Raw genomic sequence first — 56385 nt, 5'->3', positions numbered from 1 at the left:
CTACATCTTCGAGACCGAGGCGCTTTCTCGCGAGCTCAAGCGTGACGCCGCCGAGGAGAACTCCAGCCACGATTTCGGCAAGGACATTATCCCCAACCTGTTCCCGCGCGCTCCCGTCTATGTCTATGACTACAGTACCAACGTGATCCCGGGCGAGAAGCCCAACGTCTACTGGCGCGATGTGGGGACGCTTGACTCCTACTGGCAAGCTCACATGGATCTTGTTGCCGACGATGCCCCCTTCTCTCTCTACAACCGCAAGTGGCCCCTGCACACCCATTATCCACCCCTGCCACCCGCCACCTTCGTCGATACCGATGACTGCAAAGTCAAAATTGCCAACTCCTTGATCTCCGGCGGCTGTTTCATTCAGGGCAGCCAAATCCAGCGCTCCATCCTGGGTTTTCGCTGCAACATAGGCCCTTGCAGCCACATCAGCGAGTCGGTACTGCTCGGGGATGTAAAGATTGGCGAGGGCTGCTCCATTCGGCGTGCCATCATAGATAAAAACGTTGAAATTGCGCCCGGCACCGTGATCGGTGAAAATCTGGACCATGACAGAGAGAGATTTACCGTATCCGAAGGCGGTATCGTCGTGGTACCTAAGGGAGCAAGAGTTGGCTATTAACCCACTGAAAATCCTGTTTGTTGCCTCGGAAGTTGAGGGGCTTGTGAAGACTGGGGGCCTGGCCGATGTGGCCAGAGCCCTGCCGCTGTATCTGGCCCAGAAGGGGCATGATGTCAGGATCATTCTGCCATTCTACAAGACGATAAAACGGCGGGATGAGGCCAAGCTGCTGGTCTCGCGCTGGCTGCCAACCCATCCAGGTTTGCCAGATATCGGCTATCGCATCTATCAGATGGCGCTGGAAGGCGTTTGCGTCTACCTGCTCGACTGTCCGCAATATTTCGATCGGCCCCAGCTCTATGCCGAGAATAACCAGGCTTATCCGGACAACGGAGAACGTTTCGCCTTTCTGGCTGCTGCGGCACTGCATGCTTGCGAGCAGCTCGACTTCGCACCCGACATCGCGCACTGCAACGACTGGCATACCGGCTTGCTGCCACTGCTGCTGAAAACCCGTCATGCCCACAACCCTTTCTTCCAGCACACCCGCAGCGTGATCAGCATTCACAACGCGGCCTTTCAGGGGGTGTTCGATCGCCAGCAATTTTGGGCCGTGCCCGAGATAGCCGACTACGAACAGCGCATCAGCTATGACTACGGCCACGTCAACCTGCTCAAATGCGGGGTGATCTATGCCGACAAGATCAACGCCGTCAGTCCCAACTACGCCAGCGAGCTGCTGACCCACCTGGGCGCACATGGCATGGCCAGCATCTTCCAGCAACGAGCGGCCGATCTGCGCGGCATTCTCAATGGCTGCGACTATCAGGACTGGGATCCGGCCTTCGACGACTTGTTGCCCGCCACCTATGACGTCGACAACCTCGCCGGCAAACAAGTCTGCAAGCAGACGCTGCAACAGGAAACGGGCCTGCCGGTGACGGACGTGCCCATCTACGGCATGGTGTGCCGACTGACCGAACAGAAAGGGGTGCACCTGCTGCTACCGGTGCTGGACAAGTTCCTGCATCACAAGGTGCAGGTGGTGATAGTGGGCTCGGGGGATCCCTCCCTCGCCGCCCAGTTGCAGACCATGGCCCAGCAATATCCGGACAAGTTTGCCTTCATCAACACCTATGACGACCGGCTGGCCCACCTGGTAGAAGCCGGCGCCGACTTCTTTCTCATGCCCTCCCTGTTCGAACCCTGCGGCCTCAACCAGATGTACAGCCTCGCCTACGGCACCCTGCCGCTGGTGCGCGCCGTGGGGGGGCTGAAAGATACCGTGGTGGACTGGGATGCCGATCCTGAGCACGCCACCGGCTTCTGCTTCAACGATCCGACCGCCAACATACTGCTCGATGCCATGCGCCGCAGCCTGCTCTATTACCTGCAGGATCCCGAGCAATTTGCCAAGGTACAGCGCAACGCCATGAACACCCGCTTCAACTGGCCGGACTCGGTCACCCAGTATGAGCAGATGTATCAGGACGCCCTGGCGCGTCAATGACGCTAATTGCTGAAGTTTTGTGCCCTTAGCACTGCTTTGAACGTCAACAGCGAAAAAAGTCCCCTTTGGCTGTTGACGCTCTTCCAAAACTCTATAGAATCCCCCACCGCAGTGATGCGAAGGTGGCGGAATTGGTAGACGCGCTAGCTTCAGGTGTTAGTGTCCCACGGATGTGAGGGTTCGAGTCCCTCTCTTCGCACCAATACTGCCATGCTGATTCAGCAGCATGTAAATCCAACTGGAACCCGAATGTGCGAAGGTGGCGGAATTGGTAGACGCGCTAGCTTCAGGTGTTAGTGCCCCCCGGGTGTGAGGGTTCGAGTCCCTCTCTTCGCACCATGATTCTGACATGTAAAAACAGAGCAATGCGTTCCAACCGCATTTAAAAACCAGCTGGAGAAAATCAGTGTGCGAAGGTGGCGGAATTGGTAGACGCGCTAGCTTCAGGTGTTAGTGTCCCACGGATGTGAGGGTTCGAGTCCCTCTCTTCGCACCATTCCTTACATAAAAGGCCCATCACGCAAGTGATGGGCCTTTTGTTTTTACTCCTTGTTATGACTATGCTTTTGACGACTTACCGCCCATCGTCATGCCAAGGAACGCATATGATACTGGATACCGACATTCACAACTTCTACGAGCATCTGGTGCTCAAGGAGATTGAGAGACAGGGTCTGAACCTGACGCTGAACGCCAACCAGATGGCCGATCTCTGCTGCCTGACCCTGAACCAGCTGCCCTCCCACTACATACGTCACGATGTCGACATGATCTACTTCCTGACCGATGCCAAGCGTACCGAGATGGAGAAAAACGTCGTGGAGTCACTCAAGCTGGCACAACAGAAGGTCCAGAGCGCCCCCATTCCCTGATCATCACCAGGGCTGCTGCCAGATCAGGGTCGCTATGCCAGTCATCCCGGCCACCGGCAGCAGAATAAGGGCAGGCCTCAGCCTGGGTTCCAGCATGACCCAGGCGGCCAGCACAAAGCCAAGACTCCAGATGCCATACTCCTTCTCCTGACCCCAGCCCAGCACGGCCAGCAGCCCGACCAACAGCATGACTCTCACAATCCAGATCATGGTGACGCATCCTTCCTCATTATTTGATAACGATTATCATTTGTATTTTAGGAGTGTGCAATCGGACTTTTCTATCAGAGTCGAATGTCCCATCGGGGCAAACAGAGCACTCAAAAACGGGTTATGAGATCAACTAATTTGTAAGTTTTTCAATCAAAACTGCATTTTTGCTAAATCTGTTGGGATTTGCCCCCCCAGGTTTGTGGTAGATTGCGGCCTCTTTTTGGGTTGGCCCCTCGGGATACGTGTATCCACAGGACGAGAGGGACTGACCTTGGCGAGCAAGAGTTTAGGAAGTATCTATGCAAAACCAACAAAACCACATCCGACTACCGGGCATGTCGCAGGTATTTGCCTGCCTGGCCATTTTCCTGGCCCTGGCCTTCTCGTTTACCAGCGTGCTCGACCTGCCAATCCAGTTGGCTCTGTTTATCGCCTGGTTCGTCATCATGGGGCTCGGCATCAAGCTCGGCCATGATTACAAGTCCCTGGAGCAGGCCGCCGTCGATGGTGTCTCCAAGGGGATGGGGGCCATCCTGATCCTGGTCTCCGTCGGTGCCTTGGTCGGCACCTGGATCGCCGGCGGCATAGTGCCCAGCATCATCTACTTCGGTCTCAAGGTGATACACCCCTCCATCTTCCTGCTGGCGACCCTGATCATCTGCTCCCTCACCTCCCTGGCAACCGGTACCTCCTGGGGCTCTGCCGCCACGGCGGGGATCGCCATGATGGGCATTGGCCACAGCCTGGGCGTTCCCGCGCCGCTGGTGGCCGGTGCCGTGCTCTCCGGTGTCTATTTCGGTGACAAGCTGTCCCCCCTCTCCGACTCCGTGGTGCTGGCGTCGACCATGTCCAACGTCGACGTGGTGGAACACATCAAGGGAATGTTGCCCATCAGCCTGCTCTCCTACGTCATCACGGCCGTGCTGTTCACCGTGGTCGGCATGCAGTACTCCGGCAACGTCAGCCTGGAGCAGGTCAATCTGGTGATGGAGGCGCTCGACAAACAGTTCAACATCACGCCGCTGGCCATAGTCCCCGTGGTGCTGGTACTGGGCCTGCTGGCCAACCGCAAACCCGCCTTCCCGGTGATCAGCTTCGGCGCCCTGCTGGGCCTGATCTGGGCCATCGCATTTCAGGACATGGATCCGGTCAAGGCGATGCACTCCGCCTACAGCCCTTTCCCCATCGTCTCCGGGGTCGGCTTCATCGACAACATCCTGGGCCGTGGCGGCATGGAGTCCATGCTGGGCTCGGTGGCCGTCATCATCTTCGGTTTAGGGTTTGGCGGCCTGCTGGAGAAGGTAGGCATCCTGGAAGCGATTGCCGGCGCCTTCGAGAAGCGCATCAACAGTGTCGGCAGCCTGACCAGCCACACCATAGGCACCGCCTTCCTGGCCAACGTGTTCGGCTCGGCCATGTATGTGTCGCTGATCCTGACCCCCAAGATCATGGCCAAAAACTACGATCGACTGGGACTGGCGCGCAAAAACCTCTCCCGCAACGCCGAGTTCGGCGGCACCCTCACCTGCGGCATGGTGCCCTGGAGCGACAACGGCATCTTCATGGCCGGGGTGCTGGGGGTAGCCACCCTCGACTACCTGCCCTACATGTGGCTCAGCTTCACCTGCATCATAGTGACCATCACCCTCGCCTATCTCGGCAAGGCGGTGAACCGGGTTCCGCTGGTGGCCGCTGCCAGCTCCCGCTAATCGTTGCGAGATCAATGACAAAGGCGCCATCACGGCGCCTTTTGTTTGAGCGGGATTCGAGGTTAAGCTGGCAGCCACCCCAGTCGCGAGTGGCAGGATGCCCAGATGAACTTTACCTTTCGCCAGATCCGCTATTTCGTCGCCGTGGCCGACAGCTTTTCGGTCAGCCGCGCCGCCGCCGAGCTGCACATCTCCCAGTCGGCTGTCACCAGCGCCATCCGCGAGCTGGAGACCGAGCTGGGTGCCGCTCTGTTCGAACGCAATCCGCGCGGTGTCAGCCTCACCACCCAGGGCCACCAGTTCCTGCTCCATGCCAGGCGCATTCTCGGCGCCATGACCGAAGCCGGCCAGTCCCTCAAGGCGGTGGCCCAGCAGGATCAGGGCCAGCTCACCATAGGCGTGACTACCCTGGTGGCCGGTTACTACCTGTCGGAGGCGCTTGGCCGCTTTCGCCGCGCCTTTCCGGCGGTGCGGATCGAGGTGAAGGAGGATGAACAGCCCTATCTCGAGCACCAGATAGTCAACGGCGAGGTGGACGTGGGGATCCTGATGACCAACCGCACTATCCGGCAAGAGGCGTTCGATACCGAGCTGCTGACCCGCTCGCCGCTGCGACTCTGGCTCGCAGCCAATCATCCCCTCTGCGCCGAGTCGACCCTCTCCCTCAAGGCGCTCGGTGAAGAGCCCATGATTTCACTGACCGCCGATCAGCTGGACCAGATCATAGGAGCCGGCCTGCGTCGCTATGGCGTGGCCCCCCGCATCGTGGGGGGGGGGCCCCCCCCCGGGGGGGGGGGGGGGGGGGGGGGGGGGCCGCCCCCCCAGCCTGGTGGCCAGCCAGCTCGGGGTTGCCCTGTTGCCCGATTTTGCCTATCGCCCCTGGTCACTGGAGCAGGAGCGGGTCGAGGCGCGCCCCATCAAGGAGCCCATTCCCGCCATCGATATCGGGCTGGTGTGGCGCCGTGGTTCTCGGCTGGATTGGACGGCGCGGGAATTTATCGATATTGCGCGGGATCAGAGCCGGTTGCGGGCCCGTCAGGCGCTCCCTCGCTAGCCATCTCTTGCTGGGTTGCCACTAAAATTCAGATTCATCTGCACTCGATATCGATTTAGTTGATACCTGAGCCACCAAAAATTGAAATATTCATCGTATTGCCACTCCCCTAAGCTCATTGCTGGTTAACAGGATGTTAACGCCCATGGCGGCGTTCCTTCACCTGATGCAAGTCAACACAATGCAAGGAGTGCATGATGAAATTGACCCCTCTGATGCTGGCTCTTGTTCCGGCGCTGCTGGCAGGCCAGACCCAGGCTGCCCCGACCGAGCTCGGCAAGGGTGAAGGCCAGCTCAATATCGTGGCCTGGGCTGGCTACGTCGAACGTGGCGAGACCGACAAGAACTACGACTGGGTGACCGGCTTCGAGAAGGAGACTGGCTGCAAGGTCAGCGTCAAGACGGCCGCCACCTCGGACGAGATGGTGGCGCTGATGAACGAGGGGGGCTTCGATCTGGTGACCGCCTCCGGCGATGCCAGTCTGCGTCTGATTGCCGGTGGCAAGGTTCAGCCGCTCAATCTGGCGCTCATCCCCAGCTACAGCAAGATTGATCCCCGGCTGCAGAATGCCCCCTGGCACACGGTGGATGGCAAACACTACGGCGTGCCCTACCAGTGGGGCGGCAATATCCTGATGTACAACACCAAGGTGTTCCCCAAGGCGCCGGACTCCTGGAACGTGGTGTTCGAGGAGCAGACTCTGGCGGATGGCAAGTCCAACAAGGGGCGGGTGCAGGCCTTTGACGGCCCGATCCACATCGCCGATGCCGCCCTCTATCTGATGACCCATCAGCCCGCGCTGGGCATCAAGGATCCTTACGAGCTGAACGAGGAGCAGTACAAGGCCTCCCTCGATCTGCTGCGCAAGCAGCGCCAGCTGGTGGGACGCTACTGGCATGATGCCTTCGTCCAGATCGATGACTTCAAGAATGAAGGGGTGGTTGCCTCCGGCTCCTGGCCGTTCCAGGCCAATACCCTGATCGCCGACAAGCAACCTATCGCCACCACTGTGCCCAAAGAGGGGGTCACCGGTTGGGCCGATACCAGCATGGTGCACAGCGATGCCAAGAACCTCACCTGTGCTTACAAGTGGCTGGAGCACTCCCTGAACAACAAGTTGCAGGGGGATCTCGCCTCCTGGTTTGGCTCGGTGCCTGTGGTGCCAGCCGCCTGTGAGGGCAATGCCCTGCTGGGCCCGACCGGGTGCAAAACCAACGGTATCGACAACTTCGATCGGGTTCGCTTCTGGCGCACTCCGGTCTCCCAGTGCAAGAGCCAGGGAACCTGTGTGCCCTATTACCGCTGGGTTTCCGACTATATCGCCATTCTGGGTGGTCGCTAAGGCGGCGTGAGCAAGGTGGTCGGAACCACTGCCACCTTGCCAACAGCAAGGGAGCTGCGCCTCCTCTGCACGACTGCCTAGACCGGATAATCAAGCGGGCCGGACAGGAGTCCGGCCCATCCCAGCACAGACAAGGATGCCCCATGAACGCCGTACAATTTGACCGGGTCAGTCGCCACTATGGCGAGGTGAAGGCGGTCGATGACATCTCTTTCCAGATCCCCTCCGGGGAATTCTTTACCCTGCTGGGGCCGAGCGGTTCAGGCAAGACCACCTGCCTGCGGATGATCGCGGGCTTCGAGTACCCGAGCGACGGGGAGATCCGCCTGTTTGGCGAACCCTGCTCCACCGTGCCGCCCTATGATCGCAACCTCAACACCGTGTTTCAGGACTATGCCCTGTTTCCCAACATGGATGTGCGCGACAACATCGGCTATGGCCTGATGCTCAAGGGCGTCGCCAAGGCGGAGCGCTACCGCAAGGTGGACGAGATGCTGGAGCTGGTGCGGCTGCCCGGAATCGGCAAGCGCCGCCCGAGCCAGCTCTCCGGCGGCCAACGCCAGCGCATCGCCATCGCCCGAGCGCTTATCAATCAGCCACGCATCCTGCTGCTGGATGAGCCGCTGGGGGCCCTCGATCTCAAGCTGCGCGAGCAGATGCAGCTTGAGCTCAAGGCGTTGCAACGCCAGCTTGGCATCACCTTTATCTTCGTCACCCACGACCAGCAGGAGGCGCTCTCCATGAGCGACCGGATCTGCATCTTCAGTCAGGGCAAGATTGAGCAGATCGCCGCACCCGATACCATCTACGACGCCCCAGCGACGCCGTTTGTGGCCCGCTTCGTTGGCACCGTCAATTTGTTCGAAGGGGAGCAGGCCAGACGGCTGTGCGGCGACGGCAGCCAGATGATGGTGCGCCCGGAGCGGATCCGGCTCGCTGAGGCGGGCACGCCGGGCTGGTCGGGGGAGATCCGCGAGGTGGAGTATCTGGGTCCCTTTGTGCGCTACCGGGTCGATCTGGGCGAGCAGATCGAGCTTATCGTCAATCACCCCAACGAGGGTCAGGCCCGCCTGCCCCGTGGTGCCCACGTCAGTCTCAGCTGGCCGGAACAGGCCATTCATCGCCTGAATGGCTCCGAATCCGGGGCTCAGCCATGAACCTCCCCCACAGTGCGAGCCTTGCCATGAGCCACATCACCGAACCTGCACGCTTGCGGCCGCTACGTCGCCTCTCCACCCTGCTCTACGGTCGCCCCGGCCTGTTGCTGGGGATACTGCTCGGTCCGCCTCTGCTCTGGCTCGGCATCATCTATGTGGGCTCCCTGCTGATGCTGCTCTCCAATGCCTTCTTCGGACTGGATGAGTTCAGCGGCCAGGTGCGCCACGAGCTGGGGCTGCAAAACTTCGTCGCCCTGCTGCGGCCCGAAAACCTGGACGTCATCAGCCGCACCGTCGGCATGTCGCTGCTGGTGACCCTGGCCTGTGCCCTGCTCGGCTTCCCCATCGCCTACTACATGGCGCGCTACACCAGCGGCAAGACCCGGGCCCTGTTCTACGTGGGGATCATGCTGCCACTCTGGTCCAGCTATCTGGTGCGGGTCTATGCCTGGAAGCTGATTTTGGCCAAGGAGGGGGTGGTGAGCTGGCTGGCCGACAGCATGGGGCTGGAGTGGCTGCTCGATGCCATCCTCTCGCTGCCGGTGATTGGGGGCCCGTCGCTCTCTTTTTCGCGACTCGGCACCTTTATCGTGTTCGTCTACGTCTGGCTGCCCTTCATGATCCTGCCCATTCAGGCGGCGGTGGAGCGTATTCCGCGCTCCTTGCTGGAGGCGAGCAGCGATCTGGGGGCGACACCCGCCCAGACCTTTCGCAACCTGATCCTGCCGCTGGCGTTGCCCGGTGTGGTGGCGGGCTCCATCTTCACCTTCTCGCTGACCCTCGGTGATTACATCATCCCCGGCATTATCGGCAACTCGACCATGTATATCGGTCAGGTGGTCTACATGCAGCAGGGAACGGCGGGCAATCTGCCCTTCGCCGCCGCCTTCTCGCTGGTGCCGATCCTTATCATCGCCATCTATCTGGCGATTGCGAAACGGTTAGGAGCTTTTGATGCGCTTTGACCATCTCGCTTTGAACCGGCAGCAAGGAGGCCGTCATGTCAGCTAGCTCAGTGATCAGTCAGGGACAGCGCCCTTCGGGCCTGCTCAAGTACGCCGCCATCGGCGGGCTCTTGTTCCTGCACTTTCCCATTCTGTTTATCTTCCTCTACGCCTTCACCAGCGAGAGCAAGAGTTACCAGTTTCCGCCCCCCGGGCTCACCCTCAAGTGGTTTGAGGTGACCCTCAATCGCCCCGATGTGTGGCGCGCCATCCAGCTGTCGCTGGAGGTGGCAGGGCTGGCGACGCTGGCGGCCATGATCCTCGGCACGTTGGCGGCAGGGGCCATTGCCCGCAGCCGATTCTTCGGTCAGGAGGTGGTGTCACTGTTGCTGGTGCTGCCCATCGCGTTGCCCGGCATCGTCACCGGTATCGCGCTGCGTTCGGCCTACGGTCTGCTGGAGATCCCGTTCAGCTTCTGGACCATCGTTATCGGCCACGCCACCTTTTGCGTGGTGGTGGTCTACAACAATGCGCTGGCCCGTTTTCGCCGCACCAACCAGTCGCTGATCGAGGCGTCGATGGATCTTGGCGCCGACGGCTTCCAGACCCTGCGCTACGTGATCCTGCCCAACCTCGCCACCGCGCTGCTGGCGGGGGGTATGCTGGCGTTTGCGCTGAGCTTTGACGAGGTGATCGTCACCACCTTCACCGCGGGCCAGCAGACCACGCTGCCCATCTGGATGTATCAGGAGCTGATCCGCCCCCGTGACAGACCTGTCACCAACGTGGTGGCCCTCATCATAGTGGCTTTCACCACTATCCCCATTCTGCTTGCCTACTACCTCACCCGTGACGGCCAGGACGTCGCCGGCAGTGGCAAATAATGACTCAACGCGTGCGCAAGGATGCAACCATGAAACTCTCTACCCAACTCTTGATCGATGGCCAGTTCGTGACCGGTGACGGCCAGCCTGAGCCCATCCTCAACCCCGCCACCGGCGAGCTCATCGTCTCCGTGCCCGAAGCCTCGTTCGAGCAGGTGAACCGGGCGGTAAACGGTGCCCAGCGTGCCTTCGCCCAGTGGGGCCGAACCACCCCGGCTCAGCGCAGCAACCTGCTGCTACGTCTGGCCGATCTCATCGAGCGCCACGCCGAAGAGTTCGCGGCGCTGGAATCCCTCAACTGCGGCAAGCCCTATCTGGCGGTGCTCAATGACGAGCTGCCGGCTGTGGTTGACTGCTTCCGCTTCTTTGCCGGGGCCGCCCGTTGCCTGCAGGGGCCGCTGGCGGGTGAGTATATCGAGGGGCACACCAGCATGATCCGCCGGGATCCCATCGGAGTGGTAGGCAGTATCGCCCCCTGGAACTACCCCTTGATGATGGCCGCCTGGAAGATGGCACCTGTGCTGGCGGCAGGCAATACGGTGGTGCTCAAACCCTCCGAACAGACGCCGCTCACCGCCCTGCGCCTCGCCGAGCTCGCCAGCGAGCTCTTCCCACGTGGCGTCATCAACGTCATTTGCGGGCGGGGCGAGAGTGTAGGAGCGCCGCTGGTGGAGCACCCGCTGGTACGTATGGTGTCGCTGACCGGCGATATCGCCACCGGCCAGAAGATCCTGCAAAGCGCTGCCCGCACCATGAAGCGCACCCACCTTGAGCTGGGCGGCAAGGCGCCGGTCATCATCTTCGACGATGCGGATCTGGAGGCGGTGGTGGCGGGCATTCGCACCTTCGGCTTCTACAACGCAGGGCAAGATTGCACCGCCGCCTGCCGCATCTACGCCCAGGGCAAGATCTACGACAAGTTTGTCGCAGCCATGACGGATGCGGTGGCCTCCATCAAGGTGGGCAGCCAGCATGAGGAGGGGGTGGAGATGGGGCCGCTCATCTCTGACCGCCAGCGCAACCGGGTCGCCAGCTTCGTCGAGCGGGCCCAGAGCAGCGGCCATGTGGAGGTGACGGCGGGGGGCAAGATCCGCCCCGGCAACGGCTTCTTCTTCGAGCCGACCCTGATTGTCGGGGCCCGTCAGGAGGATGAGATCGTGCGGCGCGAGGTGTTCGGCCCCGTGGTGTCGGTGACCCGTTTCAACGACGCCGAACAGGTGGTGCAGTGGGCCAACGACTCGGACTACGGCCTCGCGTCATCGGTCTGGACCCGGGATTTGAGCCTCGCCAGCAAGGTGGCCAGCCACCTGCAATATGGCTGTACCTGGATCAACACCCACTTCATGCTCACCTCCGAGATGCCCCACGGCGGCATGAAGATGTCCGGCTATGGCAAGGATCTCTCCCTCTACGCGCTGGAGGATTACACTGTACCGCGCCACATCATGATCAAGCTCTGACACGGGCTTGCTCACCGTGCAAAAAAGCAGAAGGCCCCGCAATGCGGGGCCTTCTCTCTGAGCACTCTGCATGTTCACGCCGCAGCGGCGGACCATGGCCGGGGGCGTGCCGGTTGTTGCCGGCGCGGCCTGCGGCCATCGTTTTCTGCTTGCGTATGCGACTTAGCGCTGTTTGCCGCTGCCGATACCAAACGGGATGCGGTAATCGCTGCTCTGCTCACCCAGGCTGACTGTCAGGTTACCCTGGGTGCGGCTCGGGATCTGCACTTGCTGGGTGCCCATCAGGTTGGCGTGGACGGAGGCCACCACATCGCCAGACTCGTCACGCACTTCCAGCATGGGGTTGGCCTTGCCTTCAACGGCAGCGGTTGCATGCCAGTTTACAAACAGCACGCCCGGGGCGGCGTTGAAGTCAGCGGGGACGGAAGCCTGGGCGAAACCGGCGGTCATCAGGCCTGCAACGGCCAGCATCTTGATTACGTTTTTCATGTTCATTCACTCTCTTGGTTTTTATGTCATTGCCAAGGCCGTTTCGGCCTGAATCAATGCATCCGTGCAAGAGGTTATTCAAATAGTGTGTTGTTCTTTCACCGATATCCGACACCACAGGTTAGCGGTGTCACAGCCCTGAACGACCTGTTATTTGGCCACTTGGCGTTCCTGCCTAAGCGTTGAGTGAATATTAAACTCCTCACTTCCCCATTGTTAGCGAGATAAACTGGCCTATATGTTCAAAAAATCTGATGGGGATTCCCGGTATCGTCAATGCCGCAACGAGCACTGCTCCTTGGCGGGGAAACGACAGGGTGTCGCTCTTGGTTTGGCGAGCGCAGGAGGCATGCTTTGCCCCCTCTCATTCGGTGGGATAAGGGTTGGAACATGTTCACAAGCGGACAACACAAAGGGCAGGCTCTCCTGCCCTTTGACACTCATATGCCTGCCAGTTCCTCTGCCGTCATGGGCCGCAGCACCTTGCAGGGATTGCCGACGGCAACCACGTTGGCCGGAATATCCCTGGTGACCACAGAGCCCGCGCCAATCACGCTGTTGTCCCCTATGGTGACGCCCGGGCAGATAACGGTGCTGCCGCCGATCCAGACATTGTGGCCGATGCGCACCGGCTTGCCGAACTCGACCCCCTTGATGCGCGGCGCCACCGCCACCGGGTGAGCGGCGGTGTAGATCTGCACCCCTGGCGCCAGCAGCACGTTGTCACCGATATGTACCTCACAGACATCGAGGATGGTGCAACCCACGTTGGCGTAGAAGTTCTCGCCCACATGGATGTTGGCGCCATAGTCGCAAAAGAACGGCGGGTTGATGGCACACTGCTGGCCACGGCTGCCGAGCAGTTCCAGCAGCAAGGCGTCCCGCGCCGCTTTTTCCTGCCAACTGGTGTTGAAGGTATGATAAAGGAAACGACAGCGCTCGCGCGCCGCCTTCAGCTCGGGGTCGCCCGCATCATAGGGCTGACCCGCTACCATCTTCTGCCACTCGGCACCAAGCTCCGCCTTCTTCATTGCCTACTCCATCAACCAGATCAGGGATTCATAAGGGCGCAGCATACAGGGTTGCGGCCGGACCGGGCTATCCGGGTAGTTGCCAAGCAGCAGCCGACCTTCAGCAGCTTGCAACTCGGCAGGCAAGGCAAACTCAACCGGCTCGCCGTAGAAGTTGCTCACCACCAGCAGGGTCTGGCCGTTGGCACTACGGGTATAGGCCCAGATCTGTTCGTGCCCAGTCAGCAGCTCCTGATAATCCCCTTGCGTGAAAATGGGGTGTGTCTTGCGAAGACGGATCAAATCCCGATAGTGCCAGAACACCGAGTTCTGGTCGGCCAGCGCCGCCTCGGCGTTGATCACTGGGTAGTTGGCGGCGGGCTTGAGCCAGGGCGTTCCGCGGGTGAAACCGGCATTGGGTGTGGCGCTCCACTGCATGGGAGTGCGCGAGTTGTCACGAGACTTGGCGCCGAGAATGGCCAGGATCCCGGCCTCGCTCATCCCTTCGGCCTGCTTGATGGCGAAGATGTTGCGGCTCTCCACATCCTGATAGTCGTCGATGCTCTGATAGCCGGGGTTGGTCATGCCGATCTCCTCCCCCTGATAGATGTAGGGCGTCCCCTGCAGACCGTGCAAGGTGCTGGCCAGCATCTTGGCGGCCACCACCCGCTGTTCGCCCTCGTCACCGAAGCGGGAGACGATGCGCGGCTGGTCGTGGTTGCACCAAAACAGCGCCGACCAGCCCTTGCCATGCATGCCGCTCTGCCAGTGGTTGAAGATGCGCTTGAGTTCGAGGAAATCGAACGGCGCCTTGGTCCACTTGTCGCCGTTGGGGTAATCCACCTTGAGGTGGTGGAAGTTGAACACCATGGAGAGCTCGGAGCCATCGAGCGCGCCATAGCGCTGACAATGTTCCAGCGAAGTAGAGGACATCTCCCCCACCGTCATGGCGCCCACCGGGGCGAACACGTCGCGGCTTATGTCCTGCAGGAATTCGTGGATGCGCGGCCCGTCGGTGTAAAAGCGGCGGCCATCGCCCACCTCGTCGTTCGGGAATGCCTGATCCTTGGAGATGAGGTTGATGACGTCGAGGCGAAAACCATCGACCCCCTTGTTCGCCCAGAAGTGGATGATGTTTTTGACCTCGGCACGCACCGCCGGGTTTTCCCAGTTCAGATCCGCCTGCTCGCGGGCGAACAGGTGCAGGTAGTACTGACCGGTAGCGGGATCCAGCTCCCAGGCGCTGCCGCCAAATTTGGATTGCCAGTTGTTGGGCACGCCACCCTCCACCGGATCGCGCCAGATGTAGTAGTCGCGGTAGGGACTGTTTTTGTCCCCCAGCGCCGACTTGAACCAGGCGTGCTCGGTGGAGGTGTGGTTCACCACTATATCCATCACGATGCGGATGTCGCGTTCATGCGCCGCGGCCAGCAGCGCCTCGAAGTCGGCCATGGTGCCGTAGGCCGGGTCTATGGCCAGGTAGTCGGCAATGTCGTAGCCGTTGTCCACCTGCGGGGAGACGTAGACCGGGGTCAGCCAGAGGGCATCGACCCCCAGGGTCTTGAGATAGTCGAGGCGGGCCATGATCCCCTTGAGATCGCCAGTGCCGCGCGCGCCACTGTCCTGAAAGCTCTTGGGATAGATCTGGTAAATCACGGCGCTCTGCCACCAGGGTGTTTGGCTCATGGGTCTTGCTCTTGTCTCGAATGAAAAAGGGAGAGGGCGACCCCTGCGGGTCGCCCTGATACGTGGAGTCAGGCGCTGGCCTGGGCCAGCTTGCCGGCCGCCTGCTGGCGCTGGTAAACCAGCAGGGTCAGCACCACAGGCACTACGATGGCCACCAGCATGGCGACTGAGTAGACGGCCCAATATTGGGGCTGGATGGAGAGGATGCCCGGCAGGCCGCCCACTCCTATGCCGTTGGCCATCACCCCGGCGAAACCACAGATGAGCGCCGCGAGGCTCGAGCCCACCATGGCGCACAGCATGGGGAACTTGTACTTGAGGTTGATGCCGTACATGGCCGGTTCGGTCACCCCCAGGTAGGCGGAGATGGCGGCAGGCACGGAAATCTCCCGCTCGTTCTCCTTGCGGCTGATAAGTATGATGCCCACCACGGCAGACGCTTGCGCTATGTTGGAGAGGGCGATCAGCGGCCAGATCGGGGTGCCACCCATGCTCTGCATCAGCTGCAGATCCACCGCGTTGGTGGTGTGGTGGATACCCGTGATGACCAGCGGTGCATAGAAGAAGCCGAACAGGGCAGCGCCTATGGGAGCGAAGGAGCCGGTCATGGCGGCCTTGGCGGCGAAGCCGACACCGTCACCCAGCCAGCGACCGAACGGACCGATAAAGGCGTGGGCCACGATCACCGCCAGCAGCAGCGAGACAAACGGCACTATGACCAGATAGAGATAGGCCGGAATGATGCGCTTGAGGTTGGTTTCCACCCAGGCGAGGAATACCCCCGCCAGCAGGGCCGGAATGACCTGGGCCTGATAACCCACCTTCTGGATCACGAACAGGCCGAAGTCCCACACCTCGGGGGTCTGCTGGCCGATGCCGTAAGCATTCATCAGCTGCGGCGAGACCAGGGTGATACCCAGCACTATCCCCAGGATCTCGGAGCCCCCCATCTTCTTCACCGCTGACCAGCAGACGCCCACCGGCAGGAAGTGGAAGATGGCCTCGCCCAGCAACCAGAGAAAGGCGTGTACCTGAGCCCAGAACTGACTGATCTCGACCAGGGTATGAGTACCATCATCGAACATCTTGATGTCGCCGATGACGTTGCGAAAGCCCAGGATCAGACCGCCGGTGATGATGGCGGGCAGCAGGGGCACAAAGATCTCCGCCAGATGGGAGATGCCCCGTTCCAGCGGATTCATGTTCTGACGGGCGGCCAGCTTGGCGGCATCCTTGCTGCCACCGCTGACGCCGAGTTCTTCAGTCAGCGCCTTGTACCACTGATCCACCTCGTTGCCGATCACCACCTGGAACTGGCCGCCCTGAGTGAAGCTCCCCTTCACCGCAGGTATGGTCTCGATGGCCTTGCTGTCGGCTTTGGCCGGATCGTTCAGGACGAAGCGCAATCGGGTCAGGCAGTGGCTGACGGTGGCGATGTTCTCCTTGCCGCCGATCTTGTCGATCAGGGTGGCAAGCTGCTGTGCGTTGATCTTGGACATGGGTCTTCCCTCTGTGACGCCATTGATATTGGTCTGCATCGCCTTTTTGAACCAGTTTGCTGGCCTAAGCGTTTTTGGTATCGTTCCCATTTAGCATGCAGCCAATTTGTCCGGATCAAAATGGGAACGTTCCCATTTCGTGGTCAAGGTCACAAAAAGCGCGTTTTTTGTGCAGAGCTAGGTGATGGGGCTCACAGCGACTGGCAGGGGGCTATGGTCGCCAACGGACGGTGATCCAGCTCAATCTGGCCGAGCAGCTGGCGAGCCGCCTGCTCCCCTGCCCCCTTGTAACCCAGATCCAGGCTGAGGGCGTTGGGAAAGAGGAAGCTGAGCATGGGGTTGTTGCCAAGGCCGGTCACCAGCACTTCGCTACGCCCTTGTTCCTGCAGGTATTTTGCCGCACCGATGGCGAGGGTGTCACTGGCGCAGACCAGCGCCTGGGTGGCGGGGGTGAGCAGCTCGGCCGCCAGCCGGTAGCCGCTCTGCAGGCTGAGATCGCCGAGGGCACTGCGCGCCGTCAACCCCTGTTCGGCGCAGTAGGCGAGATAGGCATCGAGCCGGCGCTGGCCGGTGGTGAGATCGGAAGCATCTACCCCCAGATAGGCGATGTCGTGGATCCCCCGAGCAGCGAGCTGGCCCAGCATGGTGTGCACAGCCCCCACATCGTCGAAGCAGACCGAGGAGAAGCCGGGATAATCCCGGGCCACCAGCACCAGCTTCTCTTTCAGCGGCGCCATGGCGGTGTAGTCCAGATCGTTGAAGGCGAACAGAATGATGCCATCCACCCCGCGCCGCTCCAGCACCGCCAGATGCTCCTGCACCTTGGCGGGGGAGAACTTGCTCTCCATCAGCACGGCGTCATAGCCGCGCTGGTAGAGGGTCTCCAGCATGCCGCGCACCGCCTGGTTCTCGGAACTGGAGTTGAGCCGGGAGACGATGATCCCCACCACTTGCTGGCTCTGGTTGCGCATGGCCCGCGCCGATTTGCTCGGCACGAAGCCGTGCAGGGCAATGATCTGCTCCACCCGCTCGCGGGTCACCTGCTTCACCTTGGGATCCTGGTTGAGCACCCGGGAGACGGTCGACTTGCCGACACCCGAGAGGCGGGCGATATCGAGGATGGTCAGTTTCTTGTCCATGAAGTGGCTCACAGGGGCTCGGCGGTGGAATTGCCCACATTGTTGTGATTAAGCCCTGTGAATACAAGCCCATGGCGTTAGAATGCCTTTTTTGCCCCGGCGAACGCCGTGCCGCTCGCCATTGCACAGGATGCGCATCATGGATCTGCTGGCCAGTCTGCACTTCTCCCTCTCCATCACGGGCCCCATCTGCGTGGTACTGCTGCTCGGCATCTGGCTCAAGCAGCTGGGTCTGTTGCCCGACAGCTTCGTCGAATCCGCCTCCCGCCTGGTGTTTCAGGTCACCCTGCCCGCCCTGCTGTTCCTCAGCATGGTGCGCACCGATTTTTCCACCATGCCGAGCCCCTGGCTCATCCTCTACGGCTTGCTCGGCACCCTCACCGGCTTTCTGGTGCTGGAGCTGCTGGCGGCTCGCTTCGTCCCCGAGCGGCGTCAGCGCGGCATCTTCGTGCAGGGCAGCTTTCGCGGCAACATGGGGATCATGGGGCTGGCCTATGTACAAAACGCTTATGGGCCGGAAGGGATAGGCGCCGCCGCCCTGTTGGTGGGCTCGGTCACCGTGCTCTACAACATACTCGCCGTGATCACCCTCACCCGCAGCCTGGGGGGCAGCAAGGGGATCAAGCCGATCCTCAAGGGGATCGCCAAAAACCCGCTGATCATCGCCATCCTTTCAGCCCTGCCGTTCGGTCTGCTTGGTATCGAGCTGCCCCAGCTGGTGATCACCACGGGCAACTACTTCGCCAACATGACACTGCCGCTGGCCCTGCTCTGCACCGGCGCCAGCCTCAACCTCAAGGCCCTGCGCGGCGGCGCCATGCTGACCGGCTGGGCCACCGCCAACCGGCTGTTCTTTATCCCTGTGCTGCTGGTGACGGGGGCTTGGGCGCTGGGCTTCAGCCCGCAGGCCCTCGGCATACTGTTTCTCATCAGCTCCACCCCCACGGCCGCCGCCAGCTATGTGATGACCCGCGCCATGGGCGGCGACAGCGTACTGGCCGCCAACATCATAGCCACCACCACGCTGGGTTCTCTGGTCAGCACCAGCCTGGGCGCCGCCCTGATGAACTACCTCGGGTTGATGGGCTAGCCAGCAGTGACAACGAAGCGACGAGTGACTTGACCTTGCCGCGGGCGGCAGCTTTAGGCTGATAACACATCAACAGAGGAGATATCCCATGACCATCGAACTCACAGTGTCCGGCATGTCCTGTGGTGGTTGCGCCGCCAGCCTGCAAAAAGCCCTGCTGGCCCAACCTGCCGTCAGCACCGCCAGCGTCGATTTCACCAGCAGCAAGGCCATCATCGAAAGCGAACTGAGCAAAGCCGAGCTGATCGCCCTGATTGAAGCCAAGGGTTTCTCGGCAAGTTAAATTATCTCCATAGAGGTATAAAGCGGGTTAATATTCTGTATCCAGCTGTTTTTTGGTGAGAGTCATCACAGACCCCCTCAACAGAAAGCGCAAACTTGCTGCAATCTTTATCACTCAGAAGGATTTGCAGCATGACTCTCCCTATCCGCAAGACCCTGCTCGCCGCCGTCGTTGGCCTGACCCTCTCCCCCCTGGCCATGGCCCTGCCGCAGGTTCATATCCTGGCGACCGGTGGCACCATAGCCGGTGCGGGACAGTCCGCCACCCAATCCAACTATGAAGCGGGCAAGGTGGCCATCGAGACGCTGATCGCCGCCGTACCCGAGATGAAGAACGTGGCCGAGGTGAAGGGGGAGCAGGTAGTCAAGATTGGCTCCCAGGACATGAACGACGAGGTGTGGCTCAAGCTGGCCAAGCGGGTCAACGAGCTGCTGGCCAAGGATGACGTGGACGGCATCGTCATCACCCACGGCACCGACACCATGGAAGAGACCGCCTACTTCCTCAACCTCACCGTCAAGAGCGACAAGCCGGTGGTGCTGGTGGGCGCCATGCGTCCCTCCACCGCCATGAGTGCCGATGGCCCGCTCAATCTGTATAACGCAGTGGTCACCGCCTCCGATCCCAGCTCCAAGGGGCGTGGCGTCATGGTCGCCATGAACGATACCGTGCTGGATGCCCGCGACGTCACCAAGACCAACACCACCGGGGTGCAGACCTTCGCCGCTCCGAACTTCGGCCCGCTCGGTTACATCCACAACGGCAAGATCGACTACCAGCGCAGCCCGGCCCGCCTGCACACCAGCAAGACACCGTTTGACGTGAGCAAGCTCGACAAGCTGCCGCAAGTGGGCATCGTCTACAACTATGCCAACGCCACCGATCTGCCGGCCAAAGCCATGGTGGATGCCAAGTTTGACGGCATCGTCAGCGCCGGGGTGGGCAACGGCAACCTCTACCACACACTGTTCGATACCCTGGCCAAGGCGAGCAAGGATGGCATCCGCGTGGTGCGCTCCGCCCGCGTGCCGACCGGCGCCACCACTCTGGATGCCGAGATCGATGACGCCAAGTACGGCTTCGTGGCCGCCGGCACCCTGAACCCGCAGAAGGCGCGCATCCTGCTGATGCTCTCCCTGACCCAGAGCAAGGATCCGGCCCAGATCCAGCGCTGGTTCCAGCAGTTCTGATCCCGGGGCTCAACCCGCTAACCTAACCCCATGAAAAAAGGGCAGGATCAGATCCTGCCCTTGCTCATGGCGTCATCTTCGCGTAGCGCGCCGTCAGCTCACCATCAGCCAGCCGCAGAACCCCAGATATACCAGCCCCACGCAGGCAAGCCTGCCCGCCGTCATCCGCCCACGGCTGAAACCCCACCACAGCAGTGCCACCGCCAGCAGGGTCACCAGCGAAGAGACCATCATGGTGCTGTCGAGCAGCCAGGGGGTGAACAGCAGGCAGAACGCCTTGGGAATGGTGCCCTGGATCATCATGGCGCCGGAGATATTGGCCAGCGCCAGTCGGTTCTTGCCCTGGCGCACCCAGATCAGCACGTTCATCAGCTCCGGCATTTCTGTCGCCACCGGGCTCAGCAGCAGGGCCGCCAGCACGGGAGAGAGGCCGAACAGCTCGCCCATGCTCTCCAGCTGATGAACGAACAGCTGCGCCGCCAGCGCGACCACCACCAATGCCACCAGGGTCTGCAGCAGCACCTTGCCGAGCGCCGGGATCTCGGCCTTGGGATCCAGCTTGAGGGGCTCTGGCAACTCGACCTCGTGGCTGTCGGTCTGTTTCAGCTCGCGCCGCACATAGACCAGATAAACCAGCACGAACAGCGGGGCCAGCCAGGTTTTGCCGGTGAAGGCCACCATGCCGAGGGCGACCGCCACCAGGAAGATACCGACAAACCAGGCCTGATCCCGGCCTATCTCGCGCTGCACCTCGCCATCTATGACCCTGTGCTCACGGCTCATGCACAGCAGCAGGGTCACGCCGACGGCGGCATAGCCTATAGTGGAAAGCACCAGGGGGCCACCGAGGGCGGCGCCTATCCCAATCTGTTGCTGGGCGGGGGCATCCCCCATCAGCAGCGCGGTCAGGGTAACTATGCATTCGGGCAAGGCAGTGCCGAGGGCCGCCAGCAGGGAGCCGGTGGCACTCTGGGAGAACTTGAAGTGATGGCCGGTCCATTCGATACCGTTGACGAAATATTCGCAGGCCAGGTAGATGGTGACGGCAGAGAGCAGAAATAACAGCAGGGTGATCAACATAATAGGCAACCGCCAGGCGAGCAGAACAACCAATGGACCCGATACGGCTCGCCCGGCTGGCTTGCGTATCGAGGCCAAAGGTCTTGCAGAGCGATAGATGCTATCGCCGCTCATGCCATGGATCTGAAGATCCAAGAATGTTGACATGAGCCCTGCCCGGATCACGGGCGGGTTGCTACTCCCCAATGACAGTGCGGGCTTTTTACCAAACCGGCGGCCAGCTCACAAGGCAAACTAATGATCATCAACTCAGTAAGTTGTAAGAGAATGTAACTCGTCACTCGGTCAGTACCCTCGATTTCTCCGTCCGGATCCCCACTCTTTCCACCGGCATCCACGCCTTGGCACAACGATTGCTATGAGTTGTCTACTGTCCACAATAGTTTGGGAAGGATGAACGATGAAACGGTGGATCCAACATTTCTATCAACTGAACCGCCTCAACTGGCTCATGGTCTGGTTGCTACTCTGCTGCAGCATCATATTGCTGTTTCCGGCCGGCCTGATGAAGGGTGCCGTCAGCCAGTGGGCCACGACCCACGCCGCCTGGCTCGGGGTCGGCATGCTGATCGCCATCTCCTACTTCTGCAGCCAAGGCTTCCTGATCGCCTGGGAGTGGGCCTGTGACGAATGGCAATCCCGCCGCCAGCAGGATCAGCTGGCCCAGATGATCGCCTTCCTCGATTTCAACGAGAAGGCGGTGCTGCGCGAGTTCGTGCTGCAACGCAAAAGCGTCATAAACTTGCCGATCACCGAGCCTGCCGTCAAAAACCTGATGGATGCCGGCGTACTCACCTACGCCTACGGCAAGCCGGTGCGGGAGAAAGAGGACGAGAACCAGATCCGGGCGCTGATGATAGCGCTGCCGGCGCGGCCGCTGCTCACCTACAAGGTGCTTGGCCTCTCCCGTGGCAAGATGAGCGACGAGCAGGTGGAGCAGATCATGAGCGCCAGACCCAAGTTCGCCCAGAAGGGCTTCCAGCGCTAACTTGCTGCCACCCTAAAAATAAAAGAGCCGGACTGTGTCCGGCTCTTTGCTATCTGCTTGTTTACATTCGGTCCTGGCTTTCAAGTAACCAGCACAGAGTGATGGATCTGCCCTTATTCGGTTCTGGCCTTCAAATAGCCAGCATAATCCGGGATCTGCACGCTGAACGCCTGCTGCATGTGAGGGCTGTCCATGAGGAAGTCCGCGGTGGCCTCGTTGGTGGCAACCGGAATGTTCCACACGGCCGCCAGGCGCAGCAGCGCCTTCACGTCCGGATCGTGAGGCACCGCATTGAGGGGATCCCAGAAGAAGATCAGCACGTCTATCTTGCCTTCGGCAATCAGGGCACCGAGCTGCTGGTCGCCACCCATGGGGCCGGAGAAGAGACAGGTGATGGGCAGTTGCGCCTTCTTGCCGAGCATGGTGCCTGTGGTGCCGGTCGCATAGAGATGGTGGAGCTTGAGCTCCTCCTTGCGGCGCATCACCCAGTTCAGCAGAGAGGTCTTCATGTTGTCGTGAGCCACCAGCGCCACCCGCTTGTGGGGTGCCATCTCACGTGCAATCAGTTCCATGGAATTCATCCGTAGCATTGTGATGGGAAGAGAGCCGTATCCTAATCGAAAGCGGCGCCCGCTGCCTGGCCGGGCGCCGTAACTGTGATCACTTCGACTGTTCAATCCACTGCTGGTTCTTCTGCTCCAGCACAGAGATGGGCAACATGCCGTATTCCAGCACATGGTGGTGGAACGCCTTGAGGTCAAACCGGCCGCCAAGGGCCTGTTCGGCAGACTCCCGCATCCGGATCAGCGCCAGCTGGCCTGCCTTGTAGGAGGTTGCCTGGCCGGTATAGGCCATGTAGCGCGGCACCTCCGAGCTGATGTCCCCCGCCCCCAGCGCCGAGTTCTCCTTCATGTAGCCGACGGCCCTGTCGTGGCTCCAGCCGTACCAGTGAATGCCGGTATCCACCACCAGCCGCATGGCCCTGAGCATCTCCTCGTTGAGGCGGCCGAAGTACTGCAGCTGGTTGTTGAAGGCGGACGAGCCCTCGACCTTCACATCCCCCACTGCCGGGTCATAGAGGCCGCGCCCCTGATAGAGCCCCATGTCATGATCCGCCAGGTATTCGGTGTAGAGCGCCCAGCCCTCCGCATAGGCGGTATAGGAAGCATTCGCCACGTACTGCGGGAAGTCGGGATCCTTGGCCGCCAGCTCCTGGGCTATGGTGATCTGGAAGTGGTGGCCCGGCGCCGCCTCATGGGCCAGCAGGGTACTGATGTTCCAGCTCTGCAGGCCATAGGGGTAGTAGGTGTTGAGAACGAACTGCCCCTTGCGGCCGGTCTGCGGGTTGCCGTCCTGATACCAGGCGACCCCACCATAAGGCGCCTCATCATAGGAGACGGGCACCACCTCGTAATCCAGCTTGGGAATGGTGCGCTCGGCATCGAAGAAGTCCGGCAACACCAGCGCCGCCTTGCTCTTGAAGCCGTTGTACTCCCGCAACGCCCGCTCATGCTCAGCCAGCGCCTGCTGCTGCGGCTCGCTCAGGGCCGCACCGGCCGCATTGCCCGGGTTGAGATTGGCGGACCAGACAGCCAGCGGATTCTGGTAGAAGAAGGCCGGCTCGTTGAGATAGCGGAAGAAGTCATAGATCTGGCCGCTCTGCTTGCTCTGTGCCACCTCATCGCTGTCGCACTTGCCGACGGTATGGCACACCTTGACCATGGCACCGAAGATCCGCTCCACCTCGCTCAGCCCCAGCTCATGCACCTGCTCCGGCGTCATATTGGTGGTGGTGTGCTTCTTCAGCAGCCAGCGATACCAGTCGCGGCCATTGGTCATGCCGCAGAAACCGTCGTCACACTCGCCACTGCCAAGGCGCACCGCATAGGCGCCGCCATGCTGGTAATCCAGATAGTCCCGCAGTGCCAGATAGCGGCCGTTGATACTGTCCAGCACCCCCTTGTAATCGGTGCGCAGCGCCTCGTCGGCCTCCCCCGGCAACTGCAGCCAGCCGAGGTAGGCACCGGAAATGGCTTCGCCATCCAGTTTGCTGTTGAGCTGGGCCAGCAGCCGGTCCACCAGCTCGTCCGGCAAGGTATTGCCCTGGGCGCTGCCAAGCTCGAACTGGTGCTTCACCTCGGCCAGATAGGCGTCATAGGCCTTGAGCCAGACAAGGTGCTCCTGATACCAGGCCAGCGGGGCCGTCGTTGCCCTGGCCTGAGTGGCCAGCACCGGGGCCTTGGCCGGGCGGTCGAGATCCCGCCGCCAGGCGGCATCTCCCGGCGCGACCCGCTCGGCCGAGCTCTGCTCGAAGTAATCGAAGCCGCTGCTGACAGTGCGGGCGGCCTTGCCGCTGGCGGGCGCAGCCCCCACGTCATCGGCCAGCTCCACCACCCGGTTGCGAAAGTGGTGGATCGGGATCTGGGACTGGGGCAGCTCATAGCCCGCCAGATTGATCTGCAGATCCCAGCGGATCATGTCGTAGAACAACCGGTCCCGCTCGCTCAGCACGCTCGGGTCCAGGGCGTCCAGCCGGGCGAGCAGCGCACTGTCGAGCGCCTTGCGTTTAGCAGTGCTGGACGCATCGATGGCAAAACCGTAGGGATCCAGCGCCTGACTCTCGCGCAGGGCCTCGTCCATGGTTTGCATCAGGGAAGCCTTGGTCGCGGCGGGATCCGCCGGCGCGTTGGAGCTGTTGTCGTTGCAGGCAGCGAGGGAGAGTGCGATGGCGCAGGCAAGCGCCAGCTTGTTGGGCAAGAAGTGCATGGTGTAGTCCTTTAACCTGTTGTTATTGTGTGCCCCCGATAAGGGGCTCCAATAGTGCATCTCTCCCGCCCGCATTTTTGCGACCTGATTAACAAAAATAAGCTTGTTTTTCATACAGATGACAGCGATGAAAAGCTATGCAGCCGGACATGAAAAAACCCGCCTGAGCGGGTTTTTGAATCGGCTTTTCATGCCATAACTATTCAGGATGAGCCGTGATGCAGCTGTGACTGCTGGTAGTTCTCCAGCCCGATGCGATCGATGAGATCTAGCTGGGTCTCCAGCCAGTCCACGTGCTCCTCCTCATCTTCCAGAATGTCCTGGAACAGATCGCGACTGATGTAGTCCTGCACCGACTCGGCGTAGGCGATGGCCACTTTCAGATCCGGGATGGCATCCATCTCCAGCGACAGATCGCAGCGCAGCATCTCTTCAACGGTCTCGCCGATGCGCAGCTTGCCGAGATCCTGCAGGTTGGGCAGCCCTTCCAGAAACAGCACCCGCTTGACCAGCTCGTCGGCGTGTTTCATCTCATCGATAGACTCGTGATACTCCTTGTGCCCGAGCGCCTTGAGGCCCCAGTCATCATAGATGCGGGCGTGCAGGAAGTATTGGTTGATGGCAATCAGCTCATTGGCCAGCACCTTGTTGAGGTGGGCAATGATCTTGGGATCTCCTTTCATCGACAGTGCTCCTTGGTTCGTGCCTGAGGCTTCGATCATTAGAGCTTAGTCCAGAAAGGTGACAACAATAGGCTTGGCGAGCCAGCTCGCCTGAGAGACAGGGGACCCTGTTGGCGGGTCAAATCAGAAAGAGATCGGTCCGGGTCAGGCCACCTCGTAGTAGAGCGGGGCTTGTTCCAGCTCGGCCTTGTCGAGTTCGGCGGCGATGATATCCATGGTCATGCGCACACATTTGCCACACTGGGCCCCCACTTCCAACGACTGCTTGAGCTGACGAAATTCGGTCTTGCCTGCCTGTACCGCCTTGCGGATCTGGGTATCTGTGATGCCGCGACACAAACAGACGTACATAGTGTTTACCTCATGCTGGAATGCCATGAAATCTAAATGAGAATAGTTCGTAGTGCAAATAACAATTAGTAATAAGATCCCCTGCTTGCCAGCCATCAACCCCTTGGGGACAATGTCCCGTCACAGAGGGAAACATCATGCTCAAGAAACTGTTCACTGCCCTGTTCGCAAGCAAGCCCGCCCCTGTCGTTGAGGTGACTCCCACCGAGTACGCCGGCTACCTCATCTACCCCGAGCCCATGGCGGAAGGGGGCCAGTACCGGCTGGCGGGCCGCATCACCAAAGAGGTGGATGGCATGCTGCAGACCCACATATTCATCCGCTCCGATCTGTTCGCCAATCCGGCCGATGCGGAGCGTTTCATGGTGCAGAAGGCCCACACCTTCATCGATCAGATGGGGGATCGCATGTTTGAACCTCGTGTCAAAGCGGGCGACAGTTCAGCCTCATGAGCCCTGCCGAGGTGAAAGCCCTGCGCCAGGCCCTGGTTCGTGCCGGTGAACGGCGCCTGGTCTGGCTGGAAGGGAACGAGGCCGATTGCATCGCCCGTGCCGAAGCATTGCTGGGCGGCGTCATCTATTGGCTAGGAGAAGGTCCGACCTGCCATGGGCCAGTTCCCGCCGCCAAGGCGCTGCAACGGCTCGGTCAGGAGTGCGACACCCTTGTCTTCAACGCTTTCAGCGGCTTTCATCCCGACGCCTTCGGCGCGCTGGCGGGCACACTGCGGGCGGGCGGCCTGCTGCTGCTGCTGACGCCCTCCAGGGCGCAGTGGCCCGAGTATCCGGATCCGGACAGGGTGAGGCTGGTAGCCCAGCCAGAAGAGGCTGAACGGGCTGGCCACGGCTTCATCGCCCGACTGGTGCACCTGCTGGCAGGCGATCCTGCGCTCTCCCTGCTCCCACCCACCAGCCCCGAGCCCTGGCAGCCGATCGGTGCACTGCGGCGGCTGAGTCATGATCAGGCCGCGGCCCTGCCCGCTATTCACAGGGTGTTGCACGGCCATCGTCGCCGCCCGCTGGTGCTGAGCGCCGATCGGGGACGCGGCAAGAGCAGCCTGCTGGGGTTAGCCGCCGCCGAGCTGCTGCGCCAGCAACCCGACCTCAAGATAGTGGTGACAGCCCCCTCCCTAGCCACGGTTGCCACCCTGTTTGCCCACGCGGCACAGTCGCTGGGTACAGAGGTGGAGCGACTGGTTGGCCTCGAGTTCTGCTCACCGGCCCGGCTGGTACAGGACACCCTGCAACCCGATCTGTTGCTGGTGGACGAAGCTGCCGCCATTCCGACACCGTTGCTTGAGGCCATGCTGGCCCGCCACAGCCGCATCGTCTTCGCCACCACGGAGCACGGCTACGAGGGCACGGGACGCGGTTTTCACCTGCGTTTCAAGCGAGTGCTGGACCGCCAGACGCCGGATTGGCAGGAGATCCACCTGGCCGAACCGATCCGCTGGAGCCTTGGCGATCCGCTGGAGCCGCTGGTATTCCGGCTGCTTGGCCTCAATGCCGAGGTGGATCCCCCCCTGCCACCGACCAGCCCGGGCTGGCGGCTGATCGGGCAGGATGCGCTGGTGAACGACGAGGGGCAGCTCAATCAGCTGTTCGGCCTGCTGGTGCTGGCGCACTACCAGACCACACCGAGCGATCTCAGGTCTTTGCTGGAAAGCCCGGATCTCGACATCCACCTGCTGGAGCAGGAGCAGAGTCTGCTCGGGGTGGCGCTGGTGGCACGGGAGGGCGGTATAGACCCCGAACTGGCCGAGCAAATCTGGGCGGGCCGACGGCGCCCGCGCGGCCATCTGCTGCCCCAGTCCCTGCTGGCCCACGCTGGTTTCAAGACGGCAGGGGCGCGCAGCTACGCCCGGGTGATGCGCATCGCAATCCACCCCGCACTGCATCGCCACGGGCTCGGCTCGCGACTGCTCGGCCAGCTGGAGGACTATTACCGGGAGGAAGGGCTCGACTATCTCGGCTCGGCCTTCTCGGCCAGCGCCGATCTGCTGCCCTTCTGGCGCAGGGGCGGGCTGCGGGTGCTGCGCATCGGCCTGCAACGGGATGCCGCCAGCGGCAGCCATGCCGCCCTGCTGCTCAAGGCGCTGAAACCCGAATGGGAAGCAGAGCTGGCCCTGTGGCACCAGCGCTTCGCGTGCCAGCTGCCGACCCTGCTGGCAGGTGAGTTGAAAGAGCTGGAACCCGAACTAGTGTGGCAATCTCTGGAGGGGAGCCCTGCCCTGCCGACGCAGGATGAGTTTGAGCGCGATGAGCTGGTGTGCTTCGCTCACCACCACAAGCCGTTCGAGCTGTGCCAAGCCAGCCTGCAGCGCTGGCTGGCCGGCAATCTGCCACGACTGGCCGCCCTGACCCCCGCCGAGCGTCAGCTGCTGATCGCCACCATCTGGCAATATGCGGACTGGGGGCATCTGGCCAATCGGCTGCAACTGGCGGGCAAGCCGGCCATCATCAAGGCGCTGCGCACCCTGCTGGCTCGCCTGCTGGATGTCCCTACCACTCGATAGGCTCGCCTCGCCAGTCGAGATAGCTGAGTTCGCCATCCGACGTCAGCCGATCCATCAGACCCACCAGATGGCGAGCTACCTGACCTGGCGTCTGCAAGCTGCCGGCCGGCACATTGGCATGAAACGGACGCGAGAGCGGGGTATCCACAGTGCCCGGATGAAACGCCACCAGCTTGACGCCCGGGGCACGCCGGGCGAGCTCGATGGCGGCGCACTTGAGCAACATGTTGAGGGCCGCCTTGGAAGCGCGATAGCCATACCAACCCCCCGCCCGATTGTCGCCTATGCTGCCGACCCGTGCACTGAGCACCGCCAGGGTGCAGGGCGAGGCGCCAAGCAGCGGGAGCAGCTGGTTGATCCAGCGCAGCGGCAGCAAGGCATTGGTCTGGTAGAGACGGGTCATGGCTTCGACATCAAGCGCTTCCAGCCGCTTTTCCGGCTTGATCGCCCCCTGATGCAGGACACCATTGCAGATCACCAGCCTGTACGGTTTCGGGGCCAGAGTGGCGATGCGGGCCACCACGTCAGCCATTTGCTGATCGCTGTAATCACAAGTCAGCCAATGCAGGCGAGGATCATCGCATCCGACGGGGGCTGGCTGCCGGCTGACTGCCATGACGGAACCGCCCCCAGTCTCCAACCAGTGCGCCACCAGCGCCTGACCTATAGCGCCCCCGGCCCCTATCACTACTACGCCCTCGTTCATCCTCAGCTCCTGTTTGCAGTGAGTGTGATGCCCTTCTCCATCGCCTTTTTCTTTCCCTGTTAAGCTGTTACGCGCCTTCCTGCCTGCCGGATCAAGCAGTTATGAGGGCCATCTTGTGTGGATCTCCCCGGTGTGGGCGGATCCATTCCTATACTGAGGGAAAACCGCAGCCGGTGCTGCCAGCGCAACCAGAAGCACGAGAGTCGCCATGATGTCCAAAGACGGGGAAGAGCGTAAATCCATCCTGACCGAGAGCGGGACCAACGAGCTCGAGATCATCGAGTTTCACCTCAAGAAGCAGCTACCCGATGGCAGGGAAAAGATCGCCTATTACGGCATCAACGTCGCCAAGGTGCGCGAGGTGATCCGGGTACCTGAGACCACAGACTACCCCAACGCCCAGCGCCACATGGTGGGTGTCTTCTCCCTGCGCGAACGGCTGATCCCGCTGGTGGATCTCGCGGGTTGGCTTGGCATCAAAACCAACCCGGATCCCAACAACAAGGTGGTCATCGTCACCGACTTCAACAAGATGGCGAACGGCTTCCTCATCGACAGTGTCAGCAGGATCCACCGCGTCTCCTGGGAGGATGTGGAGTCCCCCAGCCAGTTTCTGGAGGCGGGCGAGAATGATTGCGTGGTGGCCGTGGTCAGGCGAGATGGCAACCTCATCATGATCCTCGACTTCGAGAAGATCATCGCCGACATCAACCCAGAGCTGAGCATGGAGAAGTACGATGTGACCCAGGATCGCAAGGTCATCATAGACGATCGCATGATGGCACTGCGCCAGGCCAAGACGGTGCTGGTGGTCGACGACTCCGCCTTCATCCGCAAGATGATAGAGACCACGCTGCGCACTGCGGGCTACAACGTGGTGACCGCCAAGGATGGGGGGGACGGGCTGGAGATGCTGATGGAGTTCGACCGCCTGTCGCAGGAGGAGAAGATCCCGGTGGCCGAGTTCGTCAGCGGCATCATCACAGATGTCGAGATGCCCCGCATGGATGGCATGCACCTGCTCAAACGGCTGCGCGACACCCCTGCCTTCAAGACCACCCCCATCGTCATGTTCTCGTCGCTGATGAGTGACGACAACCGCCAGAAGGCGCTGCAGCTGGGGGCCAACGACACCATCACCAAACCCGAGCTGGGACGCATGGTCGGCATGATGGACAACTTCCTGCTCGGCATCCCCATCCCCAAACCGGGCAATCTGTAAGGCCGTGAACCGGCCAGACAAGCAAAAGGGCGCCGAGGTGCCCTTTTGCTTGTTGCCCCTTCACCCAAGCCAGAGGTAGAGCTGATGGGCCGCCACACCGGCGCACAGGCCACCTATGGTGTGAGCCACTATGGCGCGGGAAGTGAGATGGCGATAGCCGAGGGCATCCAGCATGGCGGTATGGGTGCTGAGAAAACCGCTCCAGCACATGCCCATGGCGGTGAATACCGCGACCTCGTTGCCGGTGATCCAGCCCTTGCCAATGAAGGGCGGCACCAGCGACATGGCCGCTCCGACCGCCCCCAGCGAGGTCACGGGGAAGGCCACCAGCTCGGCATGGGTGAAGCCGAACAGCAGCTCGAACAACCAGCCCACCTTGGCCGCGAGCACCGGCAGCAGCGCCACCCCCTGGAAGGCCTCGCCACTGTAACCCTGCTCGCCCGGGCCGAAGGTCAGCAGCATCACAAAGGTGCTGATGATGAGCACCCCGGGGATCACCGCCATCCCCAGCTCCACCCCTGACTTGCCGCCATCGAGCAGGGCATTGAGCACCCGCAGCCAGGTGGGGGCCGCTTCCTGACTCAGACCCGGCTTGGCGCCTACGCTCATGGCCTCGTCATCGATCAGGGTTTCCCCCACCAGCGGGCGGATCATGCGCTGCATCAGCCGGGTCGAGACCACTGAGCCGATGAGGGCGCCGAGCAGGCCGATCAGTGCTGCACTGGCGGTCGATTCGCCGCTCGGCAGTTGCAGGGTGGCCATGAAAGTCACCACGATCAGTCCCATGCCGAAGGCGGTGCCGAAGTTGGTGAGCGACACCAGTTGCCAGGGGGTGAAGCCCTTGCGAAAGCGGCTGTCCTTGGCGAGGCTGATCACCGCCGGGTTGTCGGAGAAGAAGGTCATCAGGGCCGCTAGGGCGGTGCGACCGGGCAGGCGGAAGATGGGCTTCATCAAGGGTGCCAGCAGCACCTCCAGCAGGCGGATCACCCCGAACTCGCTGAGCAGCTGGCTGAGCGCCCCCGACAGCACGGTAATGCCCATGATGAAGAGCACCGTATTGAGCAGCAGCTGATGGGCGGTGTTGAACAGGGTATTGACCAGGGCGGAGAGCCCCATCTGGCTGCCGAGGTAGCCGAACAAACTGCCCAGAATGGCCAGTACCAGTACCGGCTCCAACCAGCGGCGAAGGGAGGTGATACCCTGATGAGAATCTTTAACTACTTGATTTTCCATACCAATCCTGAAGTCTGTCGCTGTGTGGTGAGTATTGTTGTTATGACACCCATAAAGCAGGAGCCCTTGTCTCGCGACAAGGGCTCCTTGAATGGCTCCTCCTGCTGGGCTCGAACCCGTGACATACGGATTGACGGGCCGCCGTTCTACCGACTGAAGCAGGAAGGAAAAATGGGTTGCCGGACGATCCTGTCCAGTCTGCCCGTCTCGTGCCAAAGAGGCAGCCGGTACGGCCTGCCCGGCGAGAGGACGGGCGGCAGTATAACAACTGGGACTTGTCAGTGAAACAATGCGGGTCGGCCTGACCCCAAGGCCAGACGCGCCATCGGTACTCAAAGGCGGGATCTACCCCTTCACACCCGTGCCCTTCAACCACTTGCGCAGCCGGCCGTTGGCATTGTGGTAGGGAGAGGCTGTGTTGAACTGGATCATCCGCCCCAGAGTCCACTGCTCATACCAGGGGCGACCGTACAGCTGGTCATCGCCGCGCTCCGCAATCAGCTCAACGATGCGGCTCCTGGCCGCCATCAACCGGGCCAGCAGTGCCGGATAGGCCAGCCCATCATGATCCAGATAGAACGTTTGGGCCAGCCTGCCCAGCTCGTTCCACTTAAAACCAGTCTCGGGAAAATCCACCGGCAGGCCCGCCGCGTCCCGCTCGATCCACTTGATCACCAGCTCATTCCAGCCGATGAGATAGGCCACCAGATTGGCCACGCTCATGCGGGTGCCCTTACTGTGCCCCTCCATGACCTGCTCCTGCACCCGGCTCTCGGGTACCGCCTGCAAGGCCTTGAGCAGCTTGCCAAAATGCGTGTCGATGGCGAGCAGCAGCTCGACCTTGTTGCTGGGGATCCCCATCACTGTCCTCCTTCATGCCTGCCACCCTGCCGCCCGCTCGGGATTGCCGCCAGCGGCGCCGAGCGCTAAGCTCGCGACATCTGTGGCCGGCGTCCCAACGCCGCCGCCCCCATCACAAGCAAGAACGGCGATGAATCAGCTCATTACCTATATCAAGGCCATCCATCGGCAACCTGGGCCGGCGACCATCACACGCCAGCAGAGTGAACACTATAGCGAGCATGACGAGAGTGGCACCCTGATCCAGCACCAGCAAACCCGCTATTGGTTCGCCAATGGAGTTGTCATCTGTCATCAGCAAGAGCAGGACCAGGTCTCCTCGGCGCAGCTGTGCGCCGAATGCTGGATAAGCTATCGGGTCGACACCAGCCCTATCCCCATCACACCGCCACGCAAGCTGTTCCACAACCCCTGTCAGGAGGCGTTCTGGCTGAAGATGCAGGGCATCACGCCGGCAAGATGACAAGAGGCTGACCTGGGGGGAGCCCGATACGGGGTGATTGCGGCGGCTTGCTTGGCAAGATCCAGCCCTCTGCGGTGCTGCTGAGGGAGCACCACCTGTCGGAACTTGGCAGCACCGACAGGTCGGCAGCGTCATCAATACTGCTTGGTCTTTGAAGCAAAGCCGGCGAGGAAGAGGCCGGTCAGAAACATGCCGCAGAACGCTTCGATGGCCGATAGCAGCTGCAGCGGGGAAGAGGTCTGGGAGATATCCCCATAACCGAGCGTCACGAAGGTCACGATGCTGAAGTAGAGCGAGCGCCCCAGGTGGTGATAGGTGACCGAGGCGGGCGCCAGAAAATAGGTCAGGGTCGCCAGCAGTATGACCCCCATCGACATCAGCAGGCTTCTTATAGGCCGCTCGCCAAAGCCCCAGGTGATGAAGCTGACAAACTTGGAGCCGCACTTCAAATAACAGAGCAGGGAGAGCCACCCCTTTCTCAGCGGGCCGCTGCGCAGCCAGCGCTCCTTGAACAGCTCCCTCGGGCTGGCCAGGGACTTCATCTCATGCAGCTTCTCCTGGTAATAGCACTCACCGGCATCGACGGTATCCCCCACGCTGGAGAAGAGGCGCTTGGCGTTGCGGTACAGCTTGCTGGCCTCGCTGTGATCGATCCGGCCGTTCTCGTTATAGGCCACCTGCACCTTGTCCAGATTGGTGTGCTCCATGGTGGCGTCGAAGTTCTTGGCGCGCACGTTGAAGTTTTTCAGCACAGCCCGGGAGGAGTGAAAACGGATCTCCTCGCACTCTATGGTGAAGTCCTGAAACACCCCGTCCTCCAGCGCCAGCTCCCGCTTCTTGGCCCAGGCCCTGTGATCCCACAGCAGGGAATCAAACAGATCGAGCCCGATCACGCCGCCGTTGACCCGCACGCCCTTGGCCGAGCAGTGCCACAGATAGACCTTGGAGTTGTTGACGGCGCCATCCAGCGAGAGCTCGTCGAGGCAGGTGAAATCGAGCAATCTGCCGGAGATGATGGGGCTCTTCAGCTCGACGCCGCCGATGTTGAGCAGGCGATGCTTGCCCAGCACCTGCGCCTCCCCCTTGTTGTTCTCGGAGACGGACAGCAGGCTCTGCACCCGCTTCACCTCATCTTTGCCATGCTTGCCCGCCAACCACATGTTGTAGGGTTCAAAACGCGTCTCCGAGCGAATGAGGCCGCTCTTGCGCAGCGACTCCAGCGCGCTCGAGGCGGTTTCATACAACCTTATCTTGTCGTCGCTCATGTAGACACAGAGGCTGAGCACGGATCGCGAGCTGATGAAACGAGCTATGCCGATCTGGAAGATGACGCTTTTCTCTATTTTCTGCTCCGTCATCCAGTCGCTGAAATAGGGCAGCGAGGCCACCAGCAGATCCCAGATAAAGGGATAGTCATTCTCCCGGCGCCACTCGTTGAACTGCTCGGGAGAAAGCTGCCAAAGCTCGGTTGCATTCATACATTACCTCGATCACAAATATGTCCCGCCCTCGCCAGATAAAGAGAGTCATGGTGCACAAAGCCCTGCTGGATCCGGCGGGTCAGGCGCAGGGAAGCGGCGCGACAAAACGCCCATCACGCCACCATACTAGGTGAGAAAAAGAAGGCAAATCACTGACAGGAAAGGAATAAGGGAGAGAGACGACAGTTTGCCCCTCAGGCGCACACTGATTGCGCAACGCTTGGGTGACAATGGCCGTGGCAAACAGGCAAAGAAAAAGCCCAACATTGCTGCTGGGCTTTTGTGTTGGCTCCTCCTGCTGGACTTGAACCAGCGACATACGGATTAACAGTCCGCCGTTCTACCGACTGAACTAAGGAGGAATTGTACTTGGTGCCCAGAGACGGAATCGAACCGCCGACACGGGGATTTTCAATCCCCTGCTCTACCGACTGAGCTATCTGGGCAATATATAAATGGTGCCGGCTACCGGAATCGAACTGGTGACCTACTGATTACAAGTCAGTTGCTCTACCTACTGAGCTAAGCCGGCACACTTTAAACCGTTGTGCATGAACAGATTTTTATTTCATGGCACCAAATCTTGGTGCCCAGAGACGGAATCGAACCGCCGACACGGGGATTTTCAATCCCCTGCTCTACCGACTGAGCTATCTGGGCGTGGGCGCTATTAAACGGATTTTAAGGCAGGTGGTCAACGGGAAATTTCACTTTTTGTCTCGTTCGTCTCTTTTTTGCGCAACATCATCCATTTCCCCTACTTCTTCCTGACTGGGCCGCGCCGGGCAGCCCCAGACTTTGGGCTCTTCCCCCTTCAGCAGGCGGGCTATGTTCTCATGATGGCGGATCAGAATGAGGCAGGAGAGCAGCGAGACCGGCAGCGTGTATTCGGGTTTGAGCAGGTAGGTAAAGAGTGGCGTCAGCAGTACGGTAATGATGGAGGCCAGCGAGGAGTAGCCGCTCACCAGCAGCACGACCAGCCAGGTGCCGATCACGGCCCCTCCCATGGTAAAGCCGATGGGCATCATGGTGCCGAGTGCCGTCGCCACCCCCTTGCCGCCCCGGAAGTGGAAGAAGATGGGGTACATGTGGCCGAGGCAGGCTGCCACCCCGATGAAGCCGAGGTAGACGGGTTTGATTTGCAGATACCAGGCGAGATAGACGGGGGCCGTGCCCTTGAGCACGTCGAGCAGCAACACCACAACGGCAGCCACACGGCCACCGAGGCGCAACACATTGGTCGCACCCGGGTTGTGGGAGCCATGATCGCGAGGATCCGGCAGACCCGTGATGCGGGAAACCAGCACGGCACTGGACAGCGAGCCGCCCAGGTAGGCCAGAATAATCATCAAAATCGTCAGGGCCGTCATCTTGGTCGTTTTTACCACGATATGAATGGGGTATGATGCGGGCCACATTCTCTGGCTTGGCGTTGCCCAAAAGCGTGTCGTCCAAACCGACCGCGCGGCAAACTGGTTGCCAGGCCTGCATCCCTGCGCTGTTATCACAGCCCATCAAGAGTAAAGAAGAAGTACTGTCATGGACAAGGTGTTTATTCGCGGACTCGAGGTTTTGACCACTATTGGTGTCTATGAGTGGGAGAAAGGCATTCGCCAGAAGCTCTGTTTCGACCTCGAAATGGGCTTTGACAACCGTCCCGCCGCAGCAACCGACGATATCAATCTGGCACTGGATTACGCCACCCTCTCGCGCAAAATTTGTGATCACGCCTCCAGCAAGGTGGTGGAGCTGGTCGAAACCATGGCCGAGCAGGTCGCCATGCTGGTGCTGGCCGACGAGCGGGTGCAATGGGTCAAGGTCACCCTGACCAAACCGGGCGCCGTGCCCAATGCCGCCGGCGTCGGGGTAGAGATCCTGCGCCACCGCACTCCGGCCACGAGCGCCAACTGATGGCCACCCTCCATATCCGTCTGGGTGCCAACCCGATGACAGGGAGCGCCGCATGACCCGCATCTATATCAGCCTGGGATCCAACATAGAGCGTGAACGCCATATCCGCGCCGGCCTCGATGCCCTGCAGGCGGAGTTTGGCGAGCTGGCTGTCTCCCGGGTATTCGAGAGCGAGGCGGTGGGCTTCAATGGTCGCCCCTTCTACAACCTGGTGGTCGGTGCCGACACAGACCTGCCGCTGGCAACCCTGTGCCAACGGCTGCGTGCCATGGAGTTCGCCCACGGCCGCGAGCCGGATGCCAAGAAGTTCGCTCCGCGCACCCTGGATCTGGATCTGCTGCTCTATGGCGATCTGGTCTGCGAGACGCCGGTCGCCCTGCCCCGCGGCGAGATCCTCACCAACGCCTTCGTGCTCTGGCCGCTGGCCGAACTGGCACCTAGCCTGCGCCACCCGCTCGATGGTCGCACGCTGGGCGAGCTGTGGCAGGGTTACGACAAGGCCTCCCAGCGACTCTGCCCCATCCCCTTTCACTGGGAAGCGTGCGAGCTGCAACATCACTGAATCAACAAGGGCACCCGAGGGTGCCCTTGTTGCATCTTGCAAGGCGGCTTATCCGCCATCAGAAAGTGTGATTGGGCCCGGCCCGCCATGACTGGCAGGATAAGGCTCGCCACAGGAGAGACCCATGCCGCTCGACACCATTCACGACTTCAACTGCCGGCTGCTGGCCGGGCTGCCCCATCAGCGCTACCAGCATGAACCCATTCTGGATTACGCCACCGACGAACAGGTGAAAGCTCGCCTCGGCTGGCAGGCCGAATTCAGCAAGAGCCTGTTTCTCAAGTTCAAGGATGGCCGCTTCGCCCTGTTGCTGACCCACAGGGACGGGCGGTTGGACAACAAGGCGGTCAAGGCCGCGCTCGGTGCCAAGCCATCAATCTGCACCGCCGAGGAGATGCAGGCCGAGATCGGCTGCCTGCCGGGCGCCGTCTGCCCCTTCCTGCCCCGCGCCGATATCCCGCTGCTGGTAGACCCTCAACTGATGGGTCATCACGCCTTCACCTGGACGCCGGGCCACCCGGAGCAGACCTTTCTGCTGGAGACGGCACATCTGGCCCGGGTGCTGGAGCAGCTGCCCTGTCAGGTCAGCTACCTGCCTGCGCCATCAGCCTGACTGCCGACGGCACAACCCCGCTCACCCCTTGTCCCGCGCCAGTTGGGCGAAGATCAGCGTCGCCAGCATGGACATGAGACCGATACAGAGATAGGTGAGGTGGAATCCTCCCAGCCACTGCCCATCCGCCGCCGATGAACCGGCCGAGAAGAGTCCCAGCAGGCTGGCGGCGATGGCGACCCCCAGGCTCATGGAGAGCTGCATCACCACCGACAGCAGGCCGTTGCCGCTGCTGGCATGCTCGGCACTCAAGTCTTGCAGCGTGAGAGTGTTCATGGCGGAAAACTGCAGCGAGTTGATGGCGCCAAACACCATCAACCAGCCCAGCAGCACCTCATAGGGCAGCTGGTTGTCGATGAAGTAGAAGCTGGCGATCATGGCCCCCAGCGCCAGGGTGTTGCCGATCAGGATCCGCCGATAACCCACCTTCGGAATGAGCTTGTTCACCAGCGTCTTGGTCAGCATGGCCCCCAGCACGGTGGGGATCATGGTCATACCCGCCTTGCTCGGCGAGAAGCCGAGCCCCAGCTGCAGGAAGAGCGGGGTGAGGAAGGGCATGGCACCGCTGCCGAGGCGGGCAAACAGGTTGCCCCAGACGCCGATGGCGAAGGTACTGGTCTTGAACAGCGCCAGACTGAACAGTGGCTCCTCGGCATTGGCGGCATAGAGCCAGTAACTCGCCATGGCGGCCAGCCCGAACAGCAGGGCAAACAGTGCCCAACCGGTGGAGATGCTGTGCTCGCCCAGCCCCTGCAAGCCCACCGACACCAGCACCATGCCGGCGCTGAACATCACGAACCCCTGCCAGTCGAACTTGGCCGTGCCCTGCCGCAGATCGGGCATGAAATACCAGCTGGCGATAAAGCCGAGTATGCCCACCGGCAGATTGATGAGAAACACCCAGTGCCAGCTCGCCACCTCCACCAGCCAGCCGCCCAGTGCCGGGCCGATCAAGGGCCCAATCAGGCCGGGGATGGTAACGAACGACATCACCCGCAACAGCTCGTGCTTGCTGTAGACCCTCAGCACGGCGAGGCGTCCCACCGGCATCAGCAGGGCGCCGCCTATGCCTTGCAGCACCCGGGCCGCCACCAGCATGGGCAGGGTATTGGAGGCGGCGCAGGCCAGCGATCCCAGGGTGAACAGCAGTATGGCGGCCAGATAGATGCGGCGGGTGCCGAATCGGTCCGCCAGCCAGCCGGAAGCCGGAATGAGCAGTGCCACCGTCAGCATGTAGGCGATGATCACCGACTGCATCTGCAACGGACTCTCGCCCAGGGTCTCGGCCATGCTGGGCAGGGCGGTGTTGAGTATGGTGCCATCCAGGGTCTGCATGAAGAAGCCGACCGCCGTCAGCGGCGGCAGCCACTTGCGCTGGGCAGGTGTAACCATGTGTGTGCTATCGGGCATGAGCAGCCACCTCCTCTTCAGATAAAAAAAGACCCGCACAAGCGCGGGTCATCTCATTACATCAAGCATCAGGCTGGCCGAGCATGGCTCTGAGCTGCTCTTCCAGACTGGGCTCGGGGGCCTTGAGCGTATCCAGGAACAGCCGCTCGATCCCCGCCTTGTCCTGACTTTTCACGATGAACACCAGCCGGGACTGGGCCTTGCCCTCCGGCCAGTCTCCCAATGCCTGCAACGGATAGAGCTGGCCGTGTACACCGTGGATCACCACGGGCTGGCTCTCCCCCTCCAGTTGCAAGATCCCCTTGAGCCGCAGCAGGGCATCGCCGTATTGGACCTGCACCGCATCGATGGCGGCCAGCAGGCGGGATGGCTTGAGCGGCTCGCCGATGCGCAGGGAGAAACTTTCAATGTTGCCATGCTCGAAGTGAGTCGGCGCGGCCGTGCCCACCTTGGCGGCGAACGGCTTCATCTTGGGCTGCATCGGCGAGGCCAGCCCCTGTTTGGGGGATTCGGTGCGCAGCCAGGCCAGCAGCTGGCGCACGTCGCGCCCGGCCGACTCGTTGTAGGCACCCAGCCTCTCCAGCACTGCGGGGGACAAGTCGCCGTTGGTCACCCGCTCGATGGGGACCGCCGGGTTGAGGGCCGCCAGCTGGGCCTCGACCCGAGCCAACTGCTCGCCATCCACCAGATCCCCCTTGCTCACCACCAGCAGATCCGCCAACGCCACCTGTTTCACCGCTTCATACTGAGCCGCCAGCTGCTGCTCGATATGGCCGGCATCCACTACTGTGACGGTGCCGTCGAAGCGGTAACGCTGGGCGATAAAGCCCTCTTCGCGCAGGGTAAACAGCACGGGCGCCGGATCGGCCAGACCTGTGGTTTCGATAATCAACCGCTTGAACGGTTTGATCTTGCGCTGGATGGCGCGCATGAACAGCCCCTGCAGCGCCTCCACCAGGGAGCCCTGCACCGAGCAGCAGATGCAGCCGGAATCGAGCAGCACCACCTGTTCGTCCACCTGCTGCACCAGATGGTGATCCAGCCCCACCGAGCCGAATTCGTTGATAAGCACGGCGCACTCGCCGAGCTCCGGCTGCTTGACCCAGTGGTTGAGCAGTGTGGTCTTGCCGCTGCCGAGAAAGCCGGTCAGCAGGGTCACGGGAATTCGGGTGTCTTGCATATCCGTCATATCGATGACTCCCCTCTGGTCGGCAGGGTGATGAGTACGCAGGTATCTTGCATATGGGTCATGTTCAATCCTTACCGGTTGGCAAACAGGTCGCTGAGCCAGCGGTTTTCAAAACGGCCATGGGGATCGAGCTCGCGCTTGAGGGCCAAGAAGTCATTCCAGCGCGGCAGCAGGGCCGGGAAGTCATAGAGATCCATCGCCAGGTGCTTGCCGAAGTGGGGAATGCCGCCGAGCGGCACCAGCAGTTGCTGCAGCTCGCGCATCTGCTCCATGGAGCCGTTGACGAAGGTGCCGTCCGCCGCCAGATAGACCAGAAAACCAACCCAGCAGACCGACTGATCATAGGCGGCGCTGAGCCAGGCCTCGGAGGGTCCGGTGCAGCGCAGGATAAAGGGGTAATGCAGCACGCCCGGGTTGGCCTGCTGCCAGGCCTGCAGGATCGCCAGCGCCTCGTTCATGCGATTGAGCGGCACCGCCACCTCGCAGTTGATCTGGGGCGCGGGTATCCCCTTGCAGAGGATCTGGTAGACGTTGCCCACCAGATCGGAGGCATCCTTGAAGCGGCGCACCGTCTCGAAATGCTCCCCGGCCAGCGCCTCGTCCTTGGTGTCTTTCGCCATCTTTTGCAAAGTGGCATCTATGGTGGCGTTCATGCGGGCATCGATGTCGCCCTCCAGCAGCAGCGGCTCACGGCCGCCAGCCCGATAACGGGCCACCTCCTCCTCGGAGGCGGGATCCACCAGCCAGATGTGGCTCTCGCCAGTCCAGGCGAACCACCAGCTCTTCACGAAGCCGTGCTCACGGTTGAGCCGCTCGTTGTGCGCCAGCAGGAAGGGATAGTCGGTGGTGAACTTGGTGCAGTGCATGATGCGGTTGGGCACGGTGCGAAGGCGCACGTCGAGCAGTATGCCGAGCATACCCATGCCCATCACGAAGGCGCCGAAGCGCGGGTCGGTGCGATCCACCCGGATGATGTCGCCATTGGCCAGCATCACCGTCATCGCCTCCACCGCATCGCAGAGGGCGGACTGGTGCAGCCCCTGGCCGTGGGTGCCGGTGCTGAGCGCGCCACCCAGGGTCTGGATGCCGATAACGCCGGGGGATGCCGGCAGCATCCGCTCCATGGCGATAAGATCGGCGTAGACGGTATCGAGCGGCGTACCCGCCTGATAGGTGACGGTATCCGCGGTTTTCGCCAGCTGGCCGCGCAGGTGGTACAAGTCCACCAGCAGCGCCTGACTGCCCTCGGCATAGACGCTGTGGATGGGTTCGAAGGAGAGGCCTGAGCCGATCAGCCGCAGCTTGCGCTCGGGGTATTCGCGCAGCAGCGCTTGCAGCTCGTCGCTATCGGTCGGGCGCCACACCTGATCCAGAGCGCCGAGGGGGTTGGTCCTGGACCAGTTGAACAGCACCTCCCGATTGTTGATCGCCTTGATGCTGTGAAATGCCTGGAACTTGACCGTCATACCGCGCCTCATCTGACTTCAAAATGAGCGGCAATTCTACCGAAAAGCGGACCACAAGGCATGAAAAACAAGCCCCTACAGTCGGGGGTGGATAAGGGGGATGACTCCCCCACTTCCTCAGCGTGATTGTTGGGTCAGTGCCAGCAACATGCCGAAGCCCACCAGCAGACCGCCAAATACCCGGTCGATCCAGTGGCGCACCGCCAACAGCCGACCCCGTACCGAGTCGGTGGAGAAGAAGATCGCCACCGCGCTGAACCAGACGGCGTGGGCCAATACGATGAACGCGCCGTAACCGAGCTGGACCGCCAGCGGCGTCTGCGGCTGCACCACCTGCATGAACAGGCTGACGATGAAGATGGTGGTCTTGGGGTTGAGCACATTGGTCAGAAAACCGGTACGCAGCGCCCCCAGGCTGGAGAGGGCTGGCTGGGCTGCCAGCACCTCATCGGTCACCGGGCTGGCGCGCAACATCTTGATGCCGAGGAAGATGAGGTAGCCGGCCCCTGCCAGCTTGATGATGTTGAACAGCCAGAGCGACTGCTGGATCAGCAGCCCCACCCCGAGCAGGGTGTAGGTGGCGTGCACACAGACCCCGGCGCCAATGCCAAGCGCCGTCAGCACCCCGCTGCGGCGCGAGAGCAGCAGGCTGTTGCGCGACACCATGGCAAAGTCGGGTCCCGGGCTGATGACGGCAAAGAAGGTAATGGCCACTACGGCTAACAGTTCGGTCATGAAAATAGTCCTGATTACATGGAATATCGGCTATTTTATTTGGCCATAGCACCAATAACGAACGATAACTTCTGACATGAACGGTGAGAATGATTCACAGAAAAGCCTGTCGCTGCCGGCCCTGACCGCGCTGCGCTGTTTCGAGGTGGCGGCCCGCACCGAACACTTCAGCCGCGCCGCCGACGAGCTGCACCTCACCCACGGCGCGGTCAGCCGGGCGGTACGGCTGCTGGAAGAGGATCTGGGGGTCATGCTGTTTGAACGACGCCAGCGCCGGGTCTTTCTGACCGAGGTGGGCGAGCGGCTCTATCAGGCGGTCAGGGAGGGGCTGGGCGGTATCCGCCAGACGGCGCAGGCGCTGCGCCGGCAGGGGCGGCCGTCGTCGCAGGTCATCTCCTGCGAGCCCACCCTGCTGATGCGCTGGCTGATCCCGCGCTGGCCCGCCTTCCAGGCCCTGCATCCCGAGCTGGACGTACACCTGATGGCCGGTGGCGGCGCCCTCAGCTTCGGTAGCGGCATCGATCTCGCCATCCGGCGCAACGACTTCCAGTGGCCCGCCGAGCTCTACAGCCAGCCGTTGTTCGAAGAGCTGACCGGGCCGGTCTGCCAACCGGGCAAGGTGGCGCAGTTCTTCGAGATGGAGGCAAACGGCCAGGCCCTGCGCCCTGGTGCCCCCCGCCTGCACACCAAGACCCGGTCGGGAGCCTGGCAGGAGTGGTTGCAGCACGCCGGCCAGTCCGCCGGCGACGAGGCACCGGGGCAGACCTTCGAGCACTTCTACTTCAGCCTGCAGGCGGCGGTCGCCGGGCTGGGGGTCGCCATCGGCCCCTATCGGCAGGTGTGTGACGACATCAAGGCCGGCCTGCTGGCCGCACCGCTCGGATTCATCCCGGATGGCACCGGCTATCACCTGCTCGCCCCCGCGCCTCCCCTTCCCGGCAGCCCTCATGAGAAACTGGCGAACTGGCTGCAATCCCTGAGCCGATAGGTCACGACACCTCGCGGGCACAGCCTGCCTCCCTGGCTCGCGAGTGACCGCCGGACTGTGACGACACCGACTCAGCTGGCCCGGAAACCACTGCCACTCTTTTGCGCCGCCAGCAGCAAGGCATCGACCACGACACGCAGCTTGAGCTGCATGTGCTGGCTCCTGGCCCAGATGACATTGATCGGCATCTCGCCACCGGACTGGTCATGAAGCACACAAACGAGATCTCCCGAGTCCAGCTGTTCATTGACCAGCCAGGTCGGCACTTGGACCAGGCCAAGGCCAGCCAGCGCCGCCGCCAGTACGGCCTCACCATCCCCCATCTCGTAGCGCACCGGGATGTCGTAAGCCTCTGTCTGGCCCGCCCCATTCCTGAGCAGCCAGCTATGGCGATGCCCCGAGCGCCAGTCGATGATGCAGTCGTGCCGTGACAACTCATCCGGGCTCAAGGGGACCCCGCGCCGGGCCAGATAGGAGGGGGCCCCGCAGATGACCAGCTTCTGCTCTCCCAGACGACGCGCAACAAGATCGGCCTGATCCTCCAGCGCACCGATGCGCACTACGAGATCGATGTTGGCCTGAACGAGATCAACCTTGCGCTCGTTGAACGTTACCGACAGGTCCAGCTGTGGATGGCAGCCAGCCAGCTCCAGCAGGATCGGCAGCACGTGCCGGCGACCAAAAGCAGCGGGAAGATCGATGCGAACGCGACCCGACGGGTTCTGTTGTCCCGATGCAAAGCTGTGCTCCGTCTCCTCCAACACCCGAATCGCCTGGAGACAGCTGGCCAGATACGCCTCCCCCTCCAGAGTCAGACTCACCCGGCGGGTTGTTCTGTGCAACAGTTTGACCCCCAGTCGTGCCTCCAGCCGCACTATGCTCTTGCTCAACGCCGAACCGGTCAGCCCCAGCGCCAATGCCGCCACGGTAAAACTGCCTGACTGCGCCACGGCGACAAAGTGCCTGACACTCAGGAAGGGGTCTTGTACGGCCATTGATTCGGTCCCTGAAGGAAATAGAGATTGGAATAATAGCCACTTAATCAATTTCAAGGAATCAATCACACTATTTATAGGCTCATTCAACGCCACATCTTGCAGATGATGGATTGGATGCCCTTGAGTTCCCAACTCGCTCAGACATGACTTCATGACCAGACAGGAGAGATCGGATGTTGACCCTTACCCCCCTCAGTGGACAAGTTGCCTTCGTACAAGGTGGTTCGCGCGGCATTGGTGCCGCCATTGTAAAACGCCTCGCCCGTGACGGTGCTGCCGTTGCCTTCACCTATGTCTCCTCGGCCAGCAAGGCAGAAGAGATAGTCGCGACCATCACGGCGGCAGGCGGCAAGGCGCTGGCCATCCGTGCCGACAGTGCGGATGCCGTCTCTTTGCAGCACGCCATCCGCCAGACTGTCACCACCTTCGGTCGACTGGACATCCTGGTCAACAACGCCGGGGTATTGGTATGGGGCAGCATTGAGGAGTTGCCCCTCGACGCACTCGATCGCACTCTGGCCGTCAACATCCGCAGCGTGTTCGTGGCCTGCCAGGAGGCGGCCCATCATATGGGCAAAGGGGGGCGCATCATCAACATCGGCAGCACCAATGCAGACCGCATCCCCATGGCGGGTGGTTCCGTCTACGCCATGAGCAAATCGGCCCTGGTCGGTTTGACCAAAGGCATGGCACGGGATTTGGGCCCAAGGGGCATCACGGTGAACAACGTGCAACCAGGCCCGGTCGATACCGACATGAATCCGGCTGACGGGGAAGCGGCAGAACAGCTCAAGGGACTGATGGCACTGGCCCGTTACGGCAAGGATGAGGAGATCGCCAGCTTCGTCGCCTATCTGGCCGGGCCCGAGGCAGGCTATATCACAGGCGCCAGTCTGACCATAGACGGTGGTTTCTCCGCCTGACCCTCGGCAAGAGGTCACAAACAAAAGCCCCGGCATGAGCCGGGGCTTTTTAGTGGACTGTCTGCGCCATGCCGGCGCCAATCCTTATACCGCTTGCTGCAGGATCACCGCATCGGCCTTCTTGGTGTAAGAGGCGATCTCGTTGAAGTTGAGGTAGCGATAGGTGTCAGCCGCAGTGGCATCCAGGGTCTTGGCGTACTGCAGGTACTCCGCCACGGTCGGGATCTTGCCGATGATGGCGGCCACGGCGGCCAGCTCGGCAGAGGCCAGATAGACGTTGGCACCCTTGCCCAGACGGTTCGGGAAGTTGCGAGTGGAGGTGGAGACCACCGAGGCCCCTTCCGCCACGCGCGCCTGGTTGCCCATGCACAGGGAACAACCCGGGATCTCGATGCGGGCACCGACCCGGCCGAAGATGCCGTAGTAGCCCTCTTCGGTCAGCTGATCCTTGTCCATCTTGGTGGGCGGGGCAATCCACATGCGGGTCGGCAGCTCGCCCTGATACTTCTCGAGCAGTTTGCCGGCGGCACGGAAGTGGCCGATGTTGGTCATGCAGGAACCGAGGAACACCTCGTCGATCTTGTCGCCCGCCACGTCACTCAGCAGACGGGCATCGTCCGGATCGTTCGGCGCACACAAGATGGGCTCCTTGATGGTGGCCAGATCGATCTCGATGATCTCGGCGTACTCGGCATCCTTGTCCGCTTCCATCAGTACCGGGTTGGCCAGCCACTCTTCCATCCCCTTGATGCGACGGGTGATGGTACGCGGGTCGCCGTAGCCTTCGGACAGCATCCATTTCAGCATGACGATGTTGGACTTCAGATACTCGATGATCGGCGCCTGATCCAGCTTGATGGTGCAACCGGCGGCGGAGCGCTCTGCGCTGGCATCGGCCAGCTCGAATGCCTGCTCCACCTTCAGGGTCGGCAAGCCTTCGATCTCGAGGATGCGGCCGGAGAAGATGTTCTTCTTGCCCGCTTTCTCGACGGTCAGCAGCCCTTTCTGGATGGCGGCGTAGGGGATGGCATGGACCAGATCACGCAGGGTGATACCCGGCTGCAGCTCGCCCTTGAAGCGCACCAGCACGGATTCCGGCATGTCCAGCGGCATCACGCCGGTGGCGGCGGCGAAAGCCACCAGACCTGAACCCGCCGGGAAGGAGATGCCGATGGGGAAACGGGTGTGGGAGTCACCACCGGTACCGACGGTATCCGGCAGCAACATGCGGTTCAGCCAGGAGTGGATGACGCCGTCACCCGGACGCAGGGAGACGCCACCGCGGTTCATGATGAAGTCCGGCAGGGTGTGGTGAGTCTGCACGTCGATGGGCTTGGGATAGGCCGCGGTGTGGCAGAAGGACTGCATGGTCAGATCGGCGGAGAAGCCGAGGCAGGCCAAGTCTTTGAGCTCGTCGCGGGTCATCGGGCCCGTGGTGTCCTGGGAGCCGACCGTGGTCATCTTGGGCTCGCAGTAAGTGCCGGGGCGAATGCCCTTCACGCCGCACGCCTTGCCCACCATCTTCTGGGCCAGAGTGAAGCCTTTGCCGGTATCGGCCACCGGCTGCGGACGGCGGAACACGGTGGAGAACGGCAGCCCCATGGCTTCGCGTGCCTTGTCGGTCAGGCCACGGCCGATGATCAGCGGAATACGGCCACCGGCGCGCACCTCGTCGATCAGCACCTCTGTCTTGAGTTCAAACTGGGCCAGCACCTGGTCGGTGCCGTGCTTGCAGATCTTGCCGGCAAACGGGTAGATGTCGATCACGTCGCCCATCTCCAGCTTGGAGACATCCACTTCGATGGGCAGGGCGCCGGCATCTTCCATGGTGTTGAAGAAAATGGGTGCTATCTTGCCACCCAGGCAGACACCGCCGGCGCGCTTGTTCGGCACGTGCGGAATGTCGTCGCCCATGAACCAGAGCACAGAGTTGGTAGCGGATTTGCGGGAAGAGCCGGTACCGACCACGTCGCCCACATAGGCCAGCGGGAAACCCTTCTCTTTCAACGCATCGATGGTCTTGATGGGACCTATGGTGCCGTCATTGTCCGGGGTGATGCCGGGACGGGCGTTTTTCAGCATGGCCAGGGCATGGAGCGGAATGTCGGGACGGGACCAGGCATCCGGCGCCGGTGACAGATCATCCGTGTTGGTTTCGCCGGTCACCTTGAACACGGTGACGGTGATCTTCTCGGCCAGCTCGGGACGGGAGAGGAACCACTCGGCATCGGCCCAGGACTGCATTACCTGTTTGGCGTGGGCATTGCCCGCCTTGGCCTTCTCTTCCACGTCGTGGAAGGAGTCAAACATCAGCAGAGTATGAGAAAGACCCTTGGCGGCAAGAGGAGCCAGGGTCGCGTCATCCAGCAGGTCGATCAGCGGTTGAATGTTGTAACCACCCTGCATGGTGCCCAACAGCTCAACGGCTTGCGCGGCAGTCAGGATGGGAGAATGGGCTTCACCCTTGGCGACAGCAGTGAGGAAACCGGCTTTGACATAGGCCGCTTCATCAACACCTGGGGGTATACGGGAGGACAACAACTCTTTCAGAAAGTCTTGTTCGCCAGCGGGCGGGTTCTTGAGAAGCTCAACCAGGGCGGCGACCTGCTCTGCATCCAGAGGTTTGGCTACCACGCCCTCGGCGGCACGTTCTGCGACGTGTTTACGGTATGTTTCAAGCACGACTAATTCCTCTTTGGTCTTTTCTTGGGGTTCGCCCACGCTCGCGGCGATCGTCCTTGCGGGACACCCGTAGGGTGCCCCCCACTATATAAGTTTTAACGACTAATTAAAATCCAAACCCTGTACACATATTCACCAAAACAACATAACCACTTAAATTTACTATTGTTTTGCCAAAGGATAAAAAGCACACCAGAAATAAGTTAACAAAAAGGCATCATTTTCCCGTTATTCGAACGTGGTGCCCAATTGCAAATAGAACATGTTGTTGCCCCCCTCCGCCACGCCGTAGCCGAGGAAGATGGGGCCCAGGAAACTCTCCACCCCCACATAGACGGAGCCGGCGGTGAACGAGCTCTCCAGGCTGATGTCTTCACCCTTGTCCCATACCCCACCCTGCTCCAGAGAGCCTCCCAGGTAGAGCGGGGCTCGCAGCGCGCCAAAGTCGTTGTCCGCTACCCGGTAGATGTAGCGCAGGCCGCCAAACAGGCTGTAGCGGCCGCTGAGCTGGTAGTGCTGGAAGCCGGACATACGGAACAAGCCACCCAGATCCTGCACGAACAGCGGCACTTCCTCCTGCGAGGTGGAGCCGCCCCCCTCCAACATCAGGTTCAGGCTGTGCCTGTCCCAGGACCAGGGCTTGATCATCGCCAGGTGATAGTTGAACCCTTCGTAACGCTCATTGAGATCTTCATTGTCATCCAGCCGGACGTAGGAATAGCCGCTCTTGACGTCCCAGTAGACCCCCTCATAGGGGAAATAACGGCTGTCGAGAGTATCGTGCTCGAAGCGGACATAGGGTCCCCAGGACGAGGCATCCGTGTCCGCGCCTTTCACGTTGCGGATATCTATGCTGCCGATCTTTCCCTCCAGCCCCAGCGAGAGGCGGCTCCAGGGTTGCCGGTTCCAGCCCACAGCCAAGTCTGCACTGGTGAAGCTGTATTCGGAATCGACATAGCTCACATCATTAGTACCGTCCGGGTCTTCTGGAATGAAAAGTCGGCGCAGGGTCTTGTCGTAGGCCAGGCTCGCCTCGCCGTAGAAGGTCTGGGAGGGCTCCAATGGCGAATAGAAGTCGGTCTTGAGGTGCTTGGCCGTGCCGAGCGAGGCCTCGGTCAACCACTCGGCCCCCCAGTCATTGACGTTGGTGAGGGTGTAGGACATGCCGACGTTGTAGTTGGAGCTGCTCTCGAAATCATCGGAGAAGCCGAACTGGAAGTTGAGGTAACCCGGCCCCCAGTTTTTCTCGCTGGCATCCACCACCAGCACGTTCTCGCCCTCGCGCTCTTCCACCTCATAGGTGATGCGATCAAACGACTCCAGCGCGTAGAGACGGCGAATACCCGCCTCCAGACTCTCGTTGGTCTGGATCTTGTCCGGGCGCACCTTCAGCATGGCCTGCACCGTCTCGTCGGAGAGACGGGACTTGTTGATGATCTCCACCTTGTCGATGTAGTAGGCGGGCTGGCCGCTGCGCTCGGCACGCCGACTCAGTTTCTGATTGCGATAGGCGGTGTAGGCGGCGGGCGAGAGGGAGAGCGCATCGAGCTGTGCGGAGGCGCGGTTGGCCACCTCTTCCCCCCGCTTGATCCCTGCCGGCATCAGGGCAAAGTCGGCGATGCCCATGCCACCAAACTCAGGGGTCAGCAATATGTCTTTGGGCCCCAGCAGTGCCTTCTGCTTCTCGGTGCCGACCTGGGTCATGTAGGTGGTGAGCTGGTCGATCATGGCAAGCCCCGACTTGAGGGACTCGCGGGTGCGCAGCTTGGCGCTGATGTCCACCGCGATCACCACGTCAGCCCCCATCGCCTTGGCCACGTCCACCGGCATGTTGTTGACCGTGCCGCCGTCGGCCAGGATGTGCCCCTCCCACTCCACCGGCTTGAGGGCACCGGGAATGGACATGGAGGCTTGCATCGCCTTGGCAAGGCTGCCGCTCCCCAGCACGAAGGGGGTGACCGTCTCCATGTCGGTCGCCACGGCACGGTAGGGAATGGGCAGATCGTCGAAGCTCTTCTGCGCCGGCAGGTTGGAGGTGGCATGGCGCAGCAGGCTGGCCATGGATTGCCCCTGGAAGAAGCCATCCGGGAACTGGACCGAATCACCGTTGACGCCTATGTCGGTGCGCAGCTGGTACTTCTCGCTTTGCTGCTTTTTTCGCAGGGATAGCTCGTCACGACCTACCTTGTCCTGATAACCCTTGTTCCAGTCGATGGCGAGCGTGGTGCGCTCTACCTCCTCGGCGCTGAGCCCCATGGCGTACATGCCCGCCACGTAGGAGCCCATGCTGGTGCCCACTATGATGTCGACCGGAATGCGCTTCTCCTCCAGCACCTTGAGGATGCCGATGTGAGCCGCCCCCTTGGCGCCGCCGCCACTCAGCACCAGAGCAATCCTGGGCCGATCGGACTGAGCCGCCGCCATGAACGGCAGACAAGCCAGCAAAACCAGAAACAGATGGGTCCATCCCTGACGAAAGATGCGCATATGATTTTCCATTGAATCCAGTGCGAGCCAAGTGAGCAATGAAGCCTACTATAAGGTGCGAAAATGGAACCGCAACCGCCACGACAGCGATATGGCACACTCGCCGAGCTGCCAATGAGGCTGAGTAATCCTGCATCGCCCTGTGAGCGCAAACGCAATCTGCCAATAAAACCGGCAAGTCTCTCAAGGGCTCCCTGGCGCTGCCGCTAATATGGACTCAATCCCGTGCCCACACTCCTGAGTCACTCCTATGCTTGCAAGCCTGACACTCAAACAGAAAATTCTGGCCACCGTCACCCTGGCCGTGGTGCTCTCCTGCCTGCTGGTGGGCTATTTCAGCCAACGCGCTGCCCAGCAGCTGATCGAAACCCGCATGTTCGAGCAGGAGCTGCCCAACCTGACCCAGCGCATCGGCAAGGAGATCGAGAAGGATCTCACCTCGGTTGCGAGCGCCGCCAGGCAGCTGGCCAATGATCGCTTCGTGCTGGACTGGGTCGCCCGTGGCATGCCCAAGGAGCAGGAGTCCATCCTCGTCGATCAGCTCAAAGATATGACGGCCCAGTACGGACTGGTCACCGCCTCCTTCGCCGACCGGCAGAGTGCCGCCTACTACAACCAGGATGGCTTCCTGCGCAACCTGACCCCGGAGCAGGATGCCTGGTTTTACGGCTATACCAAGAGCCCGCAAGACCTGATGCTCAGCATCTTTCGCGAAACCAATGGCGAGGTGAAGCTGTTCGTCAACTTCCAGCAGCTCAACGGTCGCGGCCTGGCCGGCCTCGCCAAGTCCCTCGACAGCATGGTCAACATGCTCGCCAACTTCCGCATCGGTGACAGCGGCTTCGTGTTCATGACAGATGGCAGCGGCAAGGTGAAGCTGCACCCGGATGCCGCCCGCATCGATCGTGACAACCTGACCCAGCTGGCCAGCGGCAGCAGTACCAATCTGCTGAGCAAGCAAGCGTTCGCCGCCACCCATGCCGAGGTCGATGGCCAGGCCGTGGTGCTGGCCACCAGCTACATCCCCCTGCTCGACTGGTATCTGGTGGCCCAGGTGCCGGAAGCCGAGATCTATGCCGAGCTGGAGAAGGCGCGGCTGCACATACTGCTGGTGAGCCTGGCCATCGCCGCCGGCATGGGGCTGATAGGCATGTTGCTGGCGGGATCGGTCAGCCGCCCACTCAACGAACTGGCCCGCCTGTTCCGTGAACTGGGCAGTGGCGACGGGGATCTTACCCAGCGCCTCAAGGTGGAAGGTCGTGATGAACTGACCCAGGTCGCCACCGGCTTCAACAACTTCGTCGCCAAGATCCACGCCTCCATCGAGCAGGTAGCCAGCAACTCCCGCCAGCTCGCCGCCACCGCCAACGAGGTGGCCAGCAAGGCGCAGCTGACCCAGCACAACTGTACCGCCCAGCGCGACCGCACCGTGCAGGTGGCGACCGCTATCCACGAGATGGGGGCCACCGTCGGCGAGATAGCCGGCAACGCCTCGCTGGCAGCCGACGTGGCCAAACAGGCCAACGATCAGGCCGATGCCGGAGCTCTGGTGGTGGCGCAGGCGCGCCACGGCATCGTCGGTCTTTCCGGCGAAATAGAGCAGGTAGCCGGCGTCATCGAATCGCTGGCCAACCAGACCGATTCCATCGGCAGCATCCTGGAGACTATTCGCAGTATCTCGGAGCAGACCAACCTGCTGGCACTCAATGCCGCCATCGAGGCAGCCCGTGCCGGCGAACAGGGCCGCGGTTTCGCCGTGGTGGCCGATGAAGTGCGCAATCTGGCCAACCGCTCTGCCGCCTCCACCGCCGAGATCCAGGGCATGATCAACCGGTTGCAGGCGCAAAGTGCTCGCGCCGTCAGCGCCATGGCCCAGGGCCGTGACCAGAGTCTGGTGGTGGTGAGCCAGGCCGATGAAGCCAACGCGGCACTCGGCCATATTACGGCTCATATCACCCAGATCAGCGACATGAACATCCAGGTTGCCACCGCCACCGAGGAGCAATCCAGCGTGGTTGGCGAGATCAATCGCAACGTGGAGGACATCAACCAGCTCACCATGGAGACGGCCGACATAGCCCACCAGCTGACCGCATCGAGCCGCAGCCTGCAACAGCTCTCCGGCGAGCTCGACAAGCTGGTCGGCAACTTCCGGCTGTAACCGGCAGCGGCAGCCATCAACCAGGGAGCGCCATGGCGCTCCCTTTTGCTATCCACTCTGGCGCCCCGCCCTTTGCCGGGGTGCCAGCCAATTCATATCTATACTGGCAACAACCCACCTGGACCACATCATGGCCAACCATGAAGGAGCACACCCTTGCTAGAAGGTAAACTGACGCTCAAATTGCAGCTGATCCTGGCTGTCACCGTGCCCTGCCTCGCCCTGTTGCTCGTGGGTGGTGCCAGCCTCAGGAGCATGGGCTCCATCCAGCAACAATCTACCGAGCTCTACCAGAACACGGCCACCCCCATGCGCGCCATGGCGGAAGTCGTGTCGCGCATCCCCCGCATGCGGGTCGGCATCGACATGATGCTGTTGCAGGATACCTCTCTCAAGGACGCGAAGGGGGTGCTCACCCGGGTCAAGGAGAGCCGTGAAGAGGACATACCCGAGATGCGCCAGGCCATGCAGCAGGCGGTCAGTGCCCAGACTGACCCCGCTGCCAGAGCCAATGCCCAGCAACTGCTGAGCCAGTTCGAGGGCATGGCAAGTAACGAGCTGGCTCCCATGTTGCAAGCACTGGAACAAGGCGACATGGAAGCGGCCAGAACCCTCTATCGGGATCGCTACACGGTCACCTATGGCGCCATGCGCAAGGATGCCAACGCCCTGCTCGACGGTTTGATCCAGCAAGCGCAACAGCGTCATCAACTCAGTGAACAGAGCTATGCCAGCGGTCGCATACAGATGATCACCATCATCACGGCCGCCATCCTCATCTCCTTGCTGGTCTCGGTGCTTATCCTGATGAACCTAAAGCGCCGGGTGGGCTTCCTGCAGCAATACATTGGCTATGCTGCCGAGCATCTGGCGCTGGACTCCCGCGCCCAGCTCAGCGGCAACGACGAACTGGCCGAGATCACGGAGAGCTTCAATCACTTCGTCAGCAAGATCCACAGCGCCATCGAGCAGGTGGCCCGCAACTCCCACCAACTGGCCGCCACCGCCGACGAGGTCGCCAGCAAGGCCCAGCTGACCCAGCAAAACTGCACCGCCCAGCGCGACCGCACTGTGCAGGTGGCCACCGCCATCCATGAGATGGGCGCAACGGTGAGCGAAATTGCCGGCAATGCCTCACTGGCTGCGGAAGTAGCCAGGCAGGCCAACGACCAGGCGGATGCGGGCGCGGGCGTGGTGGCCCAGGCGCGCCACGGCATCGTCGGTCTCTCCGACGAGATCGCACAGGTGGCCGGGGTGATTGAGTCGCTGGCTACCCAGACCGACTCCATCGGCAGCATTCTGGAGACCATCCGCAGCATTTCGGAGCAGACCAACCTGCTGGCGCTCAATGCCGCCATCGAGGCAGCCCGTGCCGGCGAACAGGGCCGCGGCTTCGCCGTGGTGGCCGACGAGGTGCGCAACCTGGCCAACCGCTCCGCCGCCTCCACCGCAGAGATCCAGGGCATGATCCATCGGCTGCAGGAGCAGAGCGCCCGCGCCGTCAGCGCCATGACCCAGGGCCGCAGCCAGAGTCTGGCGGTGGTGACCCAGGCCGATGAGGCCAACGGGGCGCTCGGCCAGATCACCGCCTACATCACCCAGATCAACGACATGAACATCCAGGTCGCCACCGCCACCGAAGAGCAGTCCAGCGTGGTGGGTGAGCTCAACCGCAATGTGGAGGACATCAACCAGCTCACCATGGAGACAGCCGACATAGCCCACCAGCTGACCGACGCCAGCCGCGGCCTGCAACAGCTCTCCGGCGAGCTCGACAAGCTGGTCGGCCATTTCCGTCTGTAACCCAGCCCCTTCTACCCCCGATCAGGGAGCGCTGCGGCGCGCCCTGTCATATCAGCGGCAAACCATGACGCAAACTCGCAAACTCGCCTCCGCCCCTGTCTGGAAATGCCTCATAATCAGGGAAATAACAGGAGGTATTATGGGCAAGCTGGTTGTGACTATGTTGCTGGGAAGTCTGCTCTGCGCCTGTAGCAGCGGGCCTGTGCGAGTGCACGGTGCCGATGTCAGCGTGGACGATACCCGGATCCGGGTCAGTGATGGCAGCAATGGGGGCTATGGAACCTTCTGCCCTCCTGGGCAGGCCAAAAAAGGGCGCTGCTGAACAAGATGACCAGCTGACTACAGACCATAAAAAAGCCGCTCCTGAGAGCGGCTTTTTCAATGTCGGCTGCGAGAAGAGGCTTATTTCTTCTTCTTGGCCTTGGCGTTCGGCAGGTCGGTGATGGAGCCTTCGAACACTTCGGCGGCCAGACCCACGGACTCGTGCAGAGTCGGGTGAGCGTGGATGGTCAGCGCGATATCTTCGGCGTCGGCACCCATTTCGATGGCCAGACCGATTTCACCCAGCAGTTCACCACCGTTGGTACCGACGATGGCACCCCCGATGACGCGACCGCTCTCCTTGTCGAAGATCAGCTTGGTCATGCCGTCGGAACAATCGGAGGCGATGGCACGGCCGGAAGCCGCCCACGGGAAGGTGGCAACTTCGAAGTTCAGCCCTTGTTGCTTGGCTTCCTTCTCGGTCAGGCCAACCCAGGCCATCTCCGGCTCGGTATAGGCGATGGACGGGATTACTTTCGGGTCGAAGTAGTGCTTCTTGCCGGCGATCACTTCGGCAGCCACGTGGCCTTCGTGGACACCCTTGTGGGCCAGCATGGGCTGACCTACGATGTCACCGATGGCGTGGATGTGAGCCACATTGGTACGCAGCTGCTTGTCCACCTCGATGAAACCGCGCTCGGTCACGGCAACGCCGGCCTTCTCGGCATCCATCAGCTTGCCATTCGGCACACGACCTACCGCCACCAGTACGTTGTCGTAACGTACCGGCTCGGCCGGGGCGTGCTTGCCTTCGTAGGAGACGTACAGGCCGTCTGCACGGGCTTCAACTGCGGTGACCTTGGTCTCCAGCATGATGTTGAATTTCTTGGCAACGCGCTTGGTGTAGATCTTGACGATGTCTTTGTCGGCAGCCGGTACCAGCTGGTCGGCAAATTCCACCACGTCGATCTCGGAACCCAGGGAGGAGTACACGGTACCCATCTCCAGACCTATGATGCCACCACCGATCACCAGCAGCTTGCCCGGTACGGAAGTCAGTTCCAGCGCATCGGTTGAATCCCATACGCGCGGGTCATCATGGGGGATGAACGGCAGCTTCACCGGACGGGAGCCAGCCGCGATGATGGCGTTGTCGAAGGTCACTGTGGTCTTGCCGTCTTCCCCGGTCACTTCGAGCGTGTTCGGGCCGGTAAATTTACCAAAGCCGTTAACAACCTGAACTTTACGCATCTTGGCCATGCCGGCCAGACCGCCGGTCAGCTGGTTGATGACCTTCTCTTTCCACAGGCGCACCTTGTCGATGTCGGTCTGCGGGGCACCAAAGATGATGCCGTGTTCGGATAGCGCCTTGGCTTCTTCAATGACTTTGGCGACGTGCAGCAGTGCCTTGGACGGGATACAACCCACGTTCAGGCAGACGCCACCCAGGGTGGAGTAACGCTCGACGATAACGGTATCCAGACCCAGGTCAGCGGCACGGAAAGCAGCGGAATAACCGGCAGGTCCAGCACCCAGTACTACGACCTGAGTTTTGATTTCTTTACTCATCATGACCTCTTTGTCGTTCTTATGTATCCCCGGACGGCGCAGTCTTATGCCAACTCAATGCCAAACAAGGCGGCTGCAACCGTGAAAAAACGGGGCAAGTTTACAATCCTGTTAATGAAATGAGAAGTAAAAAGGGCAGGCTCTGGGCCCGCCCTCTCACTTACAGGACCAGTCGACGAAT

Annotated in this window: 50 protein-coding genes, 7 tRNA genes, 1 pseudogene and 1 riboswitch (2 of these 59 cut by a window edge); of the genes and pseudogenes, 29 read left to right on the top strand and 29 right to left on the bottom strand. The window is 61.4% G+C overall.

What is annotated here, in order from left to right; translation table 11 throughout:
- The 6 genes from glgC to ACW5XD_RS11370 form a co-directional block, all read left to right on the top strand.
- A protein-coding gene (gene glgC / locus ACW5XD_RS11395; protein ID WP_456494995.1) for a glucose-1-phosphate adenylyltransferase crosses the window boundary here: on the top strand, positions 1 to 628 show its 3' end. The gene continues 632 nt to the left of window position 1, outside the view; 628 of the gene's 1260 nt are visible here — the last part of the coding sequence; the start codon falls outside the window, past its left edge; its stop codon occupies positions 626 to 628.
- Entirely contained in the window at positions 618 to 2078 is a 1461-nt protein-coding gene (gene glgA, locus ACW5XD_RS11390; RefSeq protein WP_456494974.1) for a glycogen synthase GlgA, read from the top strand. Before glgC ends, glgA begins: the two co-directional genes overlap by 11 nt.
- Positions 2079 to 2194: 116 nt before the next feature.
- A tRNA-Leu gene (locus ACW5XD_RS11385) sits at positions 2195 to 2280 on the top strand.
- 51 nt (positions 2281 to 2331) lie between these two features.
- Positions 2332 to 2417, top strand: a tRNA-Leu gene (locus ACW5XD_RS11380).
- A 71-nt stretch (positions 2418 to 2488) separates the two neighbouring features.
- A tRNA-Leu gene (locus ACW5XD_RS11375) sits at positions 2489 to 2574 on the top strand.
- Between the two features lie 109 nt (positions 2575 to 2683).
- The gene (locus ACW5XD_RS11370) at positions 2684 to 2950 is read left to right on the top strand and encodes a late competence development ComFB family protein (RefSeq protein WP_456494973.1); all 267 of its coding nucleotides are present in this window, start codon (positions 2684 to 2686) and stop codon (positions 2948 to 2950) included.
- A gap of 3 nt (positions 2951 to 2953) precedes the next feature.
- On the opposite strand, the gene ACW5XD_RS11365 is transcribed toward ACW5XD_RS11370, so the two are convergent.
- Positions 2954 to 3160 (bottom strand): hypothetical protein, encoded by a 207-nt coding sequence (locus ACW5XD_RS11365; protein WP_456494972.1) that lies wholly within the window; start codon positions 3158 to 3160, stop codon positions 2954 to 2956.
- 302 nt (positions 3161 to 3462) lie between these two features.
- Here ACW5XD_RS11365 and nhaC point away from each other — a divergent pair, with 302 nt between their 5' ends.
- From nhaC to ACW5XD_RS11330, 7 genes and pseudogenes are all read left to right on the top strand, one after another.
- The gene (gene nhaC, locus ACW5XD_RS11360; RefSeq protein WP_456494971.1) at positions 3463 to 4872 is read left to right on the top strand and encodes a Na+/H+ antiporter NhaC; all 1410 of its coding nucleotides are present in this window, start codon (positions 3463 to 3465) and stop codon (positions 4870 to 4872) included.
- Between the two features lie 105 nt (positions 4873 to 4977).
- Positions 4978 to 5926, top strand: a pseudogene (locus ACW5XD_RS11355) (LysR substrate-binding domain-containing protein).
- A 197-nt stretch (positions 5927 to 6123) separates the two neighbouring features.
- Entirely contained in the window at positions 6124 to 7269 is a 1146-nt protein-coding gene (locus ACW5XD_RS11350; RefSeq protein ID WP_408778297.1) for an ABC transporter substrate-binding protein, read from the top strand.
- Positions 7270 to 7412: 143 nt separating this feature from the next.
- Positions 7413 to 8426: an ABC transporter ATP-binding protein gene (locus ACW5XD_RS11345; protein ID WP_456494970.1), complete on the top strand. Its 1014-nt coding sequence runs from the start codon at positions 7413 to 7415 to the stop codon at positions 8424 to 8426.
- Positions 8423 to 9391, top strand: a complete 969-nt coding sequence (locus tag ACW5XD_RS11340) for an ABC transporter permease (RefSeq protein ID WP_456494969.1) — start codon at positions 8423 to 8425, stop codon at positions 9389 to 9391. The genes ACW5XD_RS11345 and ACW5XD_RS11340 overlap by 4 nt, the downstream gene beginning before the upstream one ends.
- A gap of 35 nt (positions 9392 to 9426) precedes the next feature.
- Complete coding sequence (locus ACW5XD_RS11335) at positions 9427 to 10254, top strand: ABC transporter permease (protein WP_456494968.1); 828 nt, start codon at positions 9427 to 9429, stop codon at positions 10252 to 10254.
- A 29-nt stretch (positions 10255 to 10283) separates the two neighbouring features.
- A complete protein-coding gene (locus ACW5XD_RS11330) occupies positions 10284 to 11714 on the top strand; it encodes a gamma-aminobutyraldehyde dehydrogenase (RefSeq protein ID WP_456494967.1) in 1431 nt (476 codons plus the stop codon).
- Positions 11715 to 11876: 162 nt separating this feature from the next.
- On the opposite strand, the gene ACW5XD_RS11325 is transcribed toward ACW5XD_RS11330, so the two are convergent.
- The 5 genes from ACW5XD_RS11325 to treR all read right to left on the bottom strand — a co-directional run bounded on the left by ACW5XD_RS11325 (position 11877) and on the right by treR (position 17537).
- Entirely contained in the window at positions 11877 to 12209 is a 333-nt protein-coding gene (locus ACW5XD_RS11325; protein WP_319897170.1) for a hypothetical protein, read from the bottom strand.
- A gap of 434 nt (positions 12210 to 12643) precedes the next feature.
- Positions 12644 to 13234, bottom strand: a complete 591-nt coding sequence (locus tag ACW5XD_RS11320) for a sugar O-acetyltransferase (protein WP_456494966.1) — start codon at positions 13232 to 13234, stop codon at positions 12644 to 12646.
- Between the two features lie 3 nt (positions 13235 to 13237).
- Positions 13238 to 14899, bottom strand: a complete 1662-nt coding sequence (gene treC, locus ACW5XD_RS11315; protein WP_456494965.1) for an alpha,alpha-phosphotrehalase — start codon at positions 14897 to 14899, stop codon at positions 13238 to 13240.
- A gap of 68 nt (positions 14900 to 14967) precedes the next feature.
- The gene (gene treB, locus ACW5XD_RS11310; protein ID WP_456494964.1) at positions 14968 to 16398 is read right to left on the bottom strand and encodes a PTS trehalose transporter subunit IIBC; all 1431 of its coding nucleotides are present in this window, start codon (positions 16396 to 16398) and stop codon (positions 14968 to 14970) included.
- Between the two features lie 191 nt (positions 16399 to 16589).
- Complete coding sequence (gene treR, locus ACW5XD_RS11305; protein ID WP_456494963.1) at positions 16590 to 17537, bottom strand: trehalose operon repressor TreR; 948 nt, start codon at positions 17535 to 17537, stop codon at positions 16590 to 16592.
- A 139-nt stretch (positions 17538 to 17676) separates the two neighbouring features.
- Here treR and ACW5XD_RS11300 point away from each other — a divergent pair, with 139 nt between their 5' ends.
- The 3 genes from ACW5XD_RS11300 (at position 17677) to ansB (ending at position 20100) form a co-directional block, all read left to right on the top strand.
- Positions 17677 to 18627 carry an AEC family transporter gene (locus tag ACW5XD_RS11300; protein WP_456494962.1) on the top strand — a complete coding sequence of 317 codons (951 nt, stop codon included), beginning with the start codon at positions 17677 to 17679 and terminating at the stop codon, positions 18625 to 18627.
- 88 nt (positions 18628 to 18715) lie between these two features.
- Positions 18716 to 18910 (top strand): heavy-metal-associated domain-containing protein, encoded by a 195-nt coding sequence (locus tag ACW5XD_RS11295; protein WP_456494961.1) that lies wholly within the window; start codon positions 18716 to 18718, stop codon positions 18908 to 18910.
- Between the two features lie 131 nt (positions 18911 to 19041).
- Positions 19042 to 20100 carry an L-asparaginase 2 gene (gene ansB / locus ACW5XD_RS11290; protein WP_456494960.1) on the top strand — a complete coding sequence of 353 codons (1059 nt, stop codon included), beginning with the start codon at positions 19042 to 19044 and terminating at the stop codon, positions 20098 to 20100.
- A 93-nt stretch (positions 20101 to 20193) separates the two neighbouring features.
- Here the strand turns inward: ansB and ACW5XD_RS11285 are convergent, their stop codons facing one another.
- Positions 20194 to 21180, bottom strand: a complete 987-nt coding sequence (locus ACW5XD_RS11285) for a sodium:calcium antiporter (protein ID WP_348687496.1) — start codon at positions 21178 to 21180, stop codon at positions 20194 to 20196.
- Positions 21181 to 21268: 88 nt separating this feature from the next.
- Positions 21269 to 21376, bottom strand: a riboswitch (yybP-ykoY riboswitch).
- Positions 21377 to 21580: 204 nt separating this feature from the next.
- Between ACW5XD_RS11285 and ACW5XD_RS11280 the strand changes: the two genes are divergently transcribed.
- Positions 21581 to 22168, top strand: coding sequence for a superinfection exclusion B family protein (locus ACW5XD_RS11280; RefSeq protein ID WP_042868087.1), 588 nt, complete (start codon positions 21581 to 21583; stop codon positions 22166 to 22168).
- Positions 22169 to 22281: 113 nt separating this feature from the next.
- Here ACW5XD_RS11280 and ACW5XD_RS11275 read toward each other — a convergent pair whose 3' ends face one another.
- The 4 genes from ACW5XD_RS11275 to ACW5XD_RS11260 form a co-directional block, all read right to left on the bottom strand.
- Positions 22282 to 22740 carry a methylglyoxal synthase gene (locus ACW5XD_RS11275; RefSeq protein WP_456494959.1) on the bottom strand — a complete coding sequence of 153 codons (459 nt, stop codon included), beginning with the start codon at positions 22738 to 22740 and terminating at the stop codon, positions 22282 to 22284.
- An 88-nt stretch (positions 22741 to 22828) separates the two neighbouring features.
- Complete coding sequence (locus ACW5XD_RS11270; RefSeq protein ID WP_456494958.1) at positions 22829 to 24934, bottom strand: DUF885 domain-containing protein; 2106 nt, start codon at positions 24932 to 24934, stop codon at positions 22829 to 22831.
- 203 nt (positions 24935 to 25137) lie between these two features.
- Positions 25138 to 25617 (bottom strand): bacterioferritin, encoded by a 480-nt coding sequence (gene bfr / locus ACW5XD_RS11265; RefSeq protein ID WP_005314068.1) that lies wholly within the window; start codon positions 25615 to 25617, stop codon positions 25138 to 25140.
- A 144-nt stretch (positions 25618 to 25761) separates the two neighbouring features.
- Positions 25762 to 25968, bottom strand: a complete 207-nt coding sequence (locus ACW5XD_RS11260; protein WP_456494957.1) for a bacterioferritin-associated ferredoxin — start codon at positions 25966 to 25968, stop codon at positions 25762 to 25764.
- A 137-nt stretch (positions 25969 to 26105) separates the two neighbouring features.
- On the opposite strand from ACW5XD_RS11260, the gene ACW5XD_RS11255 reads away from it, so the two are divergent.
- Positions 26106 to 26420 (top strand): HlyU domain-containing protein, encoded by a 315-nt coding sequence (locus ACW5XD_RS11255; RefSeq protein ID WP_456494956.1) that lies wholly within the window; start codon positions 26106 to 26108, stop codon positions 26418 to 26420.
- Positions 26417 to 28480, top strand: coding sequence for a tRNA(Met) cytidine acetyltransferase TmcA (locus tag ACW5XD_RS11250; protein WP_456494955.1), 2064 nt, complete (start codon positions 26417 to 26419; stop codon positions 28478 to 28480). Before ACW5XD_RS11255 ends, ACW5XD_RS11250 begins: the two co-directional genes overlap by 4 nt.
- On the opposite strand, the gene ACW5XD_RS11245 is transcribed toward ACW5XD_RS11250, so the two are convergent.
- Positions 28467 to 29186 (bottom strand): SDR family NAD(P)-dependent oxidoreductase, encoded by a 720-nt coding sequence (locus tag ACW5XD_RS11245; protein ID WP_456494954.1) that lies wholly within the window; start codon positions 29184 to 29186, stop codon positions 28467 to 28469. The two genes, ACW5XD_RS11250 and ACW5XD_RS11245, sit on opposite strands and share 14 nt — an antisense overlap.
- A 208-nt stretch (positions 29187 to 29394) precedes the next feature.
- Here ACW5XD_RS11245 and ACW5XD_RS11240 point away from each other — a divergent pair, with 208 nt between their 5' ends.
- Entirely contained in the window at positions 29395 to 30408 is a 1014-nt protein-coding gene (locus ACW5XD_RS11240) for a chemotaxis protein (protein ID WP_042868074.1), read from the top strand.
- Between the two features lie 60 nt (positions 30409 to 30468).
- Here ACW5XD_RS11240 and ACW5XD_RS11235 read toward each other — a convergent pair whose 3' ends face one another.
- Together ACW5XD_RS11235 and ACW5XD_RS11230 are read right to left on the bottom strand one after the other, a co-directional pair.
- Positions 30469 to 31641 (bottom strand): CD0519/CD1768 family membrane protein, encoded by a 1173-nt coding sequence (locus ACW5XD_RS11235; RefSeq protein WP_456494953.1) that lies wholly within the window; start codon positions 31639 to 31641, stop codon positions 30469 to 30471.
- 345 nt (positions 31642 to 31986) lie between these two features.
- Positions 31987 to 32502 carry a ClbS/DfsB family four-helix bundle protein gene (locus tag ACW5XD_RS11230; protein WP_456494952.1) on the bottom strand — a complete coding sequence of 172 codons (516 nt, stop codon included), beginning with the start codon at positions 32500 to 32502 and terminating at the stop codon, positions 31987 to 31989.
- A 130-nt stretch (positions 32503 to 32632) separates the two neighbouring features.
- On the opposite strand from ACW5XD_RS11230, the gene ACW5XD_RS11225 reads away from it, so the two are divergent.
- On the top strand, positions 32633 to 32965 hold the full coding sequence (locus ACW5XD_RS11225) for a hypothetical protein (RefSeq protein ID WP_456494951.1): 333 nt from the start codon (positions 32633 to 32635) through the stop codon (positions 32963 to 32965).
- 134 nt (positions 32966 to 33099) lie between these two features.
- Here the strand turns inward: ACW5XD_RS11225 and ACW5XD_RS11220 are convergent, their stop codons facing one another.
- The 6 genes from ACW5XD_RS11220 to plsY form a co-directional block, all read right to left on the bottom strand.
- Entirely contained in the window at positions 33100 to 34443 is a 1344-nt protein-coding gene (locus ACW5XD_RS11220; RefSeq protein ID WP_456494950.1) for a potassium channel family protein, read from the bottom strand.
- Positions 34444 to 34732: 289 nt separating this feature from the next.
- Positions 34733 to 34808 (bottom strand) — tRNA-Asn (locus tag ACW5XD_RS11215).
- A gap of 8 nt (positions 34809 to 34816) precedes the next feature.
- Positions 34817 to 34892: transfer RNA gene (locus ACW5XD_RS11210), tRNA-Phe, on the bottom strand.
- Positions 34893 to 34902: 10 nt separating this feature from the next.
- Positions 34903 to 34978, bottom strand: a tRNA-Thr gene (locus ACW5XD_RS11205).
- Between the two features lie 52 nt (positions 34979 to 35030).
- Positions 35031 to 35106 (bottom strand) — tRNA-Phe (locus ACW5XD_RS11200).
- Between the two features lie 47 nt (positions 35107 to 35153).
- The gene (plsY, locus tag ACW5XD_RS11195) at positions 35154 to 35816 is read right to left on the bottom strand and encodes a glycerol-3-phosphate 1-O-acyltransferase PlsY (protein WP_456494949.1); all 663 of its coding nucleotides are present in this window, start codon (positions 35814 to 35816) and stop codon (positions 35154 to 35156) included.
- A gap of 169 nt (positions 35817 to 35985) precedes the next feature.
- On the opposite strand from plsY, the gene folB reads away from it, so the two are divergent.
- The 3 genes from folB to ACW5XD_RS11180 all read left to right on the top strand — a co-directional run bounded on the left by folB (position 35986) and on the right by ACW5XD_RS11180 (position 37532).
- Positions 35986 to 36357, top strand: coding sequence for a dihydroneopterin aldolase (gene folB, locus ACW5XD_RS11190; RefSeq protein ID WP_043137290.1), 372 nt, complete (start codon positions 35986 to 35988; stop codon positions 36355 to 36357).
- Positions 36358 to 36409: 52 nt separating this feature from the next.
- A complete protein-coding gene (gene folK, locus ACW5XD_RS11185; protein WP_456494948.1) occupies positions 36410 to 36919 on the top strand; it encodes a 2-amino-4-hydroxy-6-hydroxymethyldihydropteridine diphosphokinase in 510 nt (169 codons plus the stop codon).
- Between the two features lie 124 nt (positions 36920 to 37043).
- Positions 37044 to 37532 carry a YbaK/EbsC family protein gene (locus tag ACW5XD_RS11180; RefSeq protein ID WP_456494947.1) on the top strand — a complete coding sequence of 163 codons (489 nt, stop codon included), beginning with the start codon at positions 37044 to 37046 and terminating at the stop codon, positions 37530 to 37532.
- A 21-nt stretch (positions 37533 to 37553) separates the two neighbouring features.
- Here ACW5XD_RS11180 and mdtD read toward each other — a convergent pair whose 3' ends face one another.
- From mdtD to ACW5XD_RS11160, 4 genes are all read right to left on the bottom strand, one after another.
- Complete coding sequence (gene mdtD, locus ACW5XD_RS11175) at positions 37554 to 38942, bottom strand: multidrug transporter subunit MdtD (RefSeq protein ID WP_456494946.1); 1389 nt, start codon at positions 38940 to 38942, stop codon at positions 37554 to 37556.
- A gap of 61 nt (positions 38943 to 39003) precedes the next feature.
- Positions 39004 to 40131 (bottom strand): CobW family GTP-binding protein, encoded by a 1128-nt coding sequence (locus ACW5XD_RS11170; RefSeq protein WP_456494945.1) that lies wholly within the window; start codon positions 40129 to 40131, stop codon positions 39004 to 39006.
- A 71-nt stretch (positions 40132 to 40202) separates the two neighbouring features.
- A complete protein-coding gene (locus tag ACW5XD_RS11165) occupies positions 40203 to 41597 on the bottom strand; it encodes a D-arabinono-1,4-lactone oxidase (RefSeq protein ID WP_456494944.1) in 1395 nt (464 codons plus the stop codon).
- A gap of 117 nt (positions 41598 to 41714) precedes the next feature.
- A complete protein-coding gene (locus ACW5XD_RS11160; RefSeq protein ID WP_456494943.1) occupies positions 41715 to 42332 on the bottom strand; it encodes a LysE family translocator in 618 nt (205 codons plus the stop codon).
- Positions 42333 to 42408: 76 nt separating this feature from the next.
- Here ACW5XD_RS11160 and ACW5XD_RS11155 point away from each other — a divergent pair, with 76 nt between their 5' ends.
- The gene (locus tag ACW5XD_RS11155) at positions 42409 to 43320 is read left to right on the top strand and encodes a LysR family transcriptional regulator (RefSeq protein ID WP_456494942.1); all 912 of its coding nucleotides are present in this window, start codon (positions 42409 to 42411) and stop codon (positions 43318 to 43320) included.
- A gap of 71 nt (positions 43321 to 43391) precedes the next feature.
- Here ACW5XD_RS11155 and ACW5XD_RS11150 read toward each other — a convergent pair whose 3' ends face one another.
- On the bottom strand, positions 43392 to 44315 hold the full coding sequence (locus ACW5XD_RS11150; protein WP_456494941.1) for a LysR family transcriptional regulator: 924 nt from the start codon (positions 44313 to 44315) through the stop codon (positions 43392 to 43394).
- Positions 44316 to 44491: 176 nt separating this feature from the next.
- On the opposite strand from ACW5XD_RS11150, the gene ACW5XD_RS11145 reads away from it, so the two are divergent.
- Positions 44492 to 45241, top strand: a complete 750-nt coding sequence (locus ACW5XD_RS11145) for a 3-oxoacyl-ACP reductase family protein (protein WP_456494940.1) — start codon at positions 44492 to 44494, stop codon at positions 45239 to 45241.
- Between the two features lie 84 nt (positions 45242 to 45325).
- Here the strand turns inward: ACW5XD_RS11145 and acnB are convergent, their stop codons facing one another.
- Complete coding sequence (acnB, locus tag ACW5XD_RS11140) at positions 45326 to 47923, bottom strand: bifunctional aconitate hydratase 2/2-methylisocitrate dehydratase (protein WP_456494939.1); 2598 nt, start codon at positions 47921 to 47923, stop codon at positions 45326 to 45328.
- Positions 47924 to 48151: 228 nt separating this feature from the next.
- A complete protein-coding gene (locus tag ACW5XD_RS11135; RefSeq protein ID WP_456494938.1) occupies positions 48152 to 50410 on the bottom strand; it encodes a patatin-like phospholipase family protein in 2259 nt (752 codons plus the stop codon).
- A gap of 250 nt (positions 50411 to 50660) precedes the next feature.
- Here ACW5XD_RS11135 and ACW5XD_RS11130 point away from each other — a divergent pair, with 250 nt between their 5' ends.
- The 3 genes from ACW5XD_RS11130 (at position 50661) to ACW5XD_RS11120 (ending at position 54696) form a co-directional block, all read left to right on the top strand.
- Entirely contained in the window at positions 50661 to 52571 is a 1911-nt protein-coding gene (locus ACW5XD_RS11130; protein ID WP_456494937.1) for a methyl-accepting chemotaxis protein, read from the top strand.
- Positions 52572 to 52727: 156 nt separating this feature from the next.
- Positions 52728 to 54374, top strand: a complete 1647-nt coding sequence (locus ACW5XD_RS11125) for a methyl-accepting chemotaxis protein (RefSeq protein WP_456494936.1) — start codon at positions 52728 to 52730, stop codon at positions 54372 to 54374.
- Positions 54375 to 54513: 139 nt separating this feature from the next.
- Complete coding sequence (locus ACW5XD_RS11120; RefSeq protein ID WP_219597954.1) at positions 54514 to 54696, top strand: hypothetical protein; 183 nt, start codon at positions 54514 to 54516, stop codon at positions 54694 to 54696.
- An 80-nt stretch (positions 54697 to 54776) separates the two neighbouring features.
- Here the strand turns inward: ACW5XD_RS11120 and lpdA are convergent, their stop codons facing one another.
- Both lpdA and aceF read right to left on the bottom strand, forming a co-directional pair.
- The gene (gene lpdA / locus ACW5XD_RS11115) at positions 54777 to 56204 is read right to left on the bottom strand and encodes a dihydrolipoyl dehydrogenase (protein WP_456494935.1); all 1428 of its coding nucleotides are present in this window, start codon (positions 56202 to 56204) and stop codon (positions 54777 to 54779) included.
- A 160-nt stretch (positions 56205 to 56364) separates the two neighbouring features.
- Positions 56365 to 56385: the final stretch of a pyruvate dehydrogenase complex dihydrolipoyllysine-residue acetyltransferase gene (gene aceF, locus ACW5XD_RS11110; protein ID WP_456494934.1), read on the bottom strand. 1863 nt of this gene lie beyond the right edge of the window; the window shows 21 of its 1884 coding nt (coding positions 1864-1884); its start codon lies off the right edge, out of view; it ends in the stop codon at positions 56365 to 56367.

It is taken from the genome of Aeromonas enterica (assembly GCF_054052465.1).
This window is presented reverse-complemented; position numbering and strand designations above follow the sequence as displayed.

Excerpts from the sequence above, each read along its gene's own strand:
- ACW5XD_RS11370 (WP_456494973.1), top strand. The coding sequence starts at position 2,684 with ATGATACTGGATACCGACATTCACAACTTCTACGAGCATCTGGTGCTC.
- ACW5XD_RS11365 (WP_456494972.1), bottom strand. The coding sequence starts at position 3,160 with ATGATCTGGATTGTGAGAGTCATGCTGTTGGTCGGGCTGCTGGCCGTG.
- nhaC (WP_456494971.1), top strand. The coding sequence starts at position 3,463 with ATGCAAAACCAACAAAACCACATCCGACTACCGGGCATGTCGCAGGTA.
- ACW5XD_RS11350 (WP_408778297.1), top strand. The coding sequence starts at position 6,124 with ATGAAATTGACCCCTCTGATGCTGGCTCTTGTTCCGGCGCTGCTGGCA.
- ACW5XD_RS11345 (WP_456494970.1), top strand. The coding sequence starts at position 7,413 with ATGAACGCCGTACAATTTGACCGGGTCAGTCGCCACTATGGCGAGGTG.
- ACW5XD_RS11340 (WP_456494969.1), top strand. The coding sequence starts at position 8,423 with ATGAACCTCCCCCACAGTGCGAGCCTTGCCATGAGCCACATCACCGAA.
- ACW5XD_RS11335 (WP_456494968.1), top strand. The coding sequence starts at position 9,427 with ATGTCAGCTAGCTCAGTGATCAGTCAGGGACAGCGCCCTTCGGGCCTG.
- ACW5XD_RS11330 (WP_456494967.1), top strand. The coding sequence starts at position 10,284 with ATGAAACTCTCTACCCAACTCTTGATCGATGGCCAGTTCGTGACCGGT.
- ACW5XD_RS11325 (WP_319897170.1), bottom strand. The coding sequence starts at position 12,209 with ATGAACATGAAAAACGTAATCAAGATGCTGGCCGTTGCAGGCCTGATG.
- ACW5XD_RS11320 (WP_456494966.1), bottom strand. The coding sequence starts at position 13,234 with ATGAAGAAGGCGGAGCTTGGTGCCGAGTGGCAGAAGATGGTAGCGGGT.
- treC (WP_456494965.1), bottom strand. The coding sequence starts at position 14,899 with ATGAGCCAAACACCCTGGTGGCAGAGCGCCGTGATTTACCAGATCTAT.
- treB (WP_456494964.1), bottom strand. The coding sequence starts at position 16,398 with ATGTCCAAGATCAACGCACAGCAGCTTGCCACCCTGATCGACAAGATC.
- treR (WP_456494963.1), bottom strand. The coding sequence starts at position 17,537 with ATGGACAAGAAACTGACCATCCTCGATATCGCCCGCCTCTCGGGTGTC.
- ACW5XD_RS11300 (WP_456494962.1), top strand. The coding sequence starts at position 17,677 with ATGGATCTGCTGGCCAGTCTGCACTTCTCCCTCTCCATCACGGGCCCC.
- ACW5XD_RS11295 (WP_456494961.1), top strand. The coding sequence starts at position 18,716 with ATGACCATCGAACTCACAGTGTCCGGCATGTCCTGTGGTGGTTGCGCC.
- ansB (WP_456494960.1), top strand. The coding sequence starts at position 19,042 with ATGACTCTCCCTATCCGCAAGACCCTGCTCGCCGCCGTCGTTGGCCTG.
- ACW5XD_RS11285 (WP_348687496.1), bottom strand. The coding sequence starts at position 21,180 with ATGTTGATCACCCTGCTGTTATTTCTGCTCTCTGCCGTCACCATCTAC.
- ACW5XD_RS11280 (WP_042868087.1), top strand. The coding sequence starts at position 21,581 with ATGAAACGGTGGATCCAACATTTCTATCAACTGAACCGCCTCAACTGG.
- ACW5XD_RS11275 (WP_456494959.1), bottom strand. The coding sequence starts at position 22,740 with ATGGAACTGATTGCACGTGAGATGGCACCCCACAAGCGGGTGGCGCTG.
- ACW5XD_RS11270 (WP_456494958.1), bottom strand. The coding sequence starts at position 24,934 with ATGCACTTCTTGCCCAACAAGCTGGCGCTTGCCTGCGCCATCGCACTC.
- bfr (WP_005314068.1), bottom strand. The coding sequence starts at position 25,617 with ATGAAAGGAGATCCCAAGATCATTGCCCACCTCAACAAGGTGCTGGCC.
- ACW5XD_RS11260 (WP_456494957.1), bottom strand. The coding sequence starts at position 25,968 with ATGTACGTCTGTTTGTGTCGCGGCATCACAGATACCCAGATCCGCAAG.
- ACW5XD_RS11255 (WP_456494956.1), top strand. The coding sequence starts at position 26,106 with ATGCTCAAGAAACTGTTCACTGCCCTGTTCGCAAGCAAGCCCGCCCCT.
- ACW5XD_RS11250 (WP_456494955.1), top strand. The coding sequence starts at position 26,417 with ATGAGCCCTGCCGAGGTGAAAGCCCTGCGCCAGGCCCTGGTTCGTGCC.
- ACW5XD_RS11245 (WP_456494954.1), bottom strand. The coding sequence starts at position 29,186 with ATGAACGAGGGCGTAGTAGTGATAGGGGCCGGGGGCGCTATAGGTCAG.
- ACW5XD_RS11240 (WP_042868074.1), top strand. The coding sequence starts at position 29,395 with ATGATGTCCAAAGACGGGGAAGAGCGTAAATCCATCCTGACCGAGAGC.
- ACW5XD_RS11235 (WP_456494953.1), bottom strand. The coding sequence starts at position 31,641 with ATGGAAAATCAAGTAGTTAAAGATTCTCATCAGGGTATCACCTCCCTT.
- ACW5XD_RS11230 (WP_456494952.1), bottom strand. The coding sequence starts at position 32,502 with ATGGGGATCCCCAGCAACAAGGTCGAGCTGCTGCTCGCCATCGACACG.
- ACW5XD_RS11225 (WP_456494951.1), top strand. The coding sequence starts at position 32,633 with ATGAATCAGCTCATTACCTATATCAAGGCCATCCATCGGCAACCTGGG.
- ACW5XD_RS11220 (WP_456494950.1), bottom strand. The coding sequence starts at position 34,443 with ATGAATGCAACCGAGCTTTGGCAGCTTTCTCCCGAGCAGTTCAACGAG.
- plsY (WP_456494949.1), bottom strand. The coding sequence starts at position 35,816 with ATGACGGCCCTGACGATTTTGATGATTATTCTGGCCTACCTGGGCGGC.
- folB (WP_043137290.1), top strand. The coding sequence starts at position 35,986 with ATGGACAAGGTGTTTATTCGCGGACTCGAGGTTTTGACCACTATTGGT.
- folK (WP_456494948.1), top strand. The coding sequence starts at position 36,410 with ATGACCCGCATCTATATCAGCCTGGGATCCAACATAGAGCGTGAACGC.
- ACW5XD_RS11180 (WP_456494947.1), top strand. The coding sequence starts at position 37,044 with ATGCCGCTCGACACCATTCACGACTTCAACTGCCGGCTGCTGGCCGGG.
- mdtD (WP_456494946.1), bottom strand. The coding sequence starts at position 38,942 with ATGCCCGATAGCACACACATGGTTACACCTGCCCAGCGCAAGTGGCTG.
- ACW5XD_RS11170 (WP_456494945.1), bottom strand. The coding sequence starts at position 40,131 with ATGACGGATATGCAAGACACCCGAATTCCCGTGACCCTGCTGACCGGC.
- ACW5XD_RS11165 (WP_456494944.1), bottom strand. The coding sequence starts at position 41,597 with ATGACGGTCAAGTTCCAGGCATTTCACAGCATCAAGGCGATCAACAAT.
- ACW5XD_RS11160 (WP_456494943.1), bottom strand. The coding sequence starts at position 42,332 with ATGACCGAACTGTTAGCCGTAGTGGCCATTACCTTCTTTGCCGTCATC.
- ACW5XD_RS11155 (WP_456494942.1), top strand. The coding sequence starts at position 42,409 with ATGAACGGTGAGAATGATTCACAGAAAAGCCTGTCGCTGCCGGCCCTG.
- ACW5XD_RS11150 (WP_456494941.1), bottom strand. The coding sequence starts at position 44,315 with ATGGCCGTACAAGACCCCTTCCTGAGTGTCAGGCACTTTGTCGCCGTG.
- ACW5XD_RS11145 (WP_456494940.1), top strand. The coding sequence starts at position 44,492 with ATGTTGACCCTTACCCCCCTCAGTGGACAAGTTGCCTTCGTACAAGGT.
- ACW5XD_RS11135 (WP_456494938.1), bottom strand. The coding sequence starts at position 50,410 with ATGCGCATCTTTCGTCAGGGATGGACCCATCTGTTTCTGGTTTTGCTG.
- ACW5XD_RS11130 (WP_456494937.1), top strand. The coding sequence starts at position 50,661 with ATGCTTGCAAGCCTGACACTCAAACAGAAAATTCTGGCCACCGTCACC.
- ACW5XD_RS11120 (WP_219597954.1), top strand. The coding sequence starts at position 54,514 with ATGGGCAAGCTGGTTGTGACTATGTTGCTGGGAAGTCTGCTCTGCGCC.
- lpdA (WP_456494935.1), bottom strand. The coding sequence starts at position 56,204 with ATGAGTAAAGAAATCAAAACTCAGGTCGTAGTACTGGGTGCTGGACCT.